Origin of the sequence: Streptomyces lydicus (assembly GCF_000717345.1) — a bacterium.
Taxonomy (GTDB): domain Bacteria; phylum Actinomycetota; class Actinomycetes; order Streptomycetales; family Streptomycetaceae; genus Streptomyces; species Streptomyces lydicus.
Window position 1 is genome coordinate 57672 of sequence record NZ_JNZA01000011.1, and the last position, 57671, is coordinate 115342.

Sequence of the window (57671 nt, forward strand, 5' to 3'; positions counted from 1 at the left end):
GGTCGGCGGAGGAGGCCGGTGGCGCCGGTGCCGCGAGCGTCTCGGCGAGGTCCTCCATGGCCAGGTGGACGACCGCGACCGGCTTGTGCGGATGCTCGGCGGCCGCGGAACGCAGGGCGGCGGCGAGCGCGGCGCCCTCGCTCCCGCCCGGGAAGAAGCCGTCGTGCTCCCCCACCCAGGGGATGGCCGTGACGATCACGGCGTCGCAGCCCTCACCGGCCAGTGTCTCGGAGAGCGCGGCACGGAAGTCGTCCGGCGTCGCCGCCGAGGCCAGCACGCGCGGGCGCACCGGGCGCAGCCGCTCGGTCAGACAGGCGTCGTAGGCGAGCAGGGCCAGCGACTCGGAGTTGCCGAGGATGCCGATGCGCGGGCCGGCCGGCAGCGGCTGGGAGGCCAGCAGCAGCCCGGCGTCGACGAGTTCGGTGACCGTGTCGACGCGGATCACCCCGGCCTGCCGCATCAGGGCGGCGACCGTGCTGTCGGGGACGCGGACCGTGGGCACGGCGTGGCCGAGCGGGGCGGTGCCGGTGTGCCGGGCCCCCTTGGCGACCACGACGGGCTTGACGGCGGCGGTGCGCCGGGCCAGCCGGGCGAACTTGCGGGGGTTGCCGATGGACTCCAGGTAGAGGATCACGACTTCGGTGTCCGGGTCGTCGTACCAGTACTGGAGCAGGTCGTTGCCGGAGACGTCGGCGCGGTTGCCGGCCGAGACGAAGCTGGAGATGCCGGCGATGCCGCCGTGCCCGGGGCCGCGGGCGTGCAGGCCGCTGAGCAGGGCGATCCCGATGGCGCCGGACTGGGTGAACAGGCCGATGTGGCCGGCGCCCGGCATCCGGGGTGCGAGGGAGGCGTTGAGCCGGACGTCGCCGGCGGTGTTGATCAGGCCGAAGGCGTTGGGCCCGATGAGCCGCATGCCGTACGAGCGGGCCTGGCGGAGCAGGGCGCGCTGCCGCTCCCTGCCCTCGGGGCCCGCCTCGGCGTATCCGGAGGACAGGATGAGCACGCCCTGGACGCCGTGTTCCCCGCAGTCGCGGACCGCGGCGGGGACGCCGTCCGCGGGGACCGCGATGACCGCGAGGTCGACCGGGTCGGGGATCTCCCGCAGGGCGCGGACGGCCGGCACCCCTTCGGGGTCGAGTCGGTGCAGGTCGTCGGGGAAGGCGTGGTTGACGGCGTGCACCCGGCCCGTGTAGCCGGCGTCGAGGATGTTGCGCAGGACCGTGCGGCCGATGCCGCCGGGGGTGCGCCCGGTGCCGATGACGGCGACCGAGCCGGGGGCGAGCAGGCGCTGCACCGAGCGGGCCTCGGCGCGCTGCTCGCGGCCGCGCATCACGGCCATGGACTGCTCGGTGGGCTCCAGGTCGAACTCCAGCCGGACCACGCCGTCTTCGAAGGTGCGCTGCTGGGTGTAGCCGGCGTCCGTGAACACCTTGATCATCTTGGAGTTGGCGGGCAGCACCTCGGCGGCGAACCGCCGGATGCCGCGCTCCCGGGCGACGGCCGCGATGTGCTCCAGGAGGGCGGAGGCGACCCCGCGGCCCTGATGGGCGTCCTGGACGAGGAAGGCGACCTCGGCCTGGTCGTCCTCGGGGTCCTTGGCGGGCAGCCCCTGGTCGTTGATCCGGTCGTAGCGGACCGTGGCGATGAATTCGCCGCCCACCGTGGCGGCGAGGCCGACCCGGTCGACGTAGTCGTGGTGGGTGAAGCGGTGCACGTCGCGGTCGGACAGGCGCGGGTAGGGCGCGAAGAAGCGGTAGTACTTCGACTCGTCCGAGACCTGTTCGTAGAAGGACACCAGGCGCTCGGCGTCGTCGGGGGTGATGGGGCGGATCCGCGCCGTGCCGCCGTCACGCAGCACCACGTCGGCTTCCCAGTGGGTCGGGTACGCGTGGTCCGGCGACTTCTGCATGCGGACAGAGTACGGCCGGGCACCGTCAATCGGCCCTGCGCGCGTACCCTCGGGATCAGCACGACGGACTGCTGGACCACCGCCGGCAGCGTGCAAGAATGGTCTAGACAACAGTCACGACTTTGAAGGGCAACACCATGGCTGAGCGCCGCGTCAATGTCGGTTGGGCCGAGGGCCTGCACGCCCGCCCCGCGTCGATCTTCGTCCGTGCGGCCACCGCCTCCGGTGTTCCGATGACGATCGCCAAGGCCGATGGCAATCCCGTCAACGCGGCCTCCATGCTCGCGGTCCTGGGCCTGGGCGCCCAGGGCGGCGAGGAGATCGTGCTGGCCTCCGACGCCGAGGGCGCCGAGGTCGCGCTCGACCGCCTGGCGAAGCTCGTCGCCGAGGGTCTCGAGGAGCTCCCGGAGACCGTCTGAGGACGAGTCCGCGAGGACCCCGCAGCATGCGGCGGCCCCGCCGTGGTGACCGGATTCCGGTCGTCGCGGCGGGGCCGTTTCGCGCAGTCCGCACAAGCGACGCGGCGCGGGACACCTGCGTGGGAAAAAGCGCCGGAATTCGCCGGCCGGATTCCGCGCGCGACGCAGACGCACGGCGCGGGAAATGCACGCGCCGGACAGCCGCGGAAGGACAGCGGAAATGCGGGCAGCAGAAATGCCGCCCCGATAAATGCGCCGGATTTCCCACGGACGGTCCCGGGATTCCGCAGCTCTTTGTATACGGGCCGCTTGTTAAGAGCGGGCGCGTGCCGTGTTGACGGGCCGTTTCGGATCCCTCACCGCGGCACCGGCGGGGCGCCGCAGGCGGTACACCGGCAGGGAGCGCTCGATGTGCGCCGCCATCAGGGACCGGGCCCGTTCCGCATCACCCCGGGCCACCGCGTCCAGCACCGCGCCGTGCTCGTCCCACGACTCGCCGGCCCGGGCCGGCGGCTCCACCGCGTACATCCACTCGATCTTGCGTCGCAGCTGGGTCAGCAGTGCGGTCAGGCTGGGGCTGCCGGCCGCCCGGGCGAGCGTCTCGTGGAACCACCCGTCCAGTTGTCGCAGGTCGGCAGGGCTGCCGTGGCGGGCCCGCTCCCGGCCGAGCCGCACCAGTCCGCGCAGCACCTTCAGATGCTCCGGGCTGCGGCGGGCGGCCGCCCGGGCCGCGCCCAGCGGCTCCAACAGGGCCCGGACGTCCAGGAGGTCCGCGGCCTCCTGCTCGGTGGGCTCGGCGACGCAGGCGCCCGCGTGGTGCCGGGTGGTGACGAAACCCTCCGACTGCAGGGTGCGCAGCGCTTCGCGGACCGGCACCCGGGAGACGCCGTAACGCGCCGCGAGGATCTCCTCGATCAGCCGGCTCCCCGGCGCCAGCGCACCGGAGACGATGTCCTCGCGAATCGCCGTGCACACCGCATGCGCGGAAATATGGCCTCGCATCGTCCGTACCTCCGCCGTAATCCCCGGAAAACACCGCCGGTCGGCAGCATTTCCGTGACTCTATTCGACCGGGGCGGCATTTCCGACGGACTTCGGTTATTCATGCATCTCTTTTGGCCAGCGGCGGACGGATCCGCCGGCCGGGTGATGCGGTGTGCCGGACGGGACGGCGGTGTCTCAGACGTTGACGCCGTGCGCGCGCAGATACGCGACCGGGTCGATGTCCGAGCCGTAGTCAGGAGTGGTGCGGGCCTCGAAGTGCAGATGCGGGCCGGTGGCGTTGCCGGTGGCGCCGGAGAGGCCGATCTGCTGGCCCGGGGTGACGGTCTGGCCGACCGAGACGCCGATCGACGACAGGTGGCCGTACTGGGTATACGTGCCGTCGTGCATCTTGATCACGATGTTGTTGCCGTACGAGCCGCCCCAGCCGGCCTCGACGACGGTGCCCGCGCCGACGGCGTGGACGGAGGTGCCGGAGGCCGCGTGGAAGTCGATGCCGGTGTGGCTGCCGGAGGACCACAGGCCGCTGGACGCCTGGTAACCGGTGGAGACGTAGGAGCCGGTGATCGGCGCGACGAAGGCGTTGAGGCGCTTGCGCTCGGCGTCGCGGGCGGCACGCACCTTGGCCTCGTGCTCGGCCTTGGCCTTCTTCCTGACGGCCTCGGCGTGCCGCCTGGCCTCCTCGGCGCGCTTCTTGGCGGCGGCCTCGACCTGCTCCTTCGCCGCGGCGGCCTGCTGCGCGTCGGCCTGGGACTCCAGGCGGTCGGCGAGCTCGTCACCGAGGACGACGGCCTGCTGCAGGCCGGTGTCGTGGGTGCGCGCCTCGTCGGTGAGGGCCAGCGCCGGCGACGCCACGGAGGCGACAGCGCCGGAGGCCGCGAGCGTGGCTATGCCGGCGATGTTGCGGGTCGTACGAGCGGAACGGCTCGTACGGCGGTGCTTCCCGGTGGCACGGGTGAACGCCATCTGCTGGCTCGTCCTTTCCTTCCCTCTCGCCTACCGGGTTAGCTGACGGGTTCGGAGCAGGAAGGTCTCCTACGGGCTCCTCCAGGAGGAGTCCGATTCACCCCAGGGGACGTGTGGGTCCCCGGCTCCCCTGGCTCGCGCCGTACGGGGACTCGGCGATGACTGTCCGGTGCCACTGTTGTGGCGGAGTTGTGACGAACAGCCGGACCGACGCTAAACGGGGCAACTTTCAATGGGCAAACAGAACCGCTTTTTTGTGCGGGATGCCACAAGAACCTCCGCGGTCAGCCGCCATAAACCGGACAAACGACGGCTCCCGTGGCGCAATTGCGCCACGGGAGCCGCAGGGGTAATTGACCGCCCGTCAGGCAGTGGGTCAGCCGCTGACGACCGTCACCTCGCCGACGCCGAGCGCCTTCACGGGCTCGGCGATCTGCGCGGCGTCACCCACCAGGACCGTCACCAGCCGGTCCACGGGGAAGGCGCTGACCACCGCCGCGGTCGCCTCGACCGTGCCGGTCTCCGCGAGCCGGGCGTACAACTGCGCCTGGAAGTCGTCCGGGAGCTGCTGCTCCACCTGGTCGGCGAGCGTGCCCGCGACCGCCGCCGCGGTCTCGTACTTCAGCGGCGCCACCCCGACGAGGTTCTGCACGGCGACGTCCCGCTCCTCGTCCGTCAGCCCCTCCGCCGCGAGGGTGCGCAGCACCTTCCACAGGTCCTCCAGCGCGGGGACGGTGGAGGCGGTGTCGACCGACCCGCTGATGGCGAGCAGCGCGGCGCCGGTGGCTCCCTCGGGGGACCCGGGGGCGGTGGAGCGCAGGACCTGGCCGAAGGCGCGCACCCCGTAGGTGTAGCCCTTCTCCTCCCGCAGGACGCGGTCCAGACGGGAGGTGAGGGTGCCGCCCAGGCAGTACGTGCCGAGGACCTGCGCCGGCCAGACGCGGTCGTGCCGGTCGGCGCCGATGCGGCCGAGGAGCAGCTGGGTCTGGACCGCGCCGGGGCGGTCCACGACGATCACCCGGCCGGTGTCGTCGGCGGTAATAGGCGCGGCCTTCCACGGCTCGGCCGTGGAGCCGCTCCAGGCACCGAGGGTGTCGGCCAGCGCCGCGTCCAGATCGACGCCGGTGAAGTCGCCGACGATCACCGCGGTGGCCGTGGCCGGCCGCACGTGGGTGTCGTAGAAGGCGCGGACGGCCGCGGCGTCGATGCGCGCGACGGTGTCCTCGGTGCCCTGGCGGGGCCGCGACATGCGGGAGGCGGCCGGGAAGAGCTCCTTGGACAGCGCCATGGCGGCACGGCGGGCCGGGTTGGCGAGCTCGTGCGGAATCTCGTCGAGTCGGTTGCGCACCAGCCGCTCGACCTCGCCCTCCGGGAAGGCGGGGGCGCGCAGCGCGTCGGCGAGCAGGCCGAGCGCGCGGTGCAGCCGGGACGCCGGCACCTCCAGGGAGACCCGTACGCCGGGGTGGTCGGCATGCGCGTCCAGCGTGGCGCCGCAGCGCTCCAGCTCGGCGGCGAACGCCTCCGCGTCGTGCTTGTCGGTGCCCTCCGACAGGGCGCGCGCCATGATCGTGGCGACGCCGTCCAGGCCCTCGGGCTCGGCGTCCAGGGGAGCGACGAGGTTGATCTCGACGGCGACGACCTGCTGGCCGGGGCGGTGGCTGGTCAGCAGCGTGAGCCCGTTGGGCAGTTGGCTGCGCTCGGGCGCCGGGAAGGCCCACGGCTTGGGCGCGCCGCCCCGGGGCTGCGGGTGGAACTCCATGGTGCTCATGGGGGACTCTGCGCGGCTGGTGGCGTCGCTCACTGGTCCGCCTCCCCTTCCTCGGTGTCGGCGGCGTCGGTCGGCTCGTAGACCAGCACCGCGCGGTTGTCGGGGCGCAGCCGGGCCTTGGCGACCGCCTGCACCTCCTCCGGTGTGATGTCCAGGACGCGCTGCACGGCGCTCAGCGCGAGCTGCGGGTCGCCGAACAGGACGGCGTAGCGGCACAGTTCGTCGGCGCGTCCGCTGACGGTGGCCAGCCGGTCCAGCCACTCGCGCTCCAGCTGGGCCTGGGCCCGCTCCATCTCCTCCGGGGTCGGCCCCTCGGCGGCGAACCGCGCCAGCTCCTCGTCGACCGCGCGCTCGATGCCGGGGACCTCCACCCCGCCGGACGTCTTGACGTCCAGCCAGCCCAGCGAGGGCGCGCCGGCCAGCCGGAGCAGGCCGAAGCCGGCGGTCACGGCGCTGCGGTCGCGGCGCACCAGGCGGTTGTACAGGCGGGAGGACTCGCCACCGCCCAGAACGGTCAGCGCGAGGTCGGCGGCGTCCGCCTCACGGGTGCCGTCGTGCGGCAGGCGGTAGGCCGCCATCAGGGCGCGGGAGGGCACGTCCTCCTCGACGACCTCGCGCAGCTCGGCGCCCATGGTCTCCGGCAGCGCGCCGTCCCGCGGCGGCTGCTTGCCGTCGTGCCCGGCGATCGAGCCGAAGTACTTCTCGATCCAGGCCAGCGTCTGCTCGGGGTCGATGTCGCCGACCACCGACAGAACGGCGTTGTTCGGCGCGTAGTACGTGCGGAAGAAGGCCCGCGCGTCCTCCAGGGAGGCGGCGTCCAGGTCGGCCATCGACCCGATGGGCGTGTGGTGGTACGGGTGGCCCTCCGGGTACGCCATGGCCGTCAGCTTCTCGAAGGCCGTGCCGTAGGGGACGTTGTCGTAGCGCTGGCGGCGCTCGTTCTTGACGACGTCGCGCTGGTTCTCCAGGGACTCCTCGTCGAGCGCGGTCAGCAGCGAGCCCATCCGGTCCGCCTCCAGCCAGAGCGCGAGCTCCAGCTCGTGGGCGGGCATGGTCTCGAAGTAGTTGGTGCGCTCGAAGCTCGTGGTGCCGTTGAGCGACCCGCCGGCGCCCTGGACCAGCTCGAAATGGCCGTTGCCCGACACCTGCGCGGAGCCCTGGAACATCAGGTGCTCGAAGAGGTGAGCCAGGCCCGTACGGCCCTTGACCTCGTGGCGGGAGCCGACGTCGTACCACAGGCAGACCGCTGCGACCGGGGTCAGGTGGTCTTCGGAGAGCACCACGCGCAGGCCGTTGGCCAGCCGGTGCTCGGTCGCTGTCAGGCCGCCGGAGCCGGCTTGTTCTGTGGCCGTGTGACCCATGGGCATGTACGTCCCTTCGATCCGCTTGCGAGGAAGTTCTGTCACTGTATGCAACCGCGTCGGCATCTGGCGAAGTTCCCGTACGAGGGGACCCGAACGTGCCCCGTGCCCGGCCGCCGTGAGAGGCGAAAGGGGAGTCGCGGTGGGCGCTGTCAGTGGGGCGGTCCACAATGGTCCGCGACAGACTCAGAGATACTCGACGGTTGATACGCCAGCTGATCGACCCGGCTGATCGACCGACGTCACCCTGACGTCGCATTCCCGACATCGGCAGTAGACGCAGCAGAAGGAGCCGCAGCCGCGATGGCCCGCCGCAGCACGAAGACCCCGCCGCCGGACGACTTCGAGGAGAGGATCCTCGACATCGACGTCGTCGACGAGATGCAGGGTTCCTTCCTCGAGTACGCGTATTCGGTCATCTACTCGCGCGCCCTGCCGGACGCCCGTGACGGCCTCAAGCCCGTGCACCGCCGCATCCTCTACCAGATGAACGAGATGGGCCTGCGCCCCGACCGCGGCTACGTCAAGTGCGCCCGGGTCGTCGGCGAGGTGATGGGTAAGCTCCACCCGCACGGCGACGCGTCCATCTACGACGCGCTGGTGCGCATGGCGCAGCCGTTCTCGATGCGGGTGCCGCTGGTGGACGGCCACGGAAACTTCGGCTCCCTGGGCAACGACGACCCGCCGGCCGCCATGCGGTACACGGAGTGCCGGATGGCGTCGGCGACGTCCCTGATGACCGAGTCCATCGACGAGGACACCGTCGATTTCTCCCCGAACTACGACGGCCAGGAGAAGGAGCCGGTCGCGCTCCCCGCCGCGTACCCGAACCTCCTGGTCAACGGCGCGTCCGGGATCGCCGTCGGCATGGCGACGAACATGCCGCCGCACAACCTCGGCGAGGTCATCGCCGCGGCCCGCCACCTGATCAAGCACCCCGACGCCGACCTCGACACGCTGATGCGCTTCGTGCCGGGCCCCGACCTGCCGACCGGCGGCCGGATCGTGGGCCTGGGCGGCGTCCGGGACGCGTACGAGAAGGGCCGCGGCACGTTCAAGATCCGCGCGACGGTCGCGGTGGAGAACGTCACCGCCCGCCGCAAGGGCCTGGTCATCACGGAACTCCCCTTCACGGTCGGCCCCGAGAAGGTCATCTCCAAGATCAAGGACCTGGTCGGCTCGAAGAAGCTCCAGGGCATCGCGGACGTCAAGGACCTCACCGACCGCGAGCACGGCCTGCGGCTGGTGATCGAGATCAAGAACGGCTTCAACCCCGAGGCCGTCCTGGAGCAGCTCTACAAGCTGACGCCGATGGAGGAGTCCTTCGGCATCAACAACGTCGCGCTGGTGGACGGCCAGCCGCTGACGCTGGGCCTCAAGGAGCTGCTGGAGGTCTACGTCGACCACCGCTTCGAGGTGGTGCGGCGGCGCAGCGAGTTCCGGCGCACCAAGCGGCGCGACCGGCTCCACCTGGTGGAGGGCCTGCTGACGGCCCTGGTGGACATCGACGAGGTGATCCGCCTGATCCGCTCCAGCGAGAACAGCGCACAGGCCAAGGACCGGCTGATCGAGCGCTTCTCGCTGAGCGACATCCAGACGCAGTACATCCTCGACACCCCGCTGCGCCGGCTGACCAAGTTCGACCGGATCGAGCTGGAGTCGGAGCGTGACCGGCTGCAGGACGAGATCGAGAAGCTGACCCGGATCCTGGAGTCGGACGCCGAGCTGCGCAAGCTGGTCTCCGGCGAGCTGGCCGCGGTCGCGAAGAAGTACGGCACGGACCGCCGCACGGTCCTGCTGGAGTCGGCGGGCACGACGGTCGGCGCGGTGCCGCTGGAGGTCGCCGACGACCCGTGCCGGGTGCTGCTGTCCTCGACGGGCCTGCTGGCCCGTACGGTCACCGGCGAGGTGCCCTTCGACCCCGACGCCAAGCGCGTCAAGCACGACGTGATCGTCTCGGCGGTGCCGGCGACGACCCGCGGCGAGGTGGGCGCGGTGACGTCGCTGGGCCGGCTGCTGCGGCTCTCGGTGGTCGATCTCCCGCAGCTCCCGGAGACCGCCGCGGCGCCCAGCCTCTCCGGTGGCGCGCCGGTCTCGGAGTTCCTGTCCCTCCAGGAGGGCGAGGAGCTGATCTGCCTCGCGACGCTGGACGAGTCCTCACCGGGCCTGGCACTGGGAACGGAGCAGGGCGTCGTCAAGCGGGTGGTGCCCGACTACCCCGCCAACAAGGAGGAGTTGGAGGTCATCACCCTCAAGGAGGGCGATCGCATCGTCGGTGCCGCCGAGCTGCGCACCGGTGAGGAGGACCTGGTCTTCCTCACCAACGAGGCGCAGCTGCTGCGCTTCCCGGCGTCGCAGGTGCGGCCGCAGGGCCGGCCGGCGGGCGGTATGGCGGGCATCAAGCTGGGCGAGGGCGCGAAGGTGATCTCCTTCTCGGCGGTCGACCCGGCCGGCGAGGCCGTGGTGTTCACCGTCGCCGGTTCGCACGGCACGCTCGACGACTCGGTGGCGACGGCCAAGCTCACCCCGTTCGACCAGTACCCGCGCAAGGGCCGGGCGACCGGCGGCGTGCGCTGCCACCGGTTCCTGAAGGGCGAGGACTGTCTGACCCTGGCCTGGGCCGGGGCGGCGCCGGTACGGGCCGCGGACGCCAAGGGCGCGCCGGTGCCGCTGCCCGAGCCCGACCCGCGGCGGGACGGTTCGGGAGTGCCGCTGACGAAGCCGGTGGCCGTCCTGGCCGGGCCGGTGTAGGCGCGGCGCGACCCCACAGCGGTGACTGACGCCGCCGGTCCGGCCGGGAGCCGGACCGGCGGCGTCAGTGCTCGTCCTCGCGTGCGGCCACGTACCGCAGGACGCCCCACATGCTGTTCACGTCCGCCTCCGACGGGACGGTGTCCCGGCAGTTCTCCAGTTCCTTGCGCAGCGCCGGCGCGTCGACGCCGCTGCCGATCATGACGAGCTGGGTGCCGCGCTCCTCGCCCTTGGGCCAGGGCGCCGGGTAGAAGCGCAGGAAGTCGCCGACGGCGTGCAGGGTGAACTTCTGGCGGTTCTCCGGGACGTCGAAGTGGACGAAGCCCTTGATCCGGTAGAGACCCGCGGGGCGGCTGTCGAGGAAGTCCATCAGCCGGCGCGGGTGCATCGGCTCGGACGAGGTGAACTCGACGCTCTGGTAGGCGGCGTGGAGATGACCCGCGTGGTCCGGGTGGTGCGCGTGGTCCGGATGGCCGCAGGGACCGTCGCCGCCCTCGCACCGCTCCTCGGCGGGCAGCGCCGGGGCCCCGTTCGCCGCGGCCTCGCGCAGCAGGTCCTCGAAGGACAGCTGCCGTACGGCCGCGTCGCGGTCCTCCCCCGCCCCGCGGTCGAAGAACAGCTCGGGATCCACCCGCCCGTATGCCGTGCAGATCACCGGCCGGCCGGGAGCCAGCTCCGCCAGGGTGTCCCGCAACGTCTGGAGCGCCGCACCGTCGAGCCGGTCGGTCTTGTTGAGCACCACGATGTCCGCGATGCCCACGTGGCGGTCCAGTTCGGGGTGGCGCGCCCGGGTCGCGTCGAACTCGGCGGCGTCCACGACCTCGATCAGCCCGCCGTAGACGATCCGGTCGTTGTCGCTGGCGAGGATCATCCGGATGAGTTCCTGGGGCTCGGCGAGCCCGCTGGCCTCGATGACGATCACATCGATCCGGGCGGCGGGGCGGGCCAGCCGCTCCAGATAGGTGTCCAGTTCGCTGGTGTCGACCGCGCAGCACAGACAGCCGTTGCCGAGCGAGACCATCGAGTCCACCTGCCCGGCGACGGTCATCGCGTCGATCTCGATGCTGCCGAAGTCATTGACGACGGCGCCGATACGGGTGCCGTCACCGGCGCCGAGCAGGTGGTTGAGGAGGGTGGTCTTGCCCGACCCGAGGAAGCCGGCGAGCACGACGACCGGGATCTGTTGCAGGGCCAAGGGGACGCCTCCATGGTGCGGGTGGCGGGCCGCGCGGGCCGGCGGCGGACGAGCTGTCGATCGTAACGGACCGCCGGGCGCGCGAGCCGGGCGCTCCGCTAGCGGGGCGCCACGACGGGCAGCGGCTGCGGCGGGGGCGGTCCGACGTACCGCGCCGCCGGGCGAATGATCTTCGAATCCTCGGCCTGCTCCAGGACGTTGGCGCTCCAGCCGACGACCCGGGCCGCGCAGAAGGTGGGCGTGAACATCTCCCTCGGCAGTCCGCACAGCTCCATGACGACGCCCGCGTAGAGCTCCACGTTCGTGTGCAGCTCACGGCCCGGCTTGAGTTCGGCCAGCAGCTCCTCGACCCGGGTCTCCACCTGGACGGCGAACTCCACCAGCGGTCCCCCGAACTCCTCGGCGATACCGCGCAGCATCCGGGAGCGGGGGTCCTCGGTGCGGTAGACGGAGTGGCCGAAGCCCATGATCCGGTCGCCGCCCAGCACGCGGTCGCGGATCCAGCCGTCGATGCGGTCGGGGGTGCCGATGGCGTCGAGCATGTCCAGCGCGCGGCTGGGCGCGCCGCCGTGCAGCGGTCCGGAGAGCGCGCCGACGGCACCCACGAGGCAGGCCGCAAGGTCGGCACCGGTGGAGGTGATGACGCGGGCGGTGAAGGTCGAGGCGTTGAAACCGTGGTCGATGGTGGAGATCAGATACGCCTCTATCGCGCGCACCTGCGCAGGCTCCGGTTCCTCGCCGGTGAGCATGTAGAGGTAGTTGGCGGCATGGCCGAGATCCGCGCGGGGCTCCACCGGCTGCAGGCCGCGGCCGAGGCGGTGCAGCGCGGTGAGCAGGGTCGGCACGGCCGCGCAGACGGCCAGCGCGTCGGCCCGCCGCCGGTCCGCGTCGATGTCGTACAGCGGGCGGAAGCCGACCGACGCACCGAACAGCGAGAGGGCGGTACGCAGTCCGGCCAGTGGGCCGGCGAGCGCACCGGCGCCGGCGAGCGCGGGCAGGGCGTCGCGTACGGCGTCGGGCAACGGGCGCAGCGCGGCGGTCCCGGCGCGGAAGGCCGCCAGCTGTGCCGCGTCGGGCAGCTCACCGTGGAACATCAGGTACCAGACGTCCTCGAAGCTGCGGCTGGTGGCCAGCTCGACGGCGGAGTACTGGCGGTAGTGGTAGAAGCCCTCGCGGCCCCTGACATCGCCCAGCCGGGTCTCGGTGACGATGACGCCGGCAAGTCCGCGGGGCGCCTCGATGGGTGCGTTCGCCTCTGCGATCGGCATGGCGGGTCTCCTTGTTGCTCCCTGAATATTGATTCGACTATCTATGCTTGACTCAATACTCGTCAATATTGATTGAATCAATATGGATGCGACTGGATACGGTGACCTCATGACGGATCACGACGTGGCGCAGGACCCTGACGAGCGGCGGCTCAGCACCCGGGAAGCGGCCGACCGGCTCGGCGTGAAGCCCGAGACGGTGTACGCGTACGTCAGCCGCGGCCAGCTGACCAGCCGGCGGGAGCCCGGCGGGCGGGGCAGCACCTTCGACGCGAAGGAGGTCGACGCGCTGGCCCGGCGCGGCGGCCGGCGCGAACCGTCAGGCGCCGGCAGCGAGTTGGCCGTCCGCACCGGCATCACGCTGATCGACCGCGACCACTGCTACTTCCGCGGCGTCGACACCTCGGAGCTCGCCGCCCACCACAGCTACGAGGAGGTCGCCGAGTGGCTGTGGACCGGTGAGATGCGCCGCGGCATCCGCTTCACCGCACCGCACGACGCGCTCACCGCTGCCCGCCGCGCCGTGGACGCGCTGCCGGCCCACACCGGCCCCATGGACCGGCTGCAGGTCGCGGTGATCGCCGCGGCCGCCGCGGACCCGCTGCGCTTCGACCTCTCCGAACGCGCCGTCCTCGACACCGCCCGCACCCTCATCCCCACCCTCGTCGCGGCCCTGCCACGGCGCGCCGCCGGGCGACCGCCGACGCAGGCCGGGGCCGAGGAGGCCGCGGCCGGGCGGGCTGATGACGAGCTGGGCGCTGGTGGGCGGAGGGCCGCCGAGCTGGGGGCCGCGGAGAAACCCGCTCCCGAACTGGGCGCCGAGGACGGCCCGCTCGCACCTCGCCTGTGGTCACGACTGACCTCCGAACCGGCCGACCCACCCTCCCTCCGCGTCCTGGACGCCGCACTCGTCCTGCTCATCGACCACGACCTCGCCGCGTCGACCCTCGCGGTCCGGGTGGCCGCCTCCGCCCGCGCCCACCCGTACGCGATCGTCTCGGCCGGCTTCGGGGCCCTCGACGGCGCGCTGCACGGCGCGGCCAGCGGGCTCGCCCACCGCATGCTGCTGGAGGTACTGGACCGCGGCAGCGCGGCGGCGGTAGTCGCCGACCATCTGCGCGCCGGCCGCCGGGTGCCCGGCCTGGGCCATCCCCTCTACCCGGGCGAGGACCCGCGGGCCCGCGCCCTCTTCGCGCTACTGGAAGACGTACCGCGGGCCCGCCCGGCCCTCCAGGCCGCACGCGACGTCATCACCACCACGGCCCGCCACAAGGAATGGCGCGCCAACGTCGACCTCGCCCTGGCCGTCCTGACGGTCGCGACAGGCATGCCTGCCGAGGCGGGCGAAACCATCTTCGCCGTCGCCCGCACCGCCGGCTGGATCGCCCACGCCCTGGAGGAGTACGACGAACCTCCACTCCGCATGCGCCCCAGCGGCCAGTACTCCGGCCCCCGACCGCCGCAACCTCTGCCGTAAGGGTCGGGCCAGGCGGAAGGGACGAGGGCGGCGCCGCGGCCGCCGGGCCCGGCGTTGGGCTGGGGCGGGCCGGGGTTGGAGTGCGTTGGAGTGAGGTGAGGCGGAGTGGAGTGGGGTGGGGTGGCCGGGTTGAGGTGGGGTGGCCCCAGCGTCGGGCTGGGGCGGGTCCGGGGTGGGCCCGGCCGGCTAGTGGGCGGACGTGCAGCGAGACCTGACCTCCTGGGGGCCCTCCTCCTCCCACCTCCCCCACCTCCCTCCCCTCCGCCACCCGTTCGACCTGGCCGTTCGACGCGGCCGCATCCGCGCGACGCCCCGTTCCCGCCTTCCCCCTCACCCCCTCCCCGGCATCGGCCTTCCCCCGAAGGAAGTTAGGCTCGCCTGCGTGAGTCTCTGCGCCACCGCTTCCCGTGAGGCGGCCGAACCGCTCGCCGGAACCGCGGCCACCGCCCGTACCTGGCTACTCGTCGAGCAGACCGGGCCCTGGGGAGCCAAGGCACTGACGGCCAGCCACCTCGACCCCGCCCTCGGGCGCGCCCTGGAGACCGCCGCGAAGGGCACGGGCGTCCGCGTCGCCCTCATCCGCAGGCCAGGACGTCACGCCGACCGCCACGACGCCACCCGGCACCGACTGTTCCTCGCCCACACCGCCCCGGGACGCTCCTGGATCCGTACGACCACCGTCGCCGATCCGCAGACGGCCCTCGGGCTGGACTTCGCCGCCCTCGGAGCGGGCGAGCACGGCGACCTCTGGGCGCCCTATACCGGCGAGCCGCTGGTTCTCGTATGCACCAACGGCAAGCGGGACCGTTGCTGTGCCCTCCTCGGCCGTCCACTGGCCGCCGACCTCGCCGCCGCCGGAACCGAGGTCTGGGAAGTCACCCACATCGGCGGCCACCGCTTCGCCCCCACACTCTTCGTCCTCCCCTACGGCTACGCCTACGGGCGCACCTCGCTCTCCCTGGCCGCGGACGCGGTGGCGGCGGCGCGCAACGGCCGTATCGCTCTCGACCACTGCCGCGGCCGCTCGACATGGGACCGACCGGCCCAGGCCGCCGACCTCGCGGTCCGTGAATTCCTCGGGGAGGACCGCGCCGACGTCCTCGACGTCGTACACACCGACCGACTTCTGCCCCAGGCCCCCACCCGGTCCCAGGGCCCGTCGCCCCAGGCCCCCACCCGGCCCCAGACCCCTGCCCCGTCCCCCGGCTCCACGTCGCCCCAGACCCCCAAGCCACCCCACGACACGACGTCCCGCGACACTGCGCGCCACGACACCGCAGTCACTGGCGAAGAGGCCCCCGCCTGGACGGTCACCGTCGCGCACTCCGACGGCCGCGCCTGGCGCGTGACCGTCGAACAGCGGGCGGACGGCGTACCGGCTCCCGCCAGTTGCGGCGCCCCGCTCGACCCGCCGGCCCGCATGGCGGTCACCGCCGTCACCGCCACCGAGGATTCGACCGCCCTGTCCGGCTGACCGAACACCACCCCTACCGGCTTCCGCTCCACTGCCACCACCCCCGTTGTCTCCGGCTGCGCCTCGACCACAGCCCGCTCGACGACCACCCGGTCGACCGGGTGACTGAACGACTTCCGCTCACACAGCGAGACTAGGTACGTACGATCCGCAACCGAAAGGGCTGTGGATAACTCCTCCATGGCCCTCGCCACGACACCCGTGCCCGCTACGCGTCGTCACCCGGACACCCTCCGAATTCGGGGCCGCGGGGATTACCCGCCCGGCCGGCCCCGCGCTTACTGTTCGTTCGTATGGGCGAGAAGGAAGCTTCGGTTCCGCGCCCGAGAACCCCCAGGTCCTCGGGTCCCGCGCCGTTTCCCGCCACCGCGCCGGCCCCCGGCAGCACGTCCCCCGGACTGCGCCTGACGCGCCCCCGGCTGGGCTGGCCGCGCCGCGTGTTCTCCCAGGTCCTGCTGGTGCAGCTGGCCATCGCGACCGGGGTCACCGCCCTGGCCACCGGACTGTTCCTCGCCCCGCTCAGCGCGCAGCTCGACGACCAGGCGATGCGCAGGGCACTCGCCATCGCCCAGACCACCGCTGCCGAGTCGCGCCTCGACGACGCCCTGGAGACCTCCCGCCCGTCCCGCCACGGCCCCGTCCAGAACGAGGCGGAGCGGATCCGTGCCGCCACCGGGGCCGAATACGTGGTGATCATGGACAAGCGCGGGGTGCGCTGGTCCCACACCGACCCGGACGAAATCGGCCACCACGTCTCCACCGACCCGAGCGCCGCGCTCTCCGGCAAACAGGTCATGCAGATCGACGAGGGCACCCTCGGCCGGTCGGCGCGCGGCAAGGTGCCGCTGCGCGACGAGAACGGCAAGGTCGTCGGCGCCGTCTCGGTCGGCATCGCCTACGAGAGCGTGCAGCAACGGCTGCTGTCCACCGTTCCGCAGCTGCTCGCCTACGCCGGCGGGGCGCTCGCCGTGGGCGCGCTGGCCGCCTTCCTCGTCTCCCGCCGCCTCCAGCGCCGAACCCATGACCTGGCCTTCTCCGACATCTCCGCGCTGCTCACCGAGCGCGAGGCGATGCTGCACGGCATCCGTGAGGGCTTCCTCGCGCTCGACGGGCGCGGCCGGATCCGCCTCATGAACGACGAGGCCCAGCGCCTCCTCGACCTGCGCCCCGAGGACACCGGTCGTCCCCTGGAGGCCGCCCTGCCTCCGGGCCGTACGACCGATGTGCTGGCCGGCCGTGTTTCGGGCGCGGACCTGCTGGCGGTCAGCGGACAGCGGGTCCTGGTCGCGAATCGCATGCCGACCGACGACGGGGGCGCCGTGGTCACCTTGCGCGATCGCACCGAACTGGAGCGGCTGGGCCGCGAACTGGACGGCACGCGTGGCCTGATCGACGCCCTGCGCGCCCAGGACCACGAGCACGCCAACCGGCTGCACACGCTGCTGGGCCTGCTGGAACTGGGCCTGCACGAGGAGGCCGTGGAGTTCGTGACCCACGCCGTGGGTGCGCATCGGGCGACCGCTGAGCAGGTCACCGAGCGGATCCACGATCCGCTGCTGGCCGCCCTGTTGGTGGGGAAGGCCACCGTCGCCACCGAACGGGGCGTCTCCCTGCGCATCGCGCCCGCCACTCGGCTGCCCGACCGTCTGATCGACCCGCACAGCCTGGTCACCGTGCTCGGCAATCTCGTCGACAACGCCCTGGACGCCACCTCCGGTGAGCGCGACGCCCAGGTGGAGGTGGAGGTCCGCGCCGAGGGCCGGACCGCCGTCGTGCGCGTCAGCGACAACGGCCCGGGCGTCCCCGAGGCGCGTCGCGCGGAGATCTTCACCGAGGGCTGGACGACCAAGCAGCCGCCCGCCCACGGGCAGCGCGGAATCGGTCTGGCGCTCGTACGGCGGCTCGCCGAGCGCTACGGCGGCGGCGCCGAGGTCGGCGAACGCCCCGGCGGCGGCGCGGTTTTCACGGTGACGGTCCCCGACGCGCTGGCCGAGGAGCTCCCCGGGCCGGAGGACGCGTCCCCGCAGGACGAGGGTGCGGTTCCCCACGCCACCGGGCGGGCCGCGGCCAGCCGGGGCGCAGGCCGCGCCGCGGACGCCACAGATGCCCCGGAGTCAACGGCGTCCACGGAGGTCGCGGAGCCCACGGAGTCCAGAGAGGCCGGGCGATGATCGACGTACTGGTGGTGGACGACGACGCACAGGTCGCGCGGATCAACGCGGCGTACGTCGCCAAGGTCAGGGATTTCCGGGTCAATTGTGTGGCGCACAGCGCGGGTGAGGCCCTCGCCGCCCTGGAGACCCACCCCGTCGACCTGATCCTCCTGGATCACTACCTGCCCGACGGAACGGGGCTCCAGCTGGTCGCCGATCTGCGGCGGCGCGGACTGCTCACCGACGTGATCATGGTCACGGCGGCCCGCGACGTCGCGACCGTCCAGGCGGCGATGCGCCACGGCGCGCTGCAGTATCTGGTCAAGCCGTTCACCTTCGCGGGCCTGCGCTCCAAGTTGGAGAGCTATGCGGCGCTGCACCGTACGTTCGCCGACGGCGGGCAGGCGGAGCAGTCCGAAGTGGACCGGATCTTCGGTGCGTTGGGCGCGGCCAACGCCGGTCCGGCCGAGCTGCCCAAGGGGCACTCCACCGCCACCGCCGACCGTGTGCGCTCGGTGCTGCGCTCCGCGGATGCCCCGCTCTCGGCCCAGGATGTTGCCCTCCAGGCGGGGCTGAGCCGGCAGACCGCCCAGCGCTACCTCAAGCTCCTGGAGCGGGCGGGACGGGTGCGTCTGAGCCTCAAGTACGGCGAGACCGGCCGGCCCGAGCACCGTTACGACTGGGTCTGAGGCCCGTTCGGCGGACCGTACGGGCCGCGGCGCCCGGCCGGACGTCTCAGGCCGCCCCGGCCCCGGTCAGCGACCGCACCTCCGTCTCCGCGTGCCGCGCCTTGTCGGCCGCCTCCGGGGAGAGCAGCGTGCCCAGCCAGCCCATCAGGAAGCCCAGCGGAATCGAGACCACCCCGGGGTTGGCGAGCGGGAAGACCGCGAAGTCCCGCCCCGGGAAGAGCGAATCCGGGCTGCCGGAGACCACCGGTGAGAGGGCGACCAGGGTGAGTGCCGGGATCAGACCGCCGTACACGGACCACACCGCGCCCCGGGTGGTGAAGCGCCGCCAGAACAGGGCGTACAGGAGGGCCGGGAGGTTTGCCGACGCGGCGACGGCGAAGGCCAGGCCCACCAGGAAGGCGACGTTCAGGTTCCGGGCGAGCAGGGCCAGGCCGATGGCGACCGCGCCGACCGCCACCGCGGCGACGCGGGCCACGGCCACCTCGCTGCGCCGGGCGCCCCGCTCCCCGGTGCGCCGGCGCCGCAGCGAGGCGTGCAGATCGTGGGCGACGGACGCCGACGAGGCGAGCGTGAGGCCGGCGACCACGGCCAGGATGGTGGCGAAGGCGACGGCGGCCACGACGGCGAACAGAACCGTTCCGCCGGTCGAACCGGCGCCGCCCCCCAGGTCGAGGGCGAGCAGCGGAACGGCGGTGTTTCCGGCCGTATTGGACGCGCGGACGGCGCCGCTGCCCAGTACGGCGGCCGCGCCGAAGCCGAGCACGACGGTCATCAGGTAGAAGCCGCCGATCAGTCCGATGGCCCAGACGGCGGAGCGGCGGGCGGCACGTGCCGTGGGCACGGTGTAGAAGCGGGAGAGGATGTGCGGCAGCCCGCCGGTCCCCAGGACGAGCGCGAGCCCGAGGCTGATGAAGTCGAGCCGTGCGGTCCAGTCGCCGCCGTATTTGAGGCCCGGTGCCAGGAAGTCCTTTCCGTGGCCGCTGCGTTCGGCGGCGGTGTTCAGCAGCGCGTTGACATCGCCGTGGAAACGGAGCACCACCAGAGTCGTCAGGGCGAGGGCCCCGCCCAGGAGGAGCACGGCCTTCACGATCTGGATCCAGGTGGTGGCCCGCATCCCGCCGAAGGCGACGTAGAACACCATCAAGGCGCCCACCCCGATCACCATCCAGGTACGGGCCTGCGCCCCCGCGTCACCGAGGAGCAGCGACACCAGACTGCCGGCTCCGACCATCTGGGCCACCAGGTAGAGCACGGACACGGTGACCGACGCCGCGCCCACCGCGAGGCGGACGGGGCGTTCCCGCATTCGTGCGGCGACGACATCGGCCAGGGTGAACCGCCCGCAGTTGCGGACCAGTTCGGCGACGAGGAAGAGCACGAGGAGCCAGGCAACGAGGAAGCCGACCAGGTACAGCATGCCGTCGTAGCCGAAGAGGGCGATGAGTCCGGAGATGCCGAGGAAGGACGCGGCGGACATGTAGTCCCCCGCGATGGCGAAACCATTCTCCAGAGGCGAGAAGAGCCTGCCGCCGGCATAGAACTCCTCGGCGGAGCCCCGCCTGCGGCGGCTCACCCAGGTGGTGATCGCGAGCGTGACCGCGATGAACACGCTGAACAGGACCAGCGCGAGGGTCTGGTGGTCGCCGGTCACCGGGCGTTCCCTCCGGTCAGTTCCTGGGTCTCCCAGCGGATGTCGAGCGCCACACGGTCCCGGCGCAGCCGCGCGTGGCGGGCGTACGCCCAGGTGAGCAGGAACGTTGTGGCGAACTGGCCGAGTCCGGCGAGCATCGCCACGTTCAGGGCCCCCGCGACCGGCCGGGCCATGAGTCCCGGCGCGGCGACCGCCGCGCCCACGTAGGCGAGGTACCAGGCCAGGAAGGCCGCCGTGGCGGGCACGACGAAGCGCCGGTAGCGCCGCCGCACCTCCTGGAAGGCCCCGCTGCGCTGCACCGCCAGATAGATCTCGCCGTGGGTCGCGGACCGTGGTTGCGCCCAGGAGGGGGCCGCCGGTGTACGGGGCCCCTCGCCCGCCGTCTCCGCGGTGTCCCGCGCCTCGTCCCACCCGGGGGCGAGGGTGTCGTACCAGGGGTCGTCGAGCCGTACGGCCCCGGGCTCACCGGCTGAGCGGCCGTCCTGCTTGTCCACCGAACTCTCCTTGTTGCACGGGTTTGTTATCCGTGCGGGCAAGGGTGGACAGAAAGGAAGATCCCGGATGTCTCATTCCGAACCCTTCACCCCATCAGGTGATGAGTTATCCGGGTGGCTGTGCGAGGCCGTGGCGGTAGGCGTAGCGGATGGCCTGGGCGCGGTCCCGCAGCCCCGCCTTGGCGAAGAGGTTGTTGATGTGGGTCTTCACGGTGGCGGTGGAGACGTGCAGCGTGCGGGCGATCTCCGGGTTGGACTGGCCCTCGGCGACCAGTCGCAGCACCTCCACCTCGCGGGCGGTCAGCCCGTCCGGTGGCTCGTCCGGCGGTTGCGGCACGGTCCGTACGGGTTCCGTGACGCGCTCCAGGAGCCTGCGCTGGATCTTCGGCGAGAGGCCGGCCTCCCCGGAGAGCACGCCGGTGATGGCACGGGCGATCTCGTCGCCGTCCGCGTCCTTGGTCAGGTAGCCACGGGCACCGGCCCGCAGGGCGGGGAAGAGGTCGTCGTCGTCGGCGTAGGTGGTGAGCACCACGACCTGGGTGCCGGGATGGTCGGCACGGATCCGGCGGGTGGCCTCCACACCGTCGCAGCGCGGCATGCGCAGGTCCATCAGGACGACGTCGGGGGCGCATTCGGCCACCAGACGGACCGCCTCCTCGCCGTCCGCGGCCGATCCGACGACCTCGATGTCCGGCAACAGCCCCAGGAGCATCACGATTCCCTCGCGCACCACCGTCTGGTCGTCGGCCACCACGACCCGCGCCGTCGTGCGCGCCGTCATGCGGGCACCCGCAACCGCACCACGAAACCCTCCTCATCGGGGCCGGACTCCAGCGTTCCACCGAGGAGTTCGGCGCGCTCCCTCATCCCGAGCAGACCGTACCCGGAACCGCTCCCGGCCAGCTCACCGACCGGTTCGCGGCCGCCGGAGTCGCGCACCTCCAGGCCCACCTCGTCGGCCGTGTACGCCAGCCGGACGTGCACCCTGGCCCCCGGGGCGTGCTTGCGTACGTTGGTCAGCGCCTCCTGCGCCACCCTGCGGACCGCGAGGCCCGCCTCGGCCGGGAGCGCGCGGGCCTCTCCGGTGACATCGAGCCGAACGCCCTCAGTGGCGGTCAGACGGCGCAGGAAGTCCTCGACCGGGATCATCTCCCCACGCAGGGCCGAAAGGGCCTCACGGGTGCCGTCAAGCCCTTCACGGGCCATTCCACGGCATGCGACCACCCGCTCCAGAAGCTGGGCGCGGTCCGCCTCCAGGTCGGTGCTGCGCTGGATCAGCAACCGCGCCGCCTCCAGGTGCACCAACTGGGCGCTGAGGCTGTGGGCGAGGACATCGTGGATCTCGCGTGCGATCCGCCCCCGCTCGGTGAGCGCCGCCGATTCCGCCTCGGCCTTACGGGCCGCGCGTTCCTGGGCCAGCAGCCGCTGGGCGTTGCCGCGCGCCTCCGAGTCCAGCCGGATGACGTAGCCCGCCAGCGCCAGCCCCCCGGTGGTGGCGACCGTCGTCAGCCAGTTGTCGGTGTTCACCACGGCGTAGGCGCCGAGGGCGGCGGCCGAGCACGGTACGGCGGCGCTCAGCGGCAACCGCTCCATGGCGGTGATGGCGCAGGCGCACCACAGGACGATCGCGGGCGCGTGCGCCCCGGCGTGCTGGAATCCGAAGGCCGCCGCCTCCAGTACGGCGAACAGCGCGACGGACGGCCACAGGCGGCGTGCCAGCGTCATCCGGAAGAAGCCGCGGAACGCCAGCAGCGCGAGGGCCATTGCGGCGAGCGCGGCCACCAGGGACCACCCGCGGAAACCCGGCCCCGCCAGGGTGGACCACACCAGTCCCACGACCACCAGGACGCGCACCGAGCGGCCGATCCACAGCCGGGCACCGCTCACGCCCGCCCGGGACAGTGCCTCCATCAAAGGCCAGCTCGTCCAGGAGTTCAGCGGCACGTACGGTCCTTCGTCGGTGCGGAACGGTACGGTCCGCAGGGCCTCATCCAGCGACAGGAACACGGTACGTCTGCCGCATGCCCTGGGCCCGCCAGGTGGTGACACCGGACCGGGTCAGCAGCATCGCCGCGACACCGAGCATGATGGCCGCGCTGCCCTGATGGACACCCATGAGCGCGCCGATCCCCATGAGGCCGGCCCGCAGCACCATCGCGCACAGCCAGACGCCGGCGGCCGCCCAGCTGCCCTTGGTCCACACCTCGCCGTCCGGGTCCGTCCAGATCCGGGTCGTCCAGGCCCACCCGGCGCCGCAGGCCAGGGCTGTCAGGAGCTCGGCACCGAGCAGGACCGCGGAGGCCGTGGTGTGGTGGGCGTCCAGAAGGCCGGGCTGCCGCACCGCCAGGAACGTCAGAACGGCGGGGATCAGCCACCACTTGCGGCCCTCGGCAGCGAGGCGCTGCGCCTGGAACTGCCGGATGAACACGAACGCGACAGCCGCGACGATCACAACGATGTTGAGCAGCCCGCTCATGACCTGAGCCTCCGTGGGACGGGGATTTTCGACCTTCCCGACGCTACGGAGAGCCGCGGCCGCCCGGATCGGCGCCAGGGTGGGGCCCGGGTGGAAAACACGACGGGCGCCTCTCCACCCGGGGGTGGAGAGGCGCCCGTCGGGAGCCGCGGTGCGCTCAGGTGTCGATGCGCGAACGGTCCAGGGTGGACGCGGAGTTGGTGATGAACTCCTTACGGGGCGCGACCTCGTTGCCCATCAGGAGGTCGAACGCCTTCTCGGCCGCGTCGAGGTCGCTGATGTTGATCCGGCGCAGCGTGCGGTGGCGCGGGTCCATCGTCGTCTCGGCGAGCTGGTCGGCGTCCATCTCACCCAGGCCCTTGTAGCGCTGGATGCTGTCCTTGTAGCGGACCTTCTTGGCCTGGAGTTCGAGCAGCGTCTGGCGCAGCTCGTTGTCCGAGTAGGTGTAGATGTACTTGTCCTGGCCCTTTTTGGGATTGGTCAGTTCGACGCGGTGCAGCGGCGGGACGGCGGAGAAGACCCGGCCCTGCTCGACCATCGGCCGCATGTAGCGCTGGAAGAGGGTCAGCAGCAGGATGCGGATGTGGGCACCGTCGACGTCCGCGTCGGCAAGGAAGATGACCTTGCCGTAGCGGGCGGCGTCGATGTCGAAGGTGCGGCCGGATCCGGCCCCTATGACCTGGATGATGGCGCCGCACTCGGCGTTCTTGAGCATGTCCGAGACCGACGCCTTCTGGACATTCAGAATCTTGCCGCGGATCGGCAGCAGCGCCTGGAATTCCGAACTCCGCGCCAGCTTCGCGGTGCCCAGCGCCGAGTCGCCCTCGACGATGAAGAGTTCGCTGCGGTCGACGTCGTCGCTGCGGCAGTCCGCGAGCTTGGCCGGCAGCGAGGAGGACTCCAGCGCCGTCTTCCGCCGCTGGGCCTCCTTGTGCTGGCGGGCGGCGATGCGCGTACGGGCCGCGGCGACGATCTTCTCCAGGACAGCGCGCGCCTGCTGCTTGTCGTCCCGCTTCGTCGAGGTCAGGAAAGCCTTCAGCTCCCGGCTCACCACCTGGGCGACGATCCTGGAGGCCGCGGAGGTGCCGAGCACCTCCTTGGTCTGGCCCTCGAACTGCGGCTCCGCGAGCCGGACGGTCACCACCGCCGTGAGGCCCTCCATGGCGTCGTCCTTGACGACGTCGTCCTCGGCGACCCTGAGCAGCTTGCTCGACCGCAGGACCTCGTTGACGGTCTTGGCGACCGCCCGCTCGAAGCCGGAGACGTGGGTGCCGCCCTTGGGGGTGGCGATGATGTTGACGAACGACCTGACCGTGGAGTCGTAGCCGGTGCCCCAGCGCAGCGCGATGTCGACGCCCAGCTCCCGGGTGACCTCGGTCGGTGTCATGTGCCCACGGTCGTCGAGGACCGGGACGGTCTCCTTGAAGGTGCCCTGGCCGCTCAGCCGCAGGACGTCGCAGACGGCCTTGTCCTGCGCCAGGTACTCGCAGAACTCGCTGATGCCGCCGTCGTAGCGGAAGGTCTCCTCGGACTTGCCGGCGCCGTCGATGCCGCGCTCGTCGCGGACCACGAGGGTCAGCCCCGGCACGAGGAAGGCCGTCTGCCGGGCGCGGGCGTACAGCGTCTCCAGGGAGAGCTTGGCGTCCTTGAGGAAGATCTGCCGGTCGGCCCAGTAGCGCACCCGGGTGCCGGTCTTGGTCTTCGGGATCCGCTTGCCCTTGATGAGGCCGTTGCCCGGGTCGAACGGGGCGTCGGGACCCGATTCGGTGAAGATGCCGGGGACGCCGCGGCGGAAACTGATCGCGTGCGTCTTGCTGCTGCGGTCGACCTCGACGTCGAGCCGGGCGGAGAGGGCGTTGACGACGGACGCGCCGACACCGTGCAGACCGCCGGAGGCCGCGTACGAGCCGCCGCCGAACTTTCCGCCGGCGTGCAGCTTGGTCATCACGACCTCGACGCCGCTCAGGCCGGTCTTGGGCTCGACATCGACGGGGATGCCGCGGCCGTTGTCGCGGACCTCCACCGACCCGTCGTCGTGGAGGATCACCTCGATGTGATCGCAGTAGCCGCCCAGGGCCTCGTCGACGGAGTTGTCGATGATTTCCCACAGGCAGTGCATCAGGCCGCGACTGTCCGTCGAGCCGATGTACATGCCGGGGCGCTTCCGGACGGCCTCGAGGCCCTCGAGGACGAGCAGATGCCGCGCGGTGTAGTTGGACCCGTCCCGGTCTGCCCCGGTCAGCACTGCGGTGGACGGCACGGACATCTCGGCGGTCACGCGGTTCGCTCCTCGCTGAATTTCTGGAAGTCCGCATTCCGCAGACTCGGTTGTGGCGGTGTCGCCGGTGAGAGGGTACCGAGGCCCAGTAGAGCCGATGTGACGCCACCCGTACGCATGCTCATGGTAGTAGAATTTCGCTCGTGCGTTCGATCGCTCGTTGGGGTGACGTCCGGATGACGTGCACATCACGTTCCCTTCGAGGCATGAACCATTTAGGCTCCGGGCACGTCCTCATCAACAACCGGCAAGCCAGCCGGGGGGACAGACCCAGCACCCAACGTGAATCAGACCACCAAGCAATACGGCTCATTCGCCGCCACCCGGCAGCACCCGGCCCCCTCGAAGAATTTTTTCGAGGAAAAGGCACGAGCGGGAACGTTTTCGGCCTGGTTGGATGTTGACCCTGGTACGACAGCTCGTCGAGCTAGAGAAGAGGCGACGTGACTACTGTTCTGACACCCGCGAGCCCGCTGACGGCCGCTGACCGCTGCGACCGCTGCGGCGCCCAGGCATACCTGCGCGTCGTCCTGATGTCCGGCGGAGAACTGCTCTTCTGCGCCCACCACGGTCGCAAGTTCGAGCCAGAACTCAAGAAGATCGCCGCGGAAATACAGGACGAGACGGAGCGGCTGACCGCCCCTCCTGCGTCTGCGTCCGACGAGGAACGCTGACACTTCGCATCCACGACGAGCGAGAGCGGCCAAGGGCCGTGCGGCGGGCGGATCCCCGGCACCACCGGGGAGGCCGCCCGCACTCGTGCGCCCACTCGCCCCGCACCCACCGCTCCCCGCGTCAGCCGGCCCCGTGTGCCGCCACCGCCGGGAGCAGGGCCGAGGCCCGCGTGTACACCCCGGGATTGCCTGCCTGCCCGCAGCCGGTCCCCCAGGACACCAGCCCCACGAGACGCCCGCGTACGACCAGCGGTCCGCCGCTGTCCCCCTGGCAGGCGTCCCGGCCCCCGGCCGGCTCCCCGGCGCACAGCATCGACCGGGACCGGTAGGTGCCGTCCGCGGTGCCCGGGTACGCCCGGGTGCAGATCGCGTCCCGCAGCACATTGACGTGCGCGGACCGTAGTCGTGACGCGTAGCGGCCCGCGCCGGTGGTGTCCCCCCAGCCGTAGACCGTGGCCCGTCCGCCCGGGCGGTAGGCGGGGTCACTGAGCCCCGCTATCGGGATGGGCCGGTTCGGGACGGGCCTCTCGAGCGTGAGGACGGCCATGTCGCCCTCGTTCGTCCACCTGTCATAGCGCGGATTCACCCACACCTTCGCCGGCTTCAGCTCCTGGCCCCCGCCACCGGTGAGGTTGTCCCGGCCGACGACGATCCGCAGATCCTTCACCTGCTGCCACGGGACGCCCAGCACCTCCTTGCTCAGGCAGTGGGCGGCGGTGACCACCGTGGAGTGCCCGACGAGCACCCCGCCGCAGAACTGTCCGGACCGCTGGGTCCCGAAGCGGTCGTGGGAGGCCAGGGCCACCGCCCAGGGGCTCTGGGACAGCTGGGCGGGCTTTCCGCCGATCACCGATTCGTCCGCGGCCGCCGACGCCGGCAGCGCGAGGACCAGCGCGAGGGCTCCACAAGCGGCGCGTGCGCTCCGACGCATACGGGCTCCTGACTCTCGGACAGTGTGCGCCCACCCAGAGTGACCCGAATCGGCCTCGCCGCGCACTCGGACGCGCGACGAGCCCGGCCACTCCACACTGGAGAGCCGGGCTCGTGGCGTTAATCAGGCCGGTTGGACTAGTCGAGGTAGTCGCGCAGCACCTGGGAGCGGGACGGGTGACGCAGCTTGGACATCGTCTTCGACTCGATCTGACGGATCCGCTCACGCGTGACGCCGTAGACCTTGCCGATCTCGTCCAGCGTCTTCGGCTGGCCGTCCGTGAGGCCGAAGCGCATGGAGACCACGCCGGCCTCGCGCTCGGAGAGGGTGTCCAGCACCGAGTGCAGCTGCTCCTGGAGCAGCGTGAAGCTGACCGCGTCGGCCGGGACGACCGCCTCGGAGTCCTCGATGAGGTCACCGAACTCGCTGTCGCCGTCCTCGCCCAGCGGGGTGTGCAGCGAAATCGGCTCGCGACCGTACTTCTGGACCTCGATGACCTTCTCGGGGGTCATGTCGAGTTCCTTGGCCAGCTCCTCCGGGGTGGGCTCGCGGCCCAGGTCCTGGAGCATCTGGCGCTGGACGCGGGCCAGCTTGTTGATGACCTCGACCATGTGGACGGGGATACGGATCGTACGGGCCTGGTCGGCCATGGCGCGGGTGATGGCCTGGCGGATCCACCACGTCGCGTAGGTCGAGAACTTGTAGCCCTTGGTGTAGTCGAACTTCTCGACCGCACGGATCAGACCGAGGTTGCCCTCCTGGATCAGGTCCAGGAACAGCATGCCGCGGCCGGTGTAGCGCTTGGCCAGGGAGACGACCAGTCGGAGGTTGGCCTCCAGCAGGTGGTTCTTGGCCCGCCGGCCGTCCTCGGCGATGATCTCCAGCTCACGCTTGAGCTTGGGGGCGAGCTTGTCGGAGTTCGCCAGCTTGTCCTCGGCGAACAGACCCGCCTCGATGCGCTTGGCGAGCTCGACCTCCTGCTCGGCGTTGAGCAGCGGGACCTTGCCGATCTGCTTGAGGTAGTCCTTGACCGGGTCGGCCGTGGCGCCGGCCGCGGCGACCTGCTGCGCGGGGGCGTCGTCCTCGTCGTCGTCGGACAGCACGAAACCGGCGCTCTCGGCGCCCTCGGCGGCCTCGGGAGCGTCCTTGCCGGGAGTCGGGGTCTCCTCGACCACGTCCTCGTCGAGCAGCTCGTCGACGTCCTTCTTGCCCGCGGTCTTCTTGGCGGTGGCCTTCTTGGCCGTGGTCTTCTTCGCGACCGCCTTCTTGGCGGTCGTCTTCTTCGCCGCTGCCTTCTTCGCAGGCGCGGACTCGGACTCACCGGCCGACGGGTCCGCCACGGAGGCGGGGGCGGCGGCGGTGGTCTTCTTGACCGTGGCGGTCTTGGCCGCGACGGTCTTGGTGGCGGTGCGCTTCGCCGGACTCTTCGCTGCGACGCTCTTGCGGGTGCGCTTGGGCGCCTCTGCGGCACTGACCATCAGCGTCACACCCTCCTCGTCGAGGATCTGGTTGAGGCTGCGCAGAACGTTCTTCCACTGGGTTGGCGGAATCTGGTCAGCCTCGAAGGCCCGACGCACGTCATCGCCGGCGATCTGCCCATCTGCCTTTCCCCGCTCGATGAGCGCCATCACAGACTCGGACTCGGCGATCTCCGGCGGGAGCGTACGGGATGTGCTGGCCGACACGAACAACCTCTCGGAACGATGGAAACGGCTTCCGACCCCGTCCACTGTGGATCGGAGCCGACGACCGCCGGTGGGGATGGACCGACGGCGCAGGGGCAACCGGGGAGTTGAACAGCGTCACGAACGCCGTTCGTATTCCCTCCTCGGCTATCACCTCTTAAGTCATCGCGCTTCCCTGAAGAGCGTTACGCCCAATCTGCGTGGCCCGAGTCACACCCCATAACGACCCATTCCCAGTCATATGACATGCAACCCTCCCAAGGTCCTGCGCCGGATCCGGTCGAAGTCCCGGATCCGGCGATCCTGTGCGCCTTCGCCGCGTACGGCGTGCCCCGCCCGAGGAGTACACGGGGCACGGGGGCCGCGGCGCCTACGGTCCGTACGCGGTCGGGTACGGGCCTTCAGTGCTCGCGGGGCGCGGGGACGACGTGATCCACGGGCGTCCCGGGGCCCTGGCCGGCGCCCTCGCTGTGGGCGGCGAGGAGCTGGCGCATCGCCGATTCGGCCGCCGGGGCGTCGGCGGCGCCGATGGCGTCGACGACCCGCATGTGCTGGCCCACGGACGTGTCGACCGGCCGGTCGCAGCCGCCTCCGGGGCCGCCCGAGACGTGCAGGGCAGCGGAGACGATGCCCGAGAGGTGCTCGAGCATGCGGTTGCCGGCGAGCTGCAGCAGCAGCGAGTGGAACTCGGCGTCGGCGCGGCCGAAGGTCATCGTGTCGCCCTGGGCGGCGGAGTGGCCCATGATCTCGACCATGTCCGCGAGCCGCTGCTGGATGTCCTCGCGGCCGTGCCCGGCGGCGAGCCGGGCGGCCAGTGGCTCGATGGTCCAGCGCAGCTCGTACAGCTCCCGGCGCTGGTCGTCGCGCTGCGGCCCGTAGGCGCGCCATTCGATGATGTCGGGGTCGAGGAGGTTCCAGTCGCTGACCGGGCGTACGCGGGTGCCGACGTTGGGGCGCGCGCTGACGAGGCCCTTGGCCTCCAGGACGCGCAGCGACTCACGGACGACGGTGCGGGAGACCTCGAACCGCTGGCCGATCTCCTCGGGGACGAGCGGGCGGTCGGCGCCGAGATCGCCGGAGACGATCATCTGGCCCAGCTGCTGGACGAGTTGTCCGTGCAGTCCACGGCCGCGGCTGCCCGCCGCGCGTCGACCGACCCTGCCGATGTCTGCTTCCGGGCTGTCCCAGACGTGTGAAACGCGCTCGGCACGGTCCGGGCCGGCTGCGTTGTTTGCGTTCGCAGCGTTGGCGGCGTTCGCGTAGGGGTAGCGGTCAAGCTCGCCCGGGCCTGCGAGGCCGGTGTCGCCGGGGCGAGCCGCGGTCATCATGGTGTGCGCAAGGGTACTCACGAATCCTTTGTCGGCGACACCCTGAACACCCTTGAGGTCTTTGGTGAAAAGCACACGAAAGGGTGATCGCCCCCCATCCCCGAATTGACGCTTTATCGGAAAGAAATGCGCTCCCTGCGGCGAGTTATGGACATCGCCCATCACAACGCAGCGTCAAAACAGGCGCATTATTCGGTCAGAACACGAAGCTCTCCGCCACCATGGTTACATCGCCGCAGGCCAGAGCGGTTAGCGGCCAACACGGGGGCGCAGTCCGAGAATTGATTCACGAGCCGGCTCACGACCGAAATGCCCCGGTCGATTCCGGAGGGCCGCTTGACGGGCCAACCGGAGATCACTAAGCACCGGAAGCCTCGATTCGAGCGCTGTGCGGCGCGGCGGCCAACCCTCATGCGACGGAACTGAGTACGACTCGGGCCGGCGCCTGCGCCGTTCTACCGGCGTTGCGGTTCACGGCAGTTGAGGAGCGACGGGCGGCGCGGGCGGACGCGGGCGCCCGCGGGCCGCGGGCGCCCCGTCACCGGCTCACACCGGCGCCACTGTCCCCCGGCGGCGTGCGCCGGGTTCAGACCTCCGGGCGCAGCATCGGCGGGTTGAGCAACGTCGCTCCACCCGCCCTGAACAGTTGTGCGGGCCGGCCGCCCTGCCGGGTGGTCGTGCCGCCCGTCGGGACCAGGAATCCGGGGGTGCCGGTCACCTTGCGGTGGAAGTTGCGGGGATCCAGCGCCACGCCCCAGACCGCCTCGTAGACCCGCCGCAGCTCGCCCACGGTGAACTCGCGCGGGCAGAAGGCCGTGGCGAGGGAGGAGTACTCGATCTTCGAGCGGGCCCGCTCGACACCGTCGCTGAGGATCTTGGCGTGGTCGAAGGCGAGCGGCGCCCCCATCTCGCCCTCGCGGACGCGGGAGTCGTCCTGCTCCAGCAGGGTCTCCACCGGTGCCCAGCGCGCGCTGTGGGCATCGCCGCCGGCCGTCGGCGCGGGCAGGTCGGGGGCAAGGACCAGGTGCGCGACGCTGACGACCCGCATCCGGGGGTCGCGCTTGGGGTCGCCGTACGTGGCGAGCTGTTCGAGGTGCGCGCCGTACGTGGGTGACGGACCCTCTGGGGACTGCGCGTGCAGGCCGGTTTCCTCGGCGAGTTCCCGGGCGGCCGCGTCCCCGAGGTCCTCGTCGGCCCGGACGAACCCGCCGGGCAGCGCCCAGCGGCCCTGGAACGGCGGCTCACCCCGGCGTACCGCCAGCGCACACAGGGCATGGCGGCGCACGGTGAGCACGACCAGGTCGACGGTGACAGCGAAGGGCGGGAAGGCCGACGGGTCGTAGGGAGGCATGGCGCGATCATAGTCGTCCGCCTGACGATAAACAGGTCCGCCAGGACACCTCACGCCCCCAGTTGCAGACCCTCCGCCGCCGCCTCCACCATCCCCATGCCGAGTCGGCTGACCCGCAGGGCGAACGGCTGCTCCGCGACGCTCAGGCCGGTGAGCTGTATCGCGCCGAGCGGAGTCGTGCCGAGCGGTCGCAGGGACACTGTCCCGGCGGGGACGTCGGGGCGCAGACCGGCGAGCGCGACGAGGAGGTGTACCGCGCCGGCCGCCGCCACCGCCGCCGGACGGCAGGCCGCAGGGTGCGGAACGGGGGCGCCGTCCTCGGTGCGCTGCTCCCCCGCGTACATCTCGGGGAGGCGGTACCCGAAGCTCTCCGCGGCGTCGAGGACGCCCTTCGTCAGCGCGCCGGCCGCCCGCTCGTGGCCGGCCGCGGCCAGCCCGGCGGCGGCCACGGCCGTCTCGTGGACGCGGACCGCGCCGCTGCGGTGGCCGAAGGGGTTGTATCCGCTCTCCTTGGCGCCGAGCCCCCGCAGACCCCACCCGGAGTCCATCGCCGGGCTGCCCAGCAGCCTGGCGAGCTGATCGGTCTGTGCGGCGTCCAGCAGACCGGCGGCGAGGGTGCCGCCGCCGAGCAGGCCGGTGTCCAGCAGGTGGGCCGCGGCGGATCCGAGGGGGGAAACCGGCCGGCCGTCGGCGGTGAGCAGGGCGGCCGGCCGGCCGCCCGAGCGGTCCTCGATCCAGAAGTCCGTACGGAACCGTGCGCGCAGCTCCGCGGCCCACTCCCGCAGGACCACCGCGTCGGACGATCCGTACGCCTCCAGGAGGTCAGCGCCCAGGAGGGCGGCGCGATGGGCGTGGGCCTGCGTCTCGCAGCGGTACGGCCCGCCGGGCGCGGGGTCGGGTACGTAGCCACCGCGGCCGCGACCTCGTCCCTGGGGCTCGCCGGCGATCCGCAGCCATCTCAGGCAGCGCTCGGCGGCGGGCAGCAGCCGCTCCACGTCCTGCTCGGGCAGCCCCCAGCGGCGCGCTTCGGCGAGCACGGTGGGGAAGAGCAGCGTCGCCTCGATGCCGGTGCAGCTCGGCGGGGCGTGCGGGCCGGTGTCCCGGAGCGCGCCGGGAAGACGCCCGAATTCCGCTCCTGGTGCGGTGTGTTGACTCCGGGCGAGCGCGCGCAGGGTGCCCGCGGCGAGCCGGGTGCCGAGCGGCAGCAGCATCCGGGCGGCCCAGAGCGCCTCGGCCGGTGCGAGGCCGCAGCGCCACGGGAAGCCGCCCGCGACGTAGACGTCCGTGGGCGCGGCCGGGTCACGCGTCGCGAGGCCGTACAGATCGTCGAGCCCGGCCGCCATGAGGGCGCCGGCCCGATGGTCGTCACACTCCAGCCGGGCGTCCGCCCAGGGGCGCGGGGGCCGGTCGCCGCGGGCCCGCGGCGCGAACATCCCGCTGCGCGGCCCGGGGATGCGGGGGCTCCCGGCACGTCCGGGGCCGGCAGAAGGGCCGCCGCCCGGGCCTTGGGGGGCGTGTTCCAGTGCGGCGCGCAGTTCGATGGTGCGCCGTCCGCCGGGCGGCAGTTCCAGTTCCCAGCGCAGCAACCCGGCCGCGGCCAGGGCGTCCTGTGGCGTGGGCGTCGCGGAGACCACGGCGTGCACCCCCGGCCCGGACCAGCGCAGCCCGGAGCCATGGACGGCGGCCCGCAGCTCGGGGCCGGGCAGGCCCACGGCGACGGCCCCGAGTTCGGCGAGATCCGTGCCGAGTCTGATCTCGACCGGTAGCCGCACGGGGCGTGCTGCGCTGCTGCGGAAGGTGATCTCCTCGGTGCCGTCGGCGTAGCGCAGCCGCTCCATGCGGATCTCCGGGTCGGGGCCGCGCTCCCCGGTCCTGCGGATCGTGCCGATGAAGCGGGCACGGTCGGTGCCCGTCAACCGCCCCTGGACGATGAGTGGTTCGCTGCCCGCGACCCGGAGCGCGCAGTGGGACAGGATCCGCCTGCCGTCGCGGTAGAAACCGTCCAGGCCGTCGCCGGTCAGCTGCCCGGAGGCAGGTGACACCGCGAGGGCCGGCAGGGCCACGCAGACCAGCGACGCGTGAACGGGCTGCGGCTGCGGCACCCGGGACGGCGCCGCGCGGCGCTCTTCGGCCGGCCGGCGGGCCGGTTGGGTGGTGGGGACGATGCCTGGCACGCTGTGCGCTCCCTGGTGGGGTCGGGGCTCCGTAGGGCTTACGCCACTCAGGTGAACGGTCCGGCCGGCGCGCAGGTCACGCCGGCCGTACAGGGTTGGCGCGATCACCGCCGGCTCCGGTCGTCGTCCCGGCCGGCCCGGCGCCTGGCACGCCGGTCCGTCGTACGGCCACCGGGGCCGGTGGCGCCGCGCGGTCCGCGGGGGCGGGCGGCGGCTCCCGGGCGGGCCGGGTCCGGCCGCTTCGGGGAGCGGGGTGTCTCGTTGCCGGCGAGCGCGGGCTGCGCGCCGGCCCCGGGCTCGGCGGCGGGTGCGGGCCCGGCGGCCGGGGCGGGCGCGGTCTCCTCGCTCATCGCCTCCCGCCGCTGTTCGCGCAGGCAGCGGCGCAGCGGCTCCGGGTCGAGCCCCTCGTTGATGGCGCGGTGCAGCAGCTGGGCGAAGGTGTACTCGGGGTCCATGGACAGGGCGTAGCTGAGGGCGATCCGTGCCGAGGGCCCGTCATCGGTGGACCAGCACACCCAGGCGGCGAGGGTGAGGGGCGCCACCGCGTGTTCCGCGTAGCCGCCGGCACAGCGACGGGCGAGGGCACGCCACAGCCGCAGGGCCGGGGCCGCGGCGGAACCGTCCATCCACTCGGCGGCGCGGTCACGGGTGCAGCGGTCCTGGAGGCCCAGGATGAGATCGGCGGCCTCGGCGTCGGTGATCAGTGCGTCGTCGCAGGCGTCCCGGGCCCGGTTGCTGCCCGAGGGGGTGTCCTGACGGAACCGGTGGATCATCGCGCCCGCCAGGTCGAGGGTCGCCCGGCGGACCGCCAGGGCGCCGTCGTCCCCGAGCATCCTCGGGACCAGCGCGCCGGCTGCCGTGTCCAGCGCCTTCTCCTGCTCGGCGCCACGCCGTCCGGTACGGGGCCTCAGCCGTGCCTCCATCTCCTTGAGCGAGCCGCGCACCTGCATTCCCGCGTACGCGGCAGCGGCCGCCATCACGGACGTACCCGGCATGACCATCGGGGTGCCGTCGGCGGGACAGCAGCGGAAGTCCGGGCAGCAGTAGGACCAGAACCGGCCGTTGGACAGGCACAGCGCTTCGAGGACCGGCGCGTCGAGCGCGCCGCACGCGGTGCGCAGCCGCTGGGCGAGCGGGCGGAGCCGGTCCTTGACGTCCTGCCCGGTCTCACCGGCCGCGGGCTCCTGGCAGAGGTAGACGATGATCGCCGAGGGTGGGGCCGCGTCGTCCGGGCCCGCCGAGATCAGACAGTCGGCGAGTTGATCGGCGACGTCCGGCCACTGAGCGGTGTCCGCGGGGATACCGAGCCGGACCCGGCCGCCGAAGCGTCCACGCTCACCGTGCAGTGCCACCATCACGATCGAATCGTCCGGATAGAAGCCCATGAGATAGGGCAGGGCGTCGGCGAGTTCGGCCGGGCCGCGCAGGGTGACCTGGGTTTCCGCGGGAGGGGCGGCTGCCGCGTGGGCGGCGGTGAAGGGCTGGGAGAAAGGCTCGGAGTTTTTCGCGGAGTCGGAATGGCCTGCGGGTGCTGCGTGGGCGGTGTTCTCGGTGAGGTTGGCGTGGTCTTTGCGCTCGGCGTTATTTGCGCTCGCGTCGTTATTCGTGGAGTTGGAGCCGGAGTCGGAGTCGGTGGAATTCACGGATGCGGAGGCCGGGTCGGTCGGGGAGGCCGGCGGCGCGTTCTCCGTGGAGTTGATGTCGGTGCCGTGCTTGCGCGGTTCGCTGTGCGGATTCATGGCTCGAAGATCCCGCGATTCGCCTCCGCGCCGCGACCCCTGTGGATAACTCACGGGTGACGCGGTTATCCACAGTTTCGGGCGGGGGTTCGCGCGTTGTCAGTGGCATCAGGTTGCATGGGGGCATGAGCAACGAAGAGCTGCGTGCCGCAGCCGATGCCGTCCTGTCGCGCCTCGTCGGTGATCCCGGCGGCGAAGCCCGGCTGCGCGAGGACCAGTGGCGGGCGATCGAGGCGCTGGTCGCCGAGCACCGTCGCGCGCTGGTCGTGCAGCGCACGGGCTGGGGCAAGTCCGCGGTCTATTTCGTCGCGACGGCGCTGCTGCGGGAGCGCGGCAGCGGACCGACGGTGATCGTCTCGCCGCTGCTCGCGCTCATGCGCAACCAGGTCGACGCCGCCGCGCGGGCCGGGATCCGCGCGCGCACGATCAACTCCGCCAACACCGAGGAGTGGGACACCGTCCAGGCCGAGGTGGCGGCGGGCGAGGTGGACGTCCTGCTGGTGAGCCCCGAGCGGCTGAACAATCCCGATTTCCGTGATCAGGTGCTGCCCAAGCTCGCGGCGGCGACCGGCCTGCTGGTGGTCGACGAGGCACACTGCATCTCCGACTGGGGCCATGACTTCCGGCCCGACTACCGACGGCTGCGCACGATGCTCGCCGACCTCCCGCCGGATGTACCCGTGCTCGCCACGACCGCCACGGCCAACGCCCGGGTGACCGCCGATGTGGCGGAGCAGCTGGGGACGGGCGAGGGTGCCGCCGAGACGCTGGTGCTGCGCGGTGCGCTCGACCGGGAGAGCCTCAGCCTGGGCGTGCTGCCGCTGCCGGATGCCGCGCACCGTCTCGCCTGGCTCGCGGATCATCTGCACGAGCTGCCGGGCTCCGGGATCATCTACACGCTCACCGTCGCCACCGCCGAGGAGGTCACCGCGTTCCTTCGCCAGCGGGGTCACACGGTGGCGTCGTACACGGGGAAGACGGAGAACGCCGACCGTCAGCAGGCCGAGGACGATCTGCTCGCCAACCGGGTCAAGGCGCTGGTGGCGACCTCCGCGCTGGGCATGGGCTTCGACAAGCCCGACCTGGGCTTCGTGGTGCACCTGGGTTCGCCGTCCTCCCCCATCGCGTACTACCAGCAGGTGGGCCGCGCGGGCCGTGGCGTCAAGCACGCCGAGGTGCTGCTGCTGCCCGGCCGTGAGGACGAGGCGATCTGGAAGTACTTCGCCTCGCTGGCGTTCCCTCCCGAGGCGCAGGTACGGGAGACCCTGGACGTCCTGGCGGCCGCCGGCCGGCCGGTGTCGCTGCCCGCCCTGGAGCCCCAGGTCGAACTGCGCCGGTCCCGGCTGGAGATCATGCTCAAGGTGCTCGATGTGGACGGCGCCGTGCAGCGCGTCAAGGGCGGCTGGATCGCGACGGGCCGGCCCTGGACGTACGACGCCGAGCGCTATGCCTGGGTGACCCGTCAGCGCGAGGCCGAGCAGCAGGCGATGCGGGAGTACGCCACGACGACCGGCTGCCGGATGGAGTTCCTGCGCCGCCAGCTCGACGACGAGGCGGCGGTGGCGTGCGGTCGCTGCGACAACTGCGCCGGTGCGCGGTTCGGCACCGAGGTCTCCGCCGCGTCGCTGGACGCGGCGCGCGGTGAGCTGGGGCGCCCGGGGGTGGAGGTGGAGCCGAGGCGGATGTGGCCCACGGGGCTGCCGACCGTCGGCATCGACGTCAAGGGGCGCATTCCGGCGGGCGAACTGGCGGCGACCGGCCGGGCCCTGGGGCGGCTCTCGGACATCGGGTGGGGCAATCGGCTGCGGCCGATGCTCGCACCGCAGGCACCTGATGGGCCGATTCCGGACGATGTGGCGTCCGCGGTGGTCACGGTGCTCGCCGACTGGGCCAAGGGGCCCGGTGGTTGGGCCTCGGGCGCGGCGGACGCACCGCACCGCCCGGTGGGCGTGGTCTGTCTCTCCTCGCGCAGCCGCCCGCAGCTGATCCGGTCGCTCGCCGAGCGGATCGCCGCGGTCGGCCGGATGCCGTTCCTGGGCACGGTGACCTCGGCGGACGACGGTGTCGAGGGCCGGATTCCGCGCAGCAACAGCGCCCAGCGCCTGCGGGCCCTGCACAGTTCGCTCGGCGTACCGCCGGAGCTGGCCGAGGCGTTGGCGTCCGCCGGCGGCCCGGTGCTCCTGGTGGACGATTACGCCGACACCGGCTGGACCCTGGCGGTGGCCGCCCGGCTGCTGCGCAAGGCCGGCGCGGAGGGGGTGTTTCCGCTGGTCCTCGCCGTACAGGGGTAGCGGCGGCGGTACGGCGCGCGGCCGGTGCGACGGGAGGCGACATTTGCGGCGCAAGGGGCGTTAACGGGCCTGTGCGGAAATTGCTCGTTGCCCGCATCGCTGTGCGACCGCGAGAATTGGAGTTGCTTCCCCAACCGGCCGTCCGTGGTCAGGCAGGGCCATGTCCTGGTGCACCGGCGCACCCGAGCATGCCCGTTGCGCTGACGCGTCGACGAAGGGAGGAACGTGACCTTCGGCTTCGCCCCGCCCCCGCATACGTCCCCGCCCACGTCCACCGACCCCGCCGCCCGACTGGGCCGGATGCTGGAGCCCGCCGAATGGGCCTCCGCCGGTATCCCGTTGCTGCGCAATCCCCGCGAGGTCGTCACCGGCCTGCACGACCGTCATCACCCGGGGCCGTCGACGGCCGTCGTGGCGGTGCTCGATCTTCAGGAACGGGTGACGGCCAGCGCCTCGTTCACCGAGCCGGCGGCCGCTCCCGACGGCTGGGAGTTCCGCAATGCACTGCTGACCCACCTGCGCCGGGTGATCCCGCACGACCTGCGGCTGCGCGCCCCGGTCCGGACGGCGGTGCTGCTCTACTGCCGTGAGGGCGACGCCCGTTGGACGGAGGCCGACGGCGCGTGGATGTGGGGGCTGCGCGACGCCTGCACCCTGCACGGGCTGCGCTGCGGCGCGTACATCACGCTGACCCCCGACCGGTGGCAGGTGCTCGGCGAGGGCCGCGGAGGCCGCCGCCCCGGTTCACCGGTCACCGGCCCACAGGGCACGGAAGGACGCCGTGCGGGGGCCGCTCGCACGACGGCACACCGTGCGCGCGCAGCACACCCGGACTCCCCCGGTACGACGCCACCGCGCCCCGAGTCCCCGCGTGCGGCCACGGCTCTCCCTCAGGGGAGAGCGACGCCGAGGAGCACCGGGGGCGGCGCCCCGGAAGCCCACCGGCACACGGCAGCACGCTGACCGGCCCGAGCGGCGGCTCGCTCTCGGGAGCGCGAGCGAGCCCGACGGCCTCGGGGGCCGACGGGCTGCTGCGGGCGGGTGCGGTCAGGCGTTCGCGCCGAGGACGCTGTTGATCCGCTGCGGGTCACCGCAGACGATCAGCAGCGCTCCGGCACGGGCCATCGCGGCGGGCAGGGCCACCGCGGCGGTCTCGTCCGTGCCGCCGTTGACGGCGACGACCACGACGGGCCGGCCGGTGGCGCGCTCGGCAGCGGCGTCCGCGTAGAACACATCGTCCGCGGCGTCGTGTTGGGCCCAGTAGGACGCCTCGCCGAAGGACAGTTCGTGCGCGGCCCACGGGTGGGCGTCGCCGGTGGTCAGCACCAGGATCTCGCCCGGGGCGCGCCCGGTGTCCAGCAGCAGGTCCACGGCCTCGTCGGCGGCGTCAATGGCGCCGTCGGCGGGGGCCGGGATCAGCTGGAGCTGCGCTCCTGCGGTGCCGGTCTTGCCCGCGGGGGGCTGCGACGAACCGGTGCGCTGCGCCGGCGGAGCGGCGACCGGCCCACGCGGCGGGGCGGCAGGTCCGGGCTTGCCCGGACGGGCACTGGCCGCGGGGGCGCCACGCGGGGGTGCGGGGCGAGGACCGGGGCCAGGAACAGGACGGGGGGTCGGCGCGGTGCGGCCGGCGGCCGGAGTTGCGCGGGGACCCGGGACACTCTCGTGAATCTGAGGCTCCTCGGGGATGAGAGGCATAAGACGATGTCTATCAAACATAGGTGCGGGACATGTCATCGGGTACCGAATTCATGCCCGCACCGCTCAGAAGTCGAAGCCGAGTTGGCCACCGGCTTCCAGAGCGGCTGCTTCGGGGGTGATGCGCACCTTCTTCAGATGCCGCCACCGGGGCAGGGCGTCCATATAGGACCACGACACTCGGTGGTGCGGCGTGGGACCGTACTCCTCCAGGGCGATGCGATGGGTCGGTGAGGGGTAGCCGGCGTTGGCCGCGAAGTCGAAGTCGGCGTATTCCAGGCCCAGTTCGGCCATCATCGCGTCGCGTCGCACCTTGGCGATCACGGACGCGGCGGAGACCGCGATGCAGGACTGGTCGCCCTTGATGACTGTGCGGACCCGCCAGGGCGTGCCCAGGTAATCGTGCTTGCCGTCGAGGATGACCGCGTCCGGCCGGACCGGCAGCGCCTCCAGGGCGCGTACGGCCGCGAGGCGCAGCGCCGCGGTCATACCGAGCGCGTCGATCTCCTCCGGCGAGGCATGCCCCAGCCCGTACGACGTGACCCAGGCACCGAGCACGTCGCACAGTTCGGTGCGGCGCTTGGGAGTCAGCAGCTTGGAATCGGTGAGTCCGTCGGGCGGTCGGCGCAGTCCGGTGATGGCCGCGCAGACGCTGACCGGGCCGGCCCAGGCACCGCGTCCGACCTCGTCGATCCCTGCAACGATCTTGGCACCGGTCGTGGCGCGCAATGATCGCTCGACGGAATGAGTGGGGGGCACGTACGGCATGGCGCCAGCAAGGTTACGCCTATTCGGCCCCGCCGTCCGCATCGGATGCGCACCTGGGGACAAATGCGGGGAGCACCGGTGGGAGCGGGGCCGCCCGGCACCGCTACCGACCGGTACGCGAGGCGCGGCGCAGACGGCGTGCGGCGCCCGTCCGCGGCCCCCGCGACCGGCCCCGTGCTCACCCGTGCGGGGTCGAAGTGGCCGTCGGGCACGGCTCGTTGCAGGCATGGGTGACCGCGGGACGGTGGCGGACGATCAGCCGGTGGCGGGGTGAGGAGAGACCGGGTGGGCGGGTCCGGTCAGTCGGTGAGAACGGGGGCCCAGGACGGGAGGGACTCGGTGCCCTCCAGCCATTCCTGGGGCGGGGCGCCGTCGTGGCCGGCCGCGACGACGCCGCCGACGATCGCGCACGTGGTGTCGACATCTCCGCCGGCCTGCGCCGTGGTCCAGAACGCGCGCTCGTAGTTGCCGAGGTTCCGAGCAGCGGCCCAGAGGGCGAACGGCACGGTGTCGTGGGCGCTGGTGCGGCGACCGCAGCCCAGCACGGCGGCGACGGTGCCGGAGTCGGCGTAGTCGAGCATGTCGCGGGCGCGGCGCAGCCCGGCCTGTACGGCGCTGCGCGGAATCAGTGTCAGTACGCCGTCGAGCAGCTGCTCGGGACCGGTTTCGCGGGTCGGGTCGGCCACCAGGGCGGCCGCGGCGGCCACCGCCATGGCGCCGACGACGGCTTCGCGGTGCTGGTGGGTGGTGTAGGCGGAGATCTCCGCCTGGTGGGTGGCCTGCTCGGGGTCGTCGGCATACCAGGCACCGAGGGGAGCGATGCGCATGGCGGCACCGTTGCCCCAGGAGCCCTGGCCGTTGAAGAGCGCGGAGGCCAGCTCACGCCAGTCGCCGCCCTCACGGATCAGCCGGAGGAGGCGGTTGACGGCGGGACCGTAGCCGCGGTCGAAGTCGTGGTGCTCGGCGAAGGACCGGGCGAGGTCGTCCTGGTCGATCCGGCCGTGGGTGGTGAGCACGGCGAGGACGGAGCAGGCCATCTCGGTGTCGTCGGTCCACTGCCAGGGGCCGGGCGGCAGCCCGCGGCGCTTGAGAGCGGGGTAATTGGCGGGGACGAAGAACTGGGATCCGAGGGCGTCACCCACGGACAGTCCGCGCAGGCTCGCCAGAGCCCGCGCACAGCGGTCTGCGTCACGGTGATCGGGGGTCATCGGTGTGCACTCTAACCGGTGATGCCATAAGGCTCGGGTTCACACCAGCGCTCGAAGGGCCGGTCGAGGGTGTAGCGGCCGTCCGGGCCGAGCAGCAGGGCGCGCCACTCCGCGTTGCCGGGGTTGGAAAGCGACTCGAATTCGGCCACCGACCAGTGGAACCAGCGCATACAGAACAGCCGCATGGTGAGGCCGTGCGTGACGAGCAGGACGTTCTGCGGGTGGTGCGGGTCCTCGAAGCTGCGCCACAGGCTTTCCAGGAAGGCGCCCACCCGGTCGTAGACGTCGGCGCCGGACTCGCCCTGGGCGAAGCGGTAGAAGAAGTGGCCGTAGGCGTCGCGGTACGCCTTCTGCCGCCGTACGTCGTCACGGTCCTGCCAGTTGCCCCAGTCCTGCTCGCGCAGCCGGGGCTCCTCACGCACCCGGACCTTGCCGGGGTCGAGGCCCAGCTCCTGGAAGGTCTGGTGGGTCCGGCGGTAGGGGGAGACGTAGGCGGAGATCCGCTCGTCGCCGAAGATCGCCCGCATTGTGGCCCCGGCCTCCTCCGCCTGAAGGCGCCCCGCCTTCGTGAGAGCGAGCGCGTGATCGGGTTCCCGCTCGTACACGGTGTCGTCGATGTTCCCCTCCGACTCGCCATGGCGGATGAGAACGATGCGTCGGGGCCGAGCCATGCCGCCAGCGTAGGCCCGTCCGGCAGATCAGGGGTGGCCGGGCCCATCAGGCGGACCGCGGACGCGGTCGTGTACATGGCGCACGCCTCCGCGAGCCCGGCCGTTTCCGTCCCGTCGGTCCGTCCCGCCGGTCCGTCCCTCGGGTTTCCGTCGGCCGTGCGGGCTCTAATGGCCCTCCCGGCCCTCCAGGCCCTGCCGGCTGCCCAGTTTGAGGGCTGGCCAGTCCTGCTTGGGGGCCGGTCAGCCCCGTTCACCGTGTTCCGGGCCTCACCGGGCGACGAGGGCCGGGCGCCCGTCGCGTATCTCGTACGGGCGGCCACCGAAGCGGCGGCGCAGCAGCCGGTCGTGGGTGACCACAACCAGTGCACCGGACCAGGCCGCCAGAGCGGCTTCGAGCTCTTCGACGAGGCCGAGCGCCAAATGGTTGGTCGGTTCGTCGAGCAGCAGGAGATCGGCGGGGCGGGCCAGCAGCCGGGCCAGGGCGAGCCGGCGTCGCTGGCCGGCCGAGAGCGCCCCGACGGGTACTTCGAGGTCCCGTTCACGGAAGAGCCCGAAGGAGAGCAGCCGGGCGGTGAGCTCCTCGGTGTCGCCGGCCAGTCCCTGGCGGAAGGCGGCCAGGAGGGGTTGGGCGGGACGGGAGACCGGTATTTCCTGCGCGAGGAAGCCGATCCGGCCCCGGCGCACGACCGTGCCGCTGTCCGGTGCGGTGAGCCCGGCCAGGACCCGCAGGAGTGTGGTCTTGCCCGCGCCGTTGGCCCCGTGGACCAGCAGGCGTTCACCGGCGGTGACGGTGAGGGAGTCCACCGAGAGCCGGTCCCCGAGCCGCACCCCGTCGAGCCGGACCAGGGTGCCGTCGGTCTCGCCCCGGTCCGGCGCGGCCGTGAAGCGCAACGGCTCCGGCGGTCTGGGAACCGGGCTCTCCCTGAGGCGGCGGAGCCGTTCCTGGGCGTTGCGCACCCTGCTGGACACGGACGCCTGGACCCGGCCCTTGTCCCGGTCGTACGCCATTTTGTTGTTGTCCTTCATGACCCGGCCCTGGGCCACCCCGCGCGCGGCGCCGTCCGCGAAGTCGGTGAGCTGCGCGATCTGCTCGCACCACTGGGCGTACTCCTGCTCCCAGCGTCGGCGGGCGGCGGCCTTGGCGGCGACGAAGGTGCCGTACCCCTCGCCATAGCGGACGATGCTGCGGCGGTCGGCATCGACCTCGACGATCGAGGTCGCGATCCGCTGAAGGAAGAGGCGGTCGTGCGAGACGGCGAGGACCGTGCCGCGATGGGCGAGCAGGGCCTCTTCGAGCCAGTCCAGGGCGGCCGCGTCGAGGTGGTTGGTGGGCTCGTCGAGGAGCATGACCTCGGGCGCCGCGGAGATGAGGCAGGCGAGCCCCAGCCGGGCCTGCTCGCCGCCGGAGAGGCTGCCGAGCAGCCGTTCGCGGCCGAGCCCTTCGAGCCCGAGCGCATGCAGCGCCTTCTCCACGCGGGCGTCGGCCTCGTACCCGCCGCGCAGCTCGAAGAGCGTGAGCAGATCGCCGTACTCCGCCAGGCGGCCGGGGGTCGCCTCGCCCAGCTCGCGCTCCAGCGCCCGCAGCCGGCGCTCCATCCCCCTGAGGTCGGCGAGGGCGGTGTCGATCGCGTCCTGGACGGTGTGGTGCGGCGGGAGGTCCGGGGTCTGCCCGAGGTAGCCGACCCCGCCGTCGGCGCGGAGCACGACGCGGCCTTCGTCGGGCCGCTCGGCGCCCGCGATGAGGCGCAGCAACGTCGACTTACCGGCGCCGTTCTCCCCCACGATGCCGGCACGCTCACCGGGCCGTATCGACAGTGAGACATCGTCGAACAGCAGGCGGTCGCCGCACGACTTGGTGAGGTCGTGCAGTGAGATCTGAGTGGACAAGCTGACCTCCCCCGAGCAAATGCAACCGTTGTTGCATTACGATGATGATGACACAGGCCACCCAATTAACGCAACTGGAGTTGCAATTGACCGGCGAGAAGGCGAACGAGAACGCGCACGGGGCTGCCGCTTCCACCCCCGGCACCCGGCGGCCCGGCGGCCGCACCGCCCGGACGCGCGCCGCCGTCCGCGACGCCGTGCTGGCCGGCCTCACCGAGCACGGCTACCCGGGCCTGACCGTCGAATATGTCGCCGAGCACTCGGGCGTGCACAAGACGACGCTCTACCGCCGCTGGAAGGACGTCGAGGGCCTGGTGGTGGACGCGCTGGACCTGGCGGGCGAGGACAGCTGGCTTCCGCCCGACACCGGCTCGCTGGAGGGCGATCTGCGCGCCCTCGCCCAGGAGGTCGTCGCCTCCTTCACCGACCCGGCGGTGGCGGCCTCGGGGTCCGCGATGATCGCCGCCGGGTTCCAGTCGGAGCGCGCGGCCGCGGCGCTGCGCGCGTACTACGTGGAGCGGTTCGCGCGCTGTGAGCCGTTCGTCGAGCGTGCGCTCCAACGGGGCGAGCTGCCCGCGCCCGCGACCGGCGGCGTCGACGCCGGCGCACTCGTCCGCGCCGTCTCCGCGCCGCTCTTCTTCCGCCTGTTCATCACCCGCGAGCCGATCGACGACGCGCTGGCCGGCCAGGCCGTGGCGGCAGCGCTGGCCGCCGCGCGCGCAGGGGTGTTCACGACCGTCGGCACGGCCGGCACGCAGCGGGGCGAGGTCACCTGACAGTGCCGGGCCGGTGGCCCCGGCCCGTCACACCGTCCAGGACGGTTCGAGCTGCACCACGTCCCCGGCGATCGCCTGGACGTCCGCGGCTATCTGGGCCCGCAGGGCGAGCCGCTCCACGCGTTCGGGCCGGTACTTCCCCCGCTCCGCGGCCGACTGCCACATCGAGAGGACCAGGAACTCCTCCCCCGGAGCGCGCCCCAGCATCCCGCGCAGCATTCCCGGTGAGCCCGCCATCGCGGGGTTCCAGACCTTCTCCTGCATCAGCATGAAGTGATCCACCCGGTCCTGGCGCACCTGGCAGTGCGCCAGCCGCAGCACGTCCACGTCGCCGAACACCGGACGGAAGCCGACCTTCACGTCAAACTCGTGCTCGAACAACCGCACTTGGGCGTCCTTGTAGGTGCCGACCTGGGAAGTCGCCAGCCGGTCGTGGGAGCGTGCCATGAAGGAGTCGTAGAAGGCCCGGCTCTCCCAGAAGGCGACCAGATGCGCAACGCCCGGCCGCCCCCGGCTCCACCCCCCGCCCTGCCCTCGGAACCCCGGCTCACCCAGCAGCCCCGCCCATTTCCGCTGCCCCCGCTCGAACCCTCGACGGTCCACGACGGTGAGGCGAATCCACTTGACCAGCACCGCGCCATCGTACGGCCCGGAAGCGAAGCTGGATCACTGCGCGTCACATTCCGACCACCCCGAACTTCCTTACGGGCGCGGGTCGACCGGCGTCAGGACGCCCAGTCGCCGCTCCACCTCCCCAGCCGCCTCCAGGCACAGGTCCTCCCGATAGGGGCGCCCGATCAGCTGCACGCCGTACGGGAGCCCGTCCACCACCCCGGTGGGCACCGCCACCGCGGGGACGCCGACGAAGCTCGTCGCGGTGCACAGTCGCAGGGCGTTCTGCACCCGCTGGTGGCTCTCCGTGTCGCGCATCTCGTCCCCCGGTGCGAACGGCGGGTCGGTGAACACCGGCCCCAGGACCAGCGGATACTCCTCCAGGAACACCGCCCAGTCCCGCTGGATGCCCATCCGCACCCCGATCAGCCGCAGGTACTCGGTCAGTTCGACGGGACGGGTCCGCTGCATCCCCATCTCGATGTAGCGGTGGCCGCCCTCGCCGAGCAGCGGCTTGACCGAGGGCCAGGTCGTGGCGAACTCCGTACAGGTCATCCGGCCGTACGCGTCGAGGGCGTCGTCCAGCCGCGGAACGTCCGCCACCTCGTCCACCCGGTACCCGGCGTCCCGAAGCGCGTCCGCGGCGCTTTCCAGGGCCTTGCGGACGGCGGGGTGGACGCCGTGCCCGCCGGGGTCGGTCACCATGGCCACCTTTAGGGGACGCGGAAGCGGCTCGCCGTACAGGGGCACCGGTACCGCCCTCGGGTCGCGGGGGTCGGTCCCGGCCAGCAGTTCGTACGCCAGCCGGAGATCGTCGACCGTGCGGGCCAACGGGCCGTCGACAACGAGGACTTGCGCCGCGAGGGCGGGGTCGTCCGGTCCGATGCGGTGGTCGGCGGGGAACCGCCCGTAGGTGGGCTTCAGCCCCGCGACGCCACAGAAGGACGCCGGGAGACGCACGGACCCTCCGGAGTCGTTGCCGAGGCCCAGCGCGGCCATCCCGCTGGCCACGGCGGCACCGTCACCACCACTGGAGCCGCCCGGCGTGACGTCGGCGCACCACGGGTTCACGGTGTCCCCGAACAGCTCGCTGCGGCTGTGGACGCCCGCCAGAACGAGGGTCGGCATGTTGCTGTGTCCGATCGGGATGCCTCCGGCCGCCCGCAGCCGCGCCACCGGGGGCGCATCGCAGCGTGCGACGAAGTCACGGAAGCGCTCCGCGCCGTACGTCGTCGGCACGCCCTCGATGGCGGTGGTCTCCTTGACCGTGAAAGGCACTCCGGCCAGTGGCCCCAGCTCGGCACCGGCCGCCCGTCTGCGGTCGACCTCCGCCGCATCGGCCCGCGCGCGCTCGGCGAGCAGTTGGGTCACGGCGTTGACGGCGGGATTGACCTCGGCGATCCGGTCCAGATGGGCGTCGACCAGGTCCAGCGCCGACACCTCACCGGCGCGTACCGCCATGGCCTGGGCGCGAGCCGCCCTCTTCCACAGTGCGTTGTGCATGACCTCCCCTTCCCTGGGCGCACCGTTCCGATGCGCCCGTATCGGTTCGGCATCGTAACCTGGTACCGATACGTACGCATCGAATAAACCGGAGCGCACCGCATGCCCAAGCAGGTGGACCACGAGAGCCGACGACGGCAGATCGCCGAGGCGGTGTGCCAACTCGCCGACGAGAGCGGCCTGGAGGGCGTCACCCTCCGCGACGTCGCGGCCAGGGCAGAGGTGTCCATGGGGGCCGTGCAGCGCTGCTTCGGCACCAAGGAGGAAATGCTGGTCTTCGCACTCGGCCACGTCGGCGAACAGGTCGCCGGACGGCTGTCGGCCCGCCTCACCGCCTCGCCCGCGCAGTCCGCGCGCACGGCACTGGGGCACGCGGCGAGCGAGGTCTCGCTGGTCCAGGAGGAGCGGCGCGCCGAGGCGCGGGTCTGGCTGGCCTTCGCCGCACAGGCCGCCGTGAGCCCGTCACTGGCCGAAATCCTGCGCAGCAACTATGCAGATCTGCACAAGGTGTTCGCCCAGCTGATCACCGAAGGCTGTGACACCCCCGACCCGGAACGAGCGGCCCGCACCCTCCTCGCCCTCGCCGACGGCCTCACCACCCACGTCCTGATCGGCCACCTCTCCCCCACCGCGGCGCTGGGCGTCCTCGACGGGCACCTCAACCAGCTCTGGAACGAGCGGGCCTCCTGAGCCGTCCGCCACGCTCTCCACCTGGACCGTAGGGCGCTTTCCGGCCATCCGTAGCGGCCCTCAACGTGGGGCTGACCAGGGGCAGTTCCTTCCACCCCAGGGGGCAGCGGGCGTGACACGATGGCAGCCAACGGGAAGTCTGGGGAGCTGCCCGCCGACCGCACGGGTCGGGCCGCCCTCCCCGGGAGATGACGAAGGGAAGCCCGGTGAGCACGCTCAACAAAGGCATCGAGAAGGTCGAGGTAACGCTCGAGTGGGACCCCAGCCCGCTGGGCGCCCCGGACCATGACCTGGACATCATCGCGGCGACCTACACGGCCGACGCGCCGCACGGCGACCCGGCCTATCTGGTGCACTTCGACAGCCGTTCGCCCGACGGGACCATCACCCTCAACCGGGACAGCCGGACCGGCCAGGGGTTCGGCTCCGACGAGGTCATGACGCTGGAACTGGACCGGCTCTCCGACGCCTACACCCGGGTCGTCGTCGGAGTGGCCATCCAGCAGGGTGAGGGCCGCAAGGTCTTCGGCGACATCGAGAGCACCGCCGTACGGATCCGCGAGGGGTACGTCGAGCTGGCCATGAACGACTTCGCCGAGGTGGCGGACTCCACGGCCGCCGCGGTGGCCGAATTCACCCGGGACGACACCGGCAACTGGCGCTTCCACGCGACGGTCCGGGGTTTCGACGCCGACCCGGACGCGTTCGCACGGTCGATGGGGCGCTGACGCCCCAGGCAGTCACCGCACGTCCGGGAGCCAACAGCAGCAAAGCGGACGGCAGGACAGCGGGAGGGAGGCAGAGGCAGGGACCGCCTCCCTTCCACTACCCGTCGGCCTTCTTACGGCGGCGATGGGCCGCCACCCGCTCCCGTGAGGCGCAGGCAGTGGAGCAGTAACGGCGCGCGCTCCCCGGGCCGGTGCCCAGATAGAGCCTCCCGCACCGCGAGGACGCGCACTCCCCCCAGGGAGCCCGCCCGTATTCGGTGAGGATCTGCGCCAGCGCCAGGGCACTTGAGGCGAGGAACCATTCCGCCCAGCTCGCGTCGCCCCCCCGGTCGATGTGCAAGTGCCAGGTGTGCCCGCCGTGCCGCGAGAGGTGCGGGCGGGCCCCGCACTCCGCCAGCAGGCCGTTGATGGCGTGGGCGGCGCGGTCGGTGTCGGACTCGGCGAGCAGAGCGGCCAGGCGGGCGGCCGCCGTTCTCAGCTCCTCGGCGTCGCCCTTGGAAAACGCCCGCCCGGTGAGGTCCTCCCGGCTCTCCCCATGGCGCGCCAGCAGCTCGGCCAGCGCGGCCCGGGACAACGCCGGATCCGCACGGACCGCGTTGGCGAGGTCGATCAATCGCTCGCCGGGCCGGAAGCCCCGCCTCGGCAACTCCTCACCCTTCACTCCACACCCCGCTCCCGCGCCCACTGGCGCATATCCCTGGCCCGTCGCCCGTCTCCAGCGTAACGTCTTACCAAAGAAAGACGTTACGACCCGCACCGCAGCCGCAGCCGCAGCCGCAGCCGCAGCCGCAGCGCGAAACCCGTTACGGCACAGCCCAGTTGCCGGCACACCTGGAGACGCGTATGCCCCGGCCCCGTGCCACCGCCCCTGTACCGCGATCAGGATTACCGCTCTATCTGGCCACCGCCTTCTGCGCCCGCCTGGCGGAGGAAGGCATGGCCGTGGCCGTCGCGCTCCTGGCACTGCAGCGGGCCGGGGACGCGGCCCAGGGTGCGTTCGTGCTCACCGCCTGGATGGCCCCCCATGTCGTCGCCGCTCCTCTGGTGGGCGCACTCGCCACCCGTATGCGGCGTCCCCGACTGTGCTACCTCGGGGCCCTGAGTGGCTTCACGGCCGCCGTCGTGACGCTGTCGCTGCTGATCGGGAGGGCGCCCGCCCCGGTGACGCTCGCCGTCGCCGTGGCCGGTGGCGCCTGCGGACCGGTCGTCTCCGGAGGGCTGTCCAGCCTGATCGCCGTACTCGTGCCGGCCGGCCCGCGGCGGGACCGGGCGTATGCGCTGGACGCGGCGGTGTACAACGCCGCGTCGGTGGCCGGCCCTGCGGTGGTCGGCGTGACGGCCGCCGTGGCGTCACCCGGCGCGGCCATGCTGCTCCTCGGCACGGTGGCGGCCGGCGCGGTGGCAGCTGCCACCGGACTTCCGTACGGGCCTCCGCGGCAGCACACGGACGCGCGGCCGGCCACCACCCTGCGCGCCGACCTGGCCGCCGGACTGGCCGCCGTCTGGCGCGTCCGGGAACTACGGGCGATCACCGCGGGCACCTGCCTGGCGTTCCTCGGCATCGGCGGCCTGACCACCACGGCGGTGCTGCTCGCCGCCCACCACGGGCACCCCGGAGCGGGCGGCGCCCTGATGACCGCGTTCGCCGCCGGAGCGCTCGGCGGTTCACTGGCGCTCGCCCGTTGGCAGCCGCCTCTCAGCGATCCACGGCTCGCCACGCTCTCGCTGTGCGGCACCGGCGTCGCGCTGGCCGCGGCCGCACCAGTGCCGTCCCCGGCGGTCTGCGGGGCACTGTTCGTGCTGGCAGGCGCGTGCGACGGACCACTGCTGACCGCGACCTTCCGCATCCGGGCGGTGTACGCCCCGTCGCGCGCCGGGGCACAGATCTTCACCCTGGGCGCGGGCCTGAAGATCACCGCGGCGGCCTGCGGGGCGGCCGCCGTCGGAGCGGGCGCCGCGCTGCCGCCGCCCCTGTTGCTGCTCGCCATCGCCGCCGTCCAACTGGGCGGCGCGCTTCTGCACACGCTCGTCCGGCGCAGCAAGGGCCCCGGGGACGCGCACGCGGACACGGCGGGTGCGGACCCGACGAGGGGGGCCGTCAGCGGCCCGGCACCGGCCGAACGCCCGTGACGTCCCCTGCCGCCGAGCCCCGCGAGCCGAGCACCCGCGAGCCACGCCCCTCCCCCCGGCCGAGGGTCCGCAGATACCTCGTCAGCCGGCCTTCCAGCCCGGGATCGTCGGCAGCACCTTCTCGGCGACGCGGAGCAACGCCTCGTCATCGGGCATTCCCTCGTCCTGGCGCCAGAGGGCGATCTCGAAGGAACCGCCGCCGTCCTTCGCGTCCTTGGCGACCACCAGGCTGCGCGCGATGCCACCGGGCCGGGAGTCGGACTGGCCGATCTTGTGACCGTCGAAGCTGAACGACAGGGCGATGGTGCGGTCCGAGTAGAGGACCGCCGGACGCCCCAGAATCTTCTTCGCCTCCGCGGTCTCGCCCAGCCAGCGGACCGACTGGGCAACCCGGAGACGGTCGTACGAGGCCGAGAGCTTCACGGCGTAGGTCTTCAGCTGGACGGTCGCTTCCGGAGTGACGATCTTGGTGCCGCCGGCACCCTTCATCCAGCTCTCGCTCCCGCCCGCGGTCTCCGCACGCTCTTCCGGCGTGCCCAGAAGCGTCGGCAGGTCCCGGCGGTTCAGCGCCGTGCAGAGCTGCGCTCCCGATACGTGCTTCGACGGCCGGGCGTCATGAGCGCGGTCACAGGCGGCCGGCTTGGTCTCGTCCGTGGAGACGTCCCCCAGATCCCGCAGACCCCACATGCCCCCCACGAGGCCGGACACCATCACCACCGCCGCGAGTGCCTGGGCACCGGCGCCCATGCCCTTCTTGGATCTCGCGGAATTGTCGTCCATGTCCCCCACCCCCCGGTTCGCGCCCGATGCGCGCTGGGGGAGCGTAACCGGTGATCGTTTCGCGGGGAAGCGGTAATTGTTCCGTGCTTCCGGGCACGCGCTCGTCGCCCCGGCCGCCCCGGAGGCCCGGGGCGACGGTGGCACCGCCGCCCACGCGTCACCGGCGCCGACACCGACGGCGGGAACACGCCGAGGGCGGTGGAGCCGAGTACCGACTCCACCGCCCTGACCTGCTAATTCACGCCCAGCGGGCGTCCCGCATCAGCTGCAGCCGCTGGTCGACCCGCAGCCCTCGCACAGGTAGCAGCTGCCGGCGCGCTGCATCTTCGTCCCGCAGGAGAAGCACAGCGGGGCGTCGGCGTTGATGCCCAGCTGCATCTCGACCAGTTCGGCGTTGGTGTGCGCCTGCTTGGGAGCCGGGGCGGCGGCCTCCTCGACGATCTTCACCGCCGGGGTGGACTCCTTCACCGACTCCGTCTGGCGCGGCGCCGACTGCGCCAGGCCCTCGACGTCGACCTCGTCCTCGGAGGGCTCGTACGAGCCGGTCTCCAGGTGGCGCTGGCGCTCCTCGACGGAGTGAATGCCGAGCGCCGAGCGGGTCTCGAACGGCAGGAAGTCCAGCGCCAGGCGGCGGAAGATGTAGTCGACGATCGACTGCGCCATCCGCACGTCCGGGTCGTCCGTCATGCCGGCCGGCTCGAAGCGCATGTTGGTGAACTTCGAGACGTAGGTCTCCAGCGGGACGCCGTACTGGAGGCCCACGGACACCGCGATGGAGAAGGCGTCCATCATGCCCGCGAGGGTCGAACCCTGCTTGGACATCTTCAGGAAGACCTCACCGAGACCGTCGTCCGGGTAGGAGTTGGCGGTCATGTAGCCCTCGGCGCCGCCGACCGTGAAGGAGGTGGTGATGCCGGGGCGGCCCTTGGGGAGGCGGTTGCGCACCGGGCGGTACTCGACGACCTTCTTCTCGGCGACCGGCTCGACCGCGGCCTTCTTCTCCTCCTTCTTCTTGGCGGAGAGCGGCTGGCCGACCTTGCAGTTGTCGCGGTAGATCGCCAGCGCCTTCAGGCCGAGCTTCCAGCCCTGGAAGTAGACGTCCTCGATCTCCTCGACGGTGGCCGTCTCCGGGACGTTGACCGTCTTGGAGATCGCGCCGGAGAGGAACGGCTGGGCGGCCGCCATCATGCGGACGTGGCCCATCGGGGAGATGGAGCGCTCGCCCATGGCGCAGTCGAAGACCTCGTAGTGCGCGGGCTTCAGGCCGGGGGCGTTGACGACATTGCCGTGGTCGGCGATGTGGGCGACGATCGCCTCGACCTGCTCGGGCTGGTAGCCGAGCCTCTTGAGCGCCTTGGGGACCGTGTTGTTCACGATCTGCATGGAGCCGCCGCCGACCAGCTTCTTGAACTTGACCAGGGCCAGGTCCGGCTCGACGCCCGTGGTGTCGCAGTCCATCATCAGGCCGATGGTGCCGGTCGGCGCGAGCACCGACGCCTGGGCGTTGCGGAAGCCGTTCTTCTCACCGAGGCGCAGCACGTCCTGCCAGGCTTCGGTGGCCGCGGCCCAGACCGGGGTGTCCAGGTCGTCCATGCGCACCGCGACACCGTTGGCGTCGGAGTGCTGCTTCATGACGCGCTTGTGGGCGTCGGCGTTGCGGGCGTAGCCGTCGTACGGGCCGACGACCGCGGCCAGTTCGGCGGAGCGCTTGTAGGAGGTGCCGGTCATCAGGGAGGTGATGGCACCGGCCAGCGCGCGGCCGCCGTCGGAGTCGTAGGCGTGACCGGTGGCCATCAGCAGGGCGCCGAGGTTGGCGTAGCCGATGCCCAGCTGGCGGTAGGCGCGAGTGGTCTCGCCGATCTTCTCGGTGGGGAAATCGGCGAAGCAGATGGAGATGTCCATCGCGGTGATGACCAGCTCGACGACCTTGGCGAAGCGCTCCGCGTCGAAGGACTGGTTGCCCAGGTCGTCGTCGCGCAGGAACTTCAGAAGGTTGAGCGAGGCGAGGTTGCACGAGGAGTTGTCCAGGTGCATGTACTCGCTGCACGGGTTGGACGCGGTGATCCGGCCCGTCTCCGGCGAGGTGTGCCAGTGGTTGATGGTGTCGTCGTACTGGATGCCGGGGTCGGCGCACGCCCAGGCGGCCTCCGCCATCTTGCGGAACAGCCCCTTGGCGTCGACCTCCTCGATGACCTCACCGTTCAGGCGGCCGCGCAGCCCGAACTTCGAGCCGGACTCGACGGCCTTCATGAACTCGTCGTTGACCCGGACCGAGTTGTTGGCGTTCTGGTACTGGACCGACGTGATGTCGTCGCCGCCCAGGTCCATGTCGTAGCCCGCGTCGCGCAGCGCGCGGATCTTCTCCTCCTCCTTCACCTTGGTCTCGATGAAGGCTTCGACGTCCGGGTGGTCGACGTCCAGGACGACCATCTTGGCCGCGCGGCGGGTGGCGCCGCCCGACTTGATCGTTCCGGCGGACGCGTCGGCGCCGCGCATGAAGGAGACCGGACCGGAGGCGTTGCCGCCGGAGGAGAGCAGCTCCTTGGAGGAGCGGATGCGGGAAAGGTTCAGGCCGGCGCCGGAGCCGCCCTTGAAGATCATCCCCTCTTCCTTGTACCAGTCCAGGATCGACTCCATCGAGTCGTCCACGGACAGGATGAAGCAGGCGCTGACCTGCTGCGGCTGCTTCGTGCCGACGTTGAACCACACCGGCGAGTTGAAGCTGAAGACCTGGTGCAGGAGGGCGTACGCCAGCTCGTGCTCGAAGATCTCGGCGTCCGCCGGGGAGGCGAAGTAACCGTTCTCCTCGCCGCTCTTGCGGTACGTCTTGACCACGCGGTCGATCAGCTGCCGCAGGCTCGCCTCGCGAGTCGGGGAGCCCACCGCGCCACGGAAGTACTTGCTCGTGACGATGTTGACCGCGTTCACCGACCAGAAGTCGGGGAACTCGACGCCACGCTGCTCGAAGTTGACCGAGCCGTCGCGCCAGTTGGTCATGACGACGTCACGACGCGCCCACTCCACCTCGTCGTACGGGTGCACGCCCGGCGTGGTGTGAATGCGCTCGATACGCAGACCCTTGCTCACCTTGCTGCCCTTGGCGCGGGAGCCTCGTGCCGGGCCGCTCGTCGTCTCTGTCATGCCGCCTCCCTGTATACGGGCAAACGCCCATATGTGCGCACTCATTCCGTGGCACGGTGTTTGTTCTTTCTGCTACCGAGGCGCCCTGCTCTCGCCCCGGTACAGGTCCTGGATGCGCGCCGAACTCAGTCGGCGGCGGTGGCGGGCACGGGGACGGCCGGGCCGCCGGCCTCCCCGTCGGTCCCGCAGTCCTGCCCGGGCGGCCGCTCCTCGCGCTGCTCACGCAGCTCGGCGATGGCCGCCTCGAAGTCTTCGAGCGAATCGAACGCCCGGTAAACGGACGCGAAGCGCAGGTACGCGACGAGGTCGAGTTCCTGCAGCGGGCCCAGTATGGCGAGCCCCACGTCATGGGTGGACAGCTCGGCGCTTCCGGTGGCGCGCACCGCCTCCTCGACCCGCTGGCCGAGCTTGGCGAGGGCGTCCTCGGTGACCGGGCGACCCTGGCACGCCTTGCGCACTCCCGCGATGACCTTGTTACGGCTGAAGGGTTCGGTGACCCCGCTCCGCTTGATCACCATCAATGACGCCGTCTCGATGGTGGTGAAACGGCGGGAACAGTCGGGGCACTGGCGGCGCCGGCGGATCGCCGTCCCGTCATCGGTGGTCCGGCTGTCGACGACCCGGCTGTCGGGGTGCCTGCAGAAGGGGCAGTGCATGGCTCCACCCTCCTCACCCTCGATATACGGACGTACGTACGCCAACGCTCCCGGCGTACGGCGAATAACCCCGACGGGTCCGTACGGGCCCTCCGGAGCAGCCACCAGCATAGGCGATCCCCGGCCCCGTGAAGGACCAGCACCACAACTTCTGGGCGACCGCACGCATCTAACCACTAGATGTGGTGTCGGCCTGCTTACATCCGCCTACCGCGTGTCGCGGTGGAGGCGGGCCGGGGGGTCGCCCAGAAGCGTACGGGAAGACACCCGACGGGGGGCGCGGCGGGGCGGGGATGACAGAATCGGCGGTGTCACGGCACCCGGCCACCGTGACCACGCAGCACCGACGACCGGACCCGCAGGCGACCGGTGACCCCGGAACGCCGGCACGCGCCACAGACCCGTCCAACGGTCGGCCATACACCCAGCCGCTCACCCAGGTCTGCCAATCGCTGAATTTTTCACTCGAACGTGTGTTTGGCGCAACCTTTCGAAAGCAACTACCGTTGGCTAACTAGGGAGAACATTTCGAGAGGGGCCGACGTGACCACCACCGCAGACAGCGCGACCATCACCGCACAAAGCCACTCCCAGAGCCGATTCGATCATCCGCAGAAGGCACAGCGGCCGCCGATGGACGACGCCACGTCGGACTCCGAAGAGCAGAAGCCCGCCCGCTCGCTCCCCGGTCGGCCACCAGGGATCCGGGCCGACAGCTCGGGGCTCACCGACCGCCAGCGCAGGGTGATCGAGGTCATCAGGGATTCGGTGCAGCGGCGCGGGTACCCGCCGTCCATGCGGGAGATCGGCCAGGCGGTCGGACTGTCCAGCACCTCGTCCGTCGCCCATCAGCTCATGGCTCTGGAGCGCAAGGGCTTCCTGCGCCGCGACCCGCATCGCCCCCGGGCGTACGAGGTCCGCGGCTCCGACCAGCCGACGACCGCGGCGACCGACACCGCCGGCAAGCCCGCGGCGTCCTACGTCCCGCTGGTCGGCCGGATCGCCGCCGGTGGCCCGATCCTCGCGGAGGAGTCCGTCGAGGACGTCTTCCCGCTCCCGCGCCAGCTCGTCGGCGACGGTGAACTGTTCGTGCTGAAGGTCGTCGGCGACTCCATGATCGAGGCCGCCATCTGCGACGGTGACTGGGTCACGGTCCGCCGCCAGCCGGTGGCCGAGAACGGTGACATCGTCGCCGCCATGCTGGACGGCGAGGCCACCGTCAAGCGCTTCAAGCGCGAGGACGGTCATGTGTGGCTGCTGCCGCACAACTCCGCGTACCAGCCGATCCCCGGTGACGAGGCGACCATCCTCGGCAAGGTGGTGGCGGTGCTGCGGCGGGTCTGACCCACCCCTCACGACCGGGCTCCGGGACCACTGCGCCGGTCCCGGAGCCCTGCTGTGTCCGCGGGCCCTCCCCGGCCCCGCGGCCGCGTTACTTCTCGTCCGCCTTCGCCGCCGCGTCGATCGCCGCGAGCGAGCGGCGGACCTGGTTGCGGTCGGTGGTGTACCAGAACTGCGGCATCGACTTCCGCAGGAACGAGCCGTAGCGGGCCCGCTCGACCCGGGGATCCAGCACGGCCACCACACCGCGGTCCCCGGTGGCGCGGACCAGACGCCCGGCACCCTGGGCCATCAGCAGGGCCGCATGGGTCGCCGCCACCGCCATGAAGCCATTGCCGCCGGCTTCCTCCACGGCCTTCTGCCGGGCACTCATCAGCGGGTCGTCCGGGCGGGGGAACGGCACCCGGTCCATCACCACCAGCTGACAGTTCGGACCCGGTACGTCCACGCCCTGCCAGAGGGAGAGGGTGCCGAACAGGCACGTACGGGCGTCCTCGGCGAACGTCCGGATCAGCTCGCCGAGAGTCTCCTCCCCCTGGAGCAGGATCGGCACGTCCAGACGGCCCCGCAGCTCCTCCGCGGCGGCCTGGGCAGCGCGCATGGAGGAGAAGAGGCCGAGGGTGCGGCCGCCGGCGGCCTCGATCAGCTCGGCGAGCTCATCGAGCATGTCCGTACGGCTGCCCTCGCGGCCCGGCTGGGCGAGGTGCTTGGCAACGTAGAGGATGCCCTGCTTGCCGTAGTCGAAGGGGGAACCGACGTCGAGCCCCTTCCACGGGGGGACGTCCTCCCCTTCCGTACCCTCCGGGGCCAGGCCCAGCGAGGCCGCGACGCCGTTGAAGTCGCCGCCCAGCTTGAGGGTGGCGGAGGTGAGGACGACGGAGCGGTCCTCGAAGAGCTTCTCCCGCAGCAGGCCGGAGACGGAGAGCGGGGCCACCCGGAGGGAGGCGCCGAAGCGGTCGTGGCGTTCGTACCAGACGACGTCGTACTCGGAGCCGTTGGCGATGCGCTCGGCGACGGCGTGGATGTTCTCCACCGAGGCGAGGGCCTGCTTGCGGACCGCGTCCTCGTCCTGGACCGACTTGTCGCGGGTCGAGCCGAGGGCGGAGATGACCGTACGGGCGGCGTCCCGCAGCGCCATCAGGCAGTACCCGAGGTCCTCGGGGATCTCCTCGAGACGGCCGGGCAGGGCCAGCTCCATCAGGCGCTCGAAGGTCTCGGAGGCGGTCTGGAGCTGGTCGGCGGCCTTTTCGTTGACGAGCTTGGCGGCCCGCCGCACCGCGCGGTTGACCTGGCCAGGAGTGAGCTCGCCGGTGGCGACGCCGGTGACCCGGGAGACCAGCTCATGGGCCTCGTCGATGATCAGGACCTCGTGCTGCGGGAGGACCGGCGCGCCCTCGATCGCGTCGATGGCCAGCAGCGCGTGGTTGGTGATGACGACCTCGGCCAGCTTGGCGCGCTCCCTGGCCGCCTCGGCGAAGCACTCCGCACCGTAGGCGCACTTCGAGGCGCCCAGGCACTCCCGTGAGGAGACCGATACCTGCCCCCAGGCCCGGTCGGAGACCCCGGGGGTCAGGGCGTCGC

44 protein-coding genes, 1 pseudogene and 1 riboswitch (2 of these 46 cut by a window edge) are annotated in these 57671 nt (G+C 71.9%); of the genes and pseudogenes, 14 read left to right on the forward strand and 31 right to left on the reverse strand.

Features of this window, described 5'->3' with window-relative positions; all coding sequences use genetic code 11:
- Window positions 1-1909, reverse strand: partial view of a bifunctional acetate--CoA ligase family protein/GNAT family N-acetyltransferase gene (locus OO62_RS12075; RefSeq protein ID WP_033267338.1) — the 5' portion only. 1145 nt of this gene lie to the left of the window's left edge; the window shows 1909 of its 3054 coding nt (coding positions 1-1909); it begins with the start codon at window positions 1907-1909; its stop codon lies off the left edge, out of view.
- Between the two features lie 137 nt (window positions 1910-2046).
- Here OO62_RS12075 and OO62_RS12080 point away from each other — a divergent pair, with 137 nt between their 5' ends.
- Window positions 2047-2328 carry an HPr family phosphocarrier protein gene (locus OO62_RS12080; RefSeq protein WP_033267424.1) on the forward strand — a complete coding sequence of 94 codons (282 nt, stop codon included), beginning with the start codon at window positions 2047-2049 and terminating at the stop codon, window positions 2326-2328.
- 312 nt (window positions 2329-2640) lie between these two features.
- Here OO62_RS12080 and OO62_RS12085 read toward each other — a convergent pair whose 3' ends face one another.
- The 4 genes from OO62_RS12085 to OO62_RS12100 form a co-directional block, all read right to left on the reverse strand.
- Window positions 2641-3330: a GntR family transcriptional regulator gene (locus tag OO62_RS12085; protein WP_033267339.1), complete on the reverse strand. Its 690-nt coding sequence runs from the start codon at window positions 3328-3330 to the stop codon at window positions 2641-2643.
- Window positions 3331-3507: 177 nt separating this feature from the next.
- Window positions 3508-4296 (reverse strand): M23 family metallopeptidase, encoded by a 789-nt coding sequence (locus OO62_RS12090; RefSeq protein ID WP_033267340.1) that lies wholly within the window; start codon window positions 4294-4296, stop codon window positions 3508-3510.
- A 12-nt stretch (window positions 4297-4308) separates the two neighbouring features.
- A riboswitch (cyclic di-AMP (ydaO/yuaA leader) is annotated at window positions 4309-4464 on the reverse strand.
- Window positions 4465-4672: 208 nt separating this feature from the next.
- Entirely contained in the window at window positions 4673-6055 is a 1383-nt protein-coding gene (locus tag OO62_RS12095; protein WP_051733048.1) for a M16 family metallopeptidase, read from the reverse strand.
- Between the two features lie 38 nt (window positions 6056-6093).
- On the reverse strand, window positions 6094-7425 hold the full coding sequence (locus OO62_RS12100; protein ID WP_033267342.1) for a M16 family metallopeptidase: 1332 nt from the start codon (window positions 7423-7425) through the stop codon (window positions 6094-6096).
- A 303-nt stretch (window positions 7426-7728) separates the two neighbouring features.
- Here OO62_RS12100 and OO62_RS12105 point away from each other — a divergent pair, with 303 nt between their 5' ends.
- Complete coding sequence (locus OO62_RS12105) at window positions 7729-10176, forward strand: DNA gyrase/topoisomerase IV subunit A (protein WP_033267343.1); 2448 nt, start codon at window positions 7729-7731, stop codon at window positions 10174-10176.
- Between the two features lie 64 nt (window positions 10177-10240).
- On the opposite strand, the gene OO62_RS12110 is transcribed toward OO62_RS12105, so the two are convergent.
- Complete coding sequence (locus tag OO62_RS12110; protein ID WP_033267344.1) at window positions 10241-11371, reverse strand: CobW family GTP-binding protein; 1131 nt, start codon at window positions 11369-11371, stop codon at window positions 10241-10243.
- A gap of 98 nt (window positions 11372-11469) precedes the next feature.
- Window positions 11470-12639, reverse strand: coding sequence for a citrate synthase/methylcitrate synthase (locus OO62_RS12115; protein WP_033267345.1), 1170 nt, complete (start codon window positions 12637-12639; stop codon window positions 11470-11472).
- A 109-nt stretch (window positions 12640-12748) separates the two neighbouring features.
- On the opposite strand from OO62_RS12115, the gene OO62_RS12120 reads away from it, so the two are divergent.
- The 4 genes from OO62_RS12120 (at window position 12749) to OO62_RS12135 (ending at window position 18432) form a co-directional block, all read left to right on the forward strand.
- A complete protein-coding gene (locus OO62_RS12120) occupies window positions 12749-14116 on the forward strand; it encodes a citrate synthase (protein WP_033267346.1) in 1368 nt (455 codons plus the stop codon).
- A 382-nt stretch (window positions 14117-14498) separates the two neighbouring features.
- Window positions 14499-15590 (forward strand): ferredoxin family protein, encoded by a 1092-nt coding sequence (locus OO62_RS12125; protein ID WP_033267347.1) that lies wholly within the window; start codon window positions 14499-14501, stop codon window positions 15588-15590.
- Window positions 15591-15883: 293 nt separating this feature from the next.
- The gene (locus OO62_RS12130; protein ID WP_078617129.1) at window positions 15884-17761 is read left to right on the forward strand and encodes a sensor histidine kinase; all 1878 of its coding nucleotides are present in this window, start codon (window positions 15884-15886) and stop codon (window positions 17759-17761) included.
- The gene (locus tag OO62_RS12135) at window positions 17758-18432 is read left to right on the forward strand and encodes a response regulator (RefSeq protein WP_033267348.1); all 675 of its coding nucleotides are present in this window, start codon (window positions 17758-17760) and stop codon (window positions 18430-18432) included. The genes OO62_RS12130 and OO62_RS12135 overlap by 4 nt, the downstream gene beginning before the upstream one ends.
- Window positions 18433-18478: 46 nt before the next feature.
- Here OO62_RS12135 and OO62_RS12140 read toward each other — a convergent pair whose 3' ends face one another.
- From OO62_RS12140 to OO62_RS12165, 6 genes are all read right to left on the reverse strand, one after another.
- Entirely contained in the window at window positions 18479-20083 is a 1605-nt protein-coding gene (locus OO62_RS12140; RefSeq protein WP_033267349.1) for a solute symporter family protein, read from the reverse strand.
- A complete protein-coding gene (locus OO62_RS12145; RefSeq protein ID WP_033267350.1) occupies window positions 20080-20577 on the reverse strand; it encodes a DUF485 domain-containing protein in 498 nt (165 codons plus the stop codon). Before OO62_RS12145 ends, OO62_RS12140 begins: the two co-directional genes overlap by 4 nt.
- Window positions 20578-20683: 106 nt before the next feature.
- Window positions 20684-21358 carry a response regulator transcription factor gene (locus tag OO62_RS12150; RefSeq protein ID WP_033267351.1) on the reverse strand — a complete coding sequence of 225 codons (675 nt, stop codon included), beginning with the start codon at window positions 21356-21358 and terminating at the stop codon, window positions 20684-20686.
- Window positions 21355-22521 carry a sensor histidine kinase gene (locus OO62_RS12155; RefSeq protein ID WP_099871628.1) on the reverse strand — a complete coding sequence of 389 codons (1167 nt, stop codon included), beginning with the start codon at window positions 22519-22521 and terminating at the stop codon, window positions 21355-21357. Before OO62_RS12155 ends, OO62_RS12150 begins: the two co-directional genes overlap by 4 nt.
- Before the next feature lie 43 nt (window positions 22522-22564).
- Complete coding sequence (locus OO62_RS12160; RefSeq protein ID WP_033267352.1) at window positions 22565-23053, reverse strand: DUF1453 family protein; 489 nt, start codon at window positions 23051-23053, stop codon at window positions 22565-22567.
- A 157-nt stretch (window positions 23054-23210) separates the two neighbouring features.
- Window positions 23211-25331 carry a DNA gyrase/topoisomerase IV subunit B gene (locus OO62_RS12165; RefSeq protein WP_033267353.1) on the reverse strand — a complete coding sequence of 707 codons (2121 nt, stop codon included), beginning with the start codon at window positions 25329-25331 and terminating at the stop codon, window positions 23211-23213.
- A gap of 443 nt (window positions 25332-25774) precedes the next feature.
- Here OO62_RS12165 and OO62_RS12170 point away from each other — a divergent pair, with 443 nt between their 5' ends.
- A complete protein-coding gene (locus OO62_RS12170) occupies window positions 25775-26005 on the forward strand; it encodes a DUF7455 domain-containing protein (RefSeq protein ID WP_033267354.1) in 231 nt (76 codons plus the stop codon).
- 121 nt (window positions 26006-26126) lie between these two features.
- On the opposite strand, the gene OO62_RS12175 is transcribed toward OO62_RS12170, so the two are convergent.
- The 6 genes from OO62_RS12175 to OO62_RS12200 form a co-directional block, all read right to left on the reverse strand.
- Window positions 26127-26936 carry a serine protease gene (locus OO62_RS12175; RefSeq protein ID WP_033267355.1) on the reverse strand — a complete coding sequence of 270 codons (810 nt, stop codon included), beginning with the start codon at window positions 26934-26936 and terminating at the stop codon, window positions 26127-26129.
- Between the two features lie 137 nt (window positions 26937-27073).
- Entirely contained in the window at window positions 27074-28621 is a 1548-nt protein-coding gene (locus tag OO62_RS12180; protein ID WP_077194915.1) for an RNA polymerase sigma factor, read from the reverse strand.
- Window positions 28622-29022: 401 nt separating this feature from the next.
- Window positions 29023-29970, reverse strand: a complete 948-nt coding sequence (locus OO62_RS12185) for a FadR/GntR family transcriptional regulator (protein WP_228332550.1) — start codon at window positions 29968-29970, stop codon at window positions 29023-29025.
- 565 nt (window positions 29971-30535) lie between these two features.
- Window positions 30536-31300 (reverse strand): NUDIX hydrolase, encoded by a 765-nt coding sequence (locus OO62_RS12190; RefSeq protein ID WP_033267358.1) that lies wholly within the window; start codon window positions 31298-31300, stop codon window positions 30536-30538.
- 50 nt (window positions 31301-31350) lie between these two features.
- Window positions 31351-33363: a glycogen debranching N-terminal domain-containing protein gene (locus OO62_RS12195; protein ID WP_063739004.1), complete on the reverse strand. Its 2013-nt coding sequence runs from the start codon at window positions 33361-33363 to the stop codon at window positions 31351-31353.
- A 215-nt stretch (window positions 33364-33578) separates the two neighbouring features.
- On the reverse strand, window positions 33579-35213 hold the full coding sequence (locus OO62_RS12200) for a DUF4192 domain-containing protein (RefSeq protein ID WP_078617131.1): 1635 nt from the start codon (window positions 35211-35213) through the stop codon (window positions 33579-33581).
- Between the two features lie 125 nt (window positions 35214-35338).
- On the opposite strand from OO62_RS12200, the gene OO62_RS12205 reads away from it, so the two are divergent.
- Complete coding sequence (locus tag OO62_RS12205) at window positions 35339-37504, forward strand: RecQ family ATP-dependent DNA helicase (protein ID WP_033267359.1); 2166 nt, start codon at window positions 35339-35341, stop codon at window positions 37502-37504.
- Between the two features lie 225 nt (window positions 37505-37729).
- The gene (locus tag OO62_RS12210; RefSeq protein ID WP_033267360.1) at window positions 37730-38467 is read left to right on the forward strand and encodes a hypothetical protein; all 738 of its coding nucleotides are present in this window, start codon (window positions 37730-37732) and stop codon (window positions 38465-38467) included.
- 84 nt (window positions 38468-38551) lie between these two features.
- Here OO62_RS12210 and OO62_RS37415 read toward each other — a convergent pair whose 3' ends face one another.
- From OO62_RS37415 to OO62_RS12235, 5 genes are all read right to left on the reverse strand, one after another.
- On the reverse strand, window positions 38552-39199 hold the full coding sequence (locus OO62_RS37415; protein ID WP_063739002.1) for a hypothetical protein: 648 nt from the start codon (window positions 39197-39199) through the stop codon (window positions 38552-38554).
- A 66-nt stretch (window positions 39200-39265) separates the two neighbouring features.
- On the reverse strand, window positions 39266-39967 hold the full coding sequence (locus tag OO62_RS12220) for a ribonuclease HII (RefSeq protein WP_033267362.1): 702 nt from the start codon (window positions 39965-39967) through the stop codon (window positions 39266-39268).
- A gap of 299 nt (window positions 39968-40266) precedes the next feature.
- Complete coding sequence (locus OO62_RS12225) at window positions 40267-41175, reverse strand: ADP-ribosylglycohydrolase family protein (RefSeq protein WP_033267363.1); 909 nt, start codon at window positions 41173-41175, stop codon at window positions 40267-40269.
- Between the two features lie 11 nt (window positions 41176-41186).
- Window positions 41187-41846: a histidine phosphatase family protein gene (locus tag OO62_RS12230; RefSeq protein ID WP_033267364.1), complete on the reverse strand. Its 660-nt coding sequence runs from the start codon at window positions 41844-41846 to the stop codon at window positions 41187-41189.
- A gap of 267 nt (window positions 41847-42113) precedes the next feature.
- Window positions 42114-43733, reverse strand: a complete 1620-nt coding sequence (locus OO62_RS12235) for an ABC-F family ATP-binding cassette domain-containing protein (RefSeq protein ID WP_033267365.1) — start codon at window positions 43731-43733, stop codon at window positions 42114-42116.
- A gap of 47 nt (window positions 43734-43780) precedes the next feature.
- On the opposite strand from OO62_RS12235, the gene OO62_RS12240 reads away from it, so the two are divergent.
- Entirely contained in the window at window positions 43781-44509 is a 729-nt protein-coding gene (locus OO62_RS12240; protein WP_078617132.1) for a TetR/AcrR family transcriptional regulator, read from the forward strand.
- Window positions 44510-44536: 27 nt separating this feature from the next.
- Here the strand turns inward: OO62_RS12240 and OO62_RS12245 are convergent, their stop codons facing one another.
- Window positions 44537-45142, reverse strand: a complete 606-nt coding sequence (locus tag OO62_RS12245; protein WP_033267367.1) for a YdbC family protein — start codon at window positions 45140-45142, stop codon at window positions 44537-44539.
- Between the two features lie 69 nt (window positions 45143-45211).
- Window positions 45212-46624 (reverse strand): amidase, encoded by a 1413-nt coding sequence (locus OO62_RS12250; protein ID WP_033267368.1) that lies wholly within the window; start codon window positions 46622-46624, stop codon window positions 45212-45214.
- 102 nt (window positions 46625-46726) lie between these two features.
- Here OO62_RS12250 and OO62_RS12255 point away from each other — a divergent pair, with 102 nt between their 5' ends.
- Together OO62_RS12255 and OO62_RS12260 are read left to right on the forward strand one after the other, a co-directional pair.
- A complete protein-coding gene (locus OO62_RS12255) occupies window positions 46727-47314 on the forward strand; it encodes a TetR/AcrR family transcriptional regulator (RefSeq protein WP_033267369.1) in 588 nt (195 codons plus the stop codon).
- Between the two features lie 155 nt (window positions 47315-47469).
- Window positions 47470-48042 (forward strand): annotated as a pseudogene (locus OO62_RS12260) (TerD family protein); the annotation flags it as partial.
- A gap of 97 nt (window positions 48043-48139) precedes the next feature.
- Here the strand turns inward: OO62_RS12260 and OO62_RS12265 are convergent.
- Entirely contained in the window at window positions 48140-48688 is a 549-nt protein-coding gene (locus tag OO62_RS12265) for a CGNR zinc finger domain-containing protein (protein ID WP_033267429.1), read from the reverse strand.
- A gap of 197 nt (window positions 48689-48885) precedes the next feature.
- On the opposite strand from OO62_RS12265, the gene OO62_RS12270 reads away from it, so the two are divergent.
- Entirely contained in the window at window positions 48886-50172 is a 1287-nt protein-coding gene (locus OO62_RS12270; RefSeq protein ID WP_051733038.1) for an MFS transporter, read from the forward strand.
- Between the two features lie 81 nt (window positions 50173-50253).
- Here OO62_RS12270 and OO62_RS12275 read toward each other — a convergent pair whose 3' ends face one another.
- The 3 genes from OO62_RS12275 to nrdR all read right to left on the reverse strand — a co-directional run bounded on the left by OO62_RS12275 (window position 50254) and on the right by nrdR (window position 54749).
- The gene (locus tag OO62_RS12275) at window positions 50254-50952 is read right to left on the reverse strand and encodes a DUF6215 domain-containing protein (protein ID WP_033267371.1); all 699 of its coding nucleotides are present in this window, start codon (window positions 50950-50952) and stop codon (window positions 50254-50256) included.
- 261 nt (window positions 50953-51213) lie between these two features.
- The gene (locus OO62_RS12280; protein ID WP_033267372.1) at window positions 51214-54093 is read right to left on the reverse strand and encodes a vitamin B12-dependent ribonucleotide reductase; all 2880 of its coding nucleotides are present in this window, start codon (window positions 54091-54093) and stop codon (window positions 51214-51216) included.
- A 125-nt stretch (window positions 54094-54218) separates the two neighbouring features.
- Window positions 54219-54749 (reverse strand): transcriptional regulator NrdR, encoded by a 531-nt coding sequence (nrdR, locus tag OO62_RS12285; protein ID WP_033267373.1) that lies wholly within the window; start codon window positions 54747-54749, stop codon window positions 54219-54221.
- A gap of 543 nt (window positions 54750-55292) precedes the next feature.
- Here nrdR and lexA point away from each other — a divergent pair.
- Window positions 55293-56093 carry a transcriptional repressor LexA gene (gene lexA / locus OO62_RS12290; protein ID WP_033267374.1) on the forward strand — a complete coding sequence of 267 codons (801 nt, stop codon included), beginning with the start codon at window positions 55293-55295 and terminating at the stop codon, window positions 56091-56093.
- 88 nt (window positions 56094-56181) lie between these two features.
- On the opposite strand, the gene OO62_RS12295 is transcribed toward lexA, so the two are convergent.
- On the reverse strand, window positions 56182-57671 hold the 3' portion of the coding sequence (locus tag OO62_RS12295) for an ATP-dependent DNA helicase (protein WP_033267375.1). 529 nt of this gene lie beyond the right edge of the window; only the last 1490 of its 2019 coding nucleotides appear in the window; its start codon lies off the right edge, out of view; the stop codon is at window positions 56182-56184.

Bases quoted from the DNA above. Each gene is read 5' to 3' on its own strand.
- OO62_RS12080 (WP_033267424.1), top strand. From the start codon at position 2,047: ATGGCTGAGCGCCGCGTCAATGTCGGTTGGGCCGAGGGCCTGCACGCC.
- OO62_RS12085 (WP_033267339.1), bottom strand. From the start codon at position 3,330: ATGCGAGGCCATATTTCCGCGCATGCGGTGTGCACGGCGATTCGCGAG.
- OO62_RS12090 (WP_033267340.1), bottom strand. From the start codon at position 4,296: ATGGCGTTCACCCGTGCCACCGGGAAGCACCGCCGTACGAGCCGTTCC.
- OO62_RS12095 (WP_051733048.1), bottom strand. From the start codon at position 6,055: ATGGAGTTCCACCCGCAGCCCCGGGGCGGCGCGCCCAAGCCGTGGGCC.
- OO62_RS12100 (WP_033267342.1), bottom strand. From the start codon at position 7,425: ATGGGTCACACGGCCACAGAACAAGCCGGCTCCGGCGGCCTGACAGCG.
- OO62_RS12105 (WP_033267343.1), top strand. From the start codon at position 7,729: ATGGCCCGCCGCAGCACGAAGACCCCGCCGCCGGACGACTTCGAGGAG.
- OO62_RS12115 (WP_033267345.1), bottom strand. From the start codon at position 12,639: ATGCCGATCGCAGAGGCGAACGCACCCATCGAGGCGCCCCGCGGACTT.
- OO62_RS12120 (WP_033267346.1), top strand. From the start codon at position 12,749: ATGACGGATCACGACGTGGCGCAGGACCCTGACGAGCGGCGGCTCAGC.
- OO62_RS12130 (WP_078617129.1), top strand. From the start codon at position 15,884: ATGGGCGAGAAGGAAGCTTCGGTTCCGCGCCCGAGAACCCCCAGGTCC.
- OO62_RS12135 (WP_033267348.1), top strand. From the start codon at position 17,758: ATGATCGACGTACTGGTGGTGGACGACGACGCACAGGTCGCGCGGATC.
- OO62_RS12150 (WP_033267351.1), bottom strand. From the start codon at position 21,358: ATGACGGCGCGCACGACGGCGCGGGTCGTGGTGGCCGACGACCAGACG.
- OO62_RS12160 (WP_033267352.1), bottom strand. From the start codon at position 23,053: ATGAGCGGGCTGCTCAACATCGTTGTGATCGTCGCGGCTGTCGCGTTC.
- OO62_RS12175 (WP_033267355.1), bottom strand. From the start codon at position 26,936: ATGCGTCGGAGCGCACGCGCCGCTTGTGGAGCCCTCGCGCTGGTCCTC.
- OO62_RS12190 (WP_033267358.1), bottom strand. From the start codon at position 31,300: ATGCCTCCCTACGACCCGTCGGCCTTCCCGCCCTTCGCTGTCACCGTC.
- OO62_RS12200 (WP_078617131.1), bottom strand. From the start codon at position 35,213: ATGAATCCGCACAGCGAACCGCGCAAGCACGGCACCGACATCAACTCC.
- OO62_RS12205 (WP_033267359.1), top strand. From the start codon at position 35,339: ATGAGCAACGAAGAGCTGCGTGCCGCAGCCGATGCCGTCCTGTCGCGC.
- OO62_RS37415 (WP_063739002.1), bottom strand. From the start codon at position 39,199: ATGCCTCTCATCCCCGAGGAGCCTCAGATTCACGAGAGTGTCCCGGGT.
- OO62_RS12220 (WP_033267362.1), bottom strand. From the start codon at position 39,967: ATGCCGTACGTGCCCCCCACTCATTCCGTCGAGCGATCATTGCGCGCC.
- OO62_RS12225 (WP_033267363.1), bottom strand. From the start codon at position 41,175: ATGACCCCCGATCACCGTGACGCAGACCGCTGTGCGCGGGCTCTGGCG.
- OO62_RS12230 (WP_033267364.1), bottom strand. From the start codon at position 41,846: ATGGCTCGGCCCCGACGCATCGTTCTCATCCGCCATGGCGAGTCGGAG.
- OO62_RS12240 (WP_078617132.1), top strand. From the start codon at position 43,781: ATGACACAGGCCACCCAATTAACGCAACTGGAGTTGCAATTGACCGGC.
- OO62_RS12250 (WP_033267368.1), bottom strand. From the start codon at position 46,624: ATGCACAACGCACTGTGGAAGAGGGCGGCTCGCGCCCAGGCCATGGCG.
- OO62_RS12255 (WP_033267369.1), top strand. From the start codon at position 46,727: ATGCCCAAGCAGGTGGACCACGAGAGCCGACGACGGCAGATCGCCGAG.
- OO62_RS12270 (WP_051733038.1), top strand. From the start codon at position 48,886: ATGCCCCGGCCCCGTGCCACCGCCCCTGTACCGCGATCAGGATTACCG.
- OO62_RS12275 (WP_033267371.1), bottom strand. From the start codon at position 50,952: ATGGACGACAATTCCGCGAGATCCAAGAAGGGCATGGGCGCCGGTGCC.
- OO62_RS12280 (WP_033267372.1), bottom strand. From the start codon at position 54,093: ATGACAGAGACGACGAGCGGCCCGGCACGAGGCTCCCGCGCCAAGGGC.
- nrdR (WP_033267373.1), bottom strand. From the start codon at position 54,749: ATGCACTGCCCCTTCTGCAGGCACCCCGACAGCCGGGTCGTCGACAGC.